This is a genomic window from Methylobacterium nigriterrae (assembly GCF_037106235.1).
Taxonomy (GTDB): domain Bacteria; phylum Pseudomonadota; class Alphaproteobacteria; order Rhizobiales; family Beijerinckiaceae; genus Methylobacterium; species Methylobacterium nigriterrae.
Genome location: NZ_JBAWTG010000042.1, coordinates 1 through 47,291 on the forward strand (window position 1 = coordinate 1; position 47,291 = coordinate 47,291).

Sequence of the window (47,291 nt, forward strand, 5' to 3'; positions counted from 1 at the left end):
GCCATCGCAACCCGCTACGAGAAGACAGCTTCAAGCTTCATGGGCGTTCTCTCGCTCGCAGCCGCTCTGGACTGGCTCAAGAGCTAACAGGCCGTAGAGCCGCGGCATGCCATGTCTCAGAAGCCCGGATTCGACTGCTTCGTTGCGGAGGCCGGGTGTCACAGACCGCTGTACCGTCGCGGTATACCCGTCCGTGACAGCGCGAGCCCTGCGCTGGATGCGTGGCCATTTCAGTAGGGTCTGGGGACGCGCCGCAAACGCGCGCTCCAAATCGCAGGCACATCCGTCTGGAACGGGCATCCGGTGGGCCCGGAACGTTCCACACGGGCAAGGCCTATTGGAACACTGCCTTGTCAGGGATCGCTTCCATTGGGGCCCGACCTCAGACCTGCAGGCTTAGAGCTCCCTTGATGAACCACGAGAAGGCTGGAGTGCCGGCCTTGGAGTGACTCAGCGTGTCAGCGGCGCTTCTCTCCGCCTAGTTCGAATTCGTCGATGTGGTAGGCCATCGCGGGTGCCAGTCGGGCGATATGCGGCTGCCATTGTGCCCTCAGCGCGAGATAAGTCTCTGCCCCTGCCTCATCGGGCATCGTCTCGACGCCGGCTGCCGAGAGCCGCCTGACAGCCGCTGCGAAGCGGGTGCGCCATGCCTCGTTCTCGGCGCTGTTCACGTCGGCCGGGGCGGGCAGGTCTCCGGGTAGAAACGCCCTTTCGAGCGTGACGACGAGCAGCATGGCAACGCGCCAGATTGCATCGACGGCGGCGCCCTCCTTCAGCCATGCTGCCTGACGGTCTGCAATCCCGCTGCGGATCAGCGACACCGTGTCGAGGGCGATGAATGCCTGTGCCGAGACCGAATAGAAGGGCTGCCGGAAGCGGAAGTAGAACAGCACGGGATAGAAGTGGTGCGCCTCCTTCATCTCGGCCATGGCCCCCGCGACGTCGGCCAAGTGGGTGTAGCCCGAATTGAACTGCCCCTGCGGCCCGAGCCGCGCCAGGAGTTCGGCCGCATCCGCGGTTTCACCCGCCAACAGATGCAGCTTCAGCCCGAGCGCGTTGCGTTGCCGAAGCGCGCTGTAGACCTGCATGACGTAGGTCAGGACCAGCGACGTCACCGACATCCCGATGAGCGAGTTCACGAGATAGAGGACGCGGTAGGCGTCCGTGACCGGCTTGAAGTCGCTGGCCCCCACGATTGCCATGCTGCTGCCGCCCGCATAGAGGGCCGTCAGGAAGTCGGCCGGCGTCTCGCCGCTGCTCGCCCGAACAGCCGTCCCGAGCGCGGGGTGGATGATCAGGCCGGCGCCGAGGGTCAGTCCCAGTGCCCAGAGCAGGACGTAGATGATGAGGATGACCGGGCCGCAGGAGGGCACAGCGACCCGCGTCTGGCCGAACGTATCGGCGGCACGGCGGAAAATTGCCCAGGTGAGATGGGCGACCCGGTCCGCGATCAGCCCTGTCCCGATGCGCGCGTAGAGGACCGTCAGGAAGATATCCGCGAGGACGAGACCCATGACGAGCGCGCCCGACGCCCGTTCGAGGACAGGCAGCATCAGGCTAGCCCTCCTTTCAGCCTCAGGCGTTCGTCAGCGTCCAGGGGCGCATCGCCTCCGGGCCGAAGATGTCGGGTGGCGGCTTGAAGTCGCGTGCCACACCGCGCATCGCCTTGGCAGGATGGCGAAAGCCGCTGCGGCGGCGGTAATCCTGTCGGACCTTCTGGGACGGGGCGAGGGGCGCGCCCGACAGGTTCTGGGCGCAGATCACGTCTAGGGCTGTAACGCCGGCCAAAGCCAGAAGGGCGATCAGCACGTTGTCCTTGCGCGGATTATGGCCCTCAAGCCCGGAGGGGTCGAGCCCGTGGCCGGCCAAGTGGCGCTTGAGGGTCTTGTAGGGCTTGCCGTCGATGAAGGAGATCAGCGCGTCCGGCGTGATCGACTTGCGAACCTGCGACGGCGTCGCCTTATCGTCGATTTCGGCGGGCGCGTTCGCTGCGGCTCCGTTCATGATTCCGACCAGCGCGGCATGAACACAGCCGATAAGGCTCGGAAGCTCAGACAGGGGAACCGGATTGTTCGAGACATAGGCTGAGACGATATTGCCGGCCAGTTCTATCGAGCTGGAGTGGCGCTCCCGATCCGCTTCTGACATACGTTCGCCCTCGTTTGGCAATCAGAAATAAGCATCTCCGACCGCGCTAAGATCCACGAACTTTGAAGATTTACAGTGTGAAGGGAGAGGTGCTTAGTTCTGCCGCAGCCGATGCTGCTTGCTTCCTGACTTGCACTGACTCTTGTGCACCCAGCCGCAAGTTTTTCGGATTGTTTCTTTCGAGAGGCCGATTGCACAGTATCGACCCGCTTCGTAGCCGCATTTTGCTTCGTTTTCCAAGCAAAGAGTGTAGGTAATCATCCTGTCATCACCAACGTGAATTGCTTCGATGATTCTGCAGATATATTCGCCATTTTCTGCGTTATAGGCAGACGCCAAACAGCTAAAGCAGTCGAGTAATACAAAACATAAAACTGCCAGAGTCAAAATAAAAATTCTGGTTTTTGTCTTCATATTGCGCTTCTGCGACGAAGAGGTCCTTGATATAACGACTTATCGTTTAAAGACTTCATCAACTACTGCCAGAAGCGTCGCCGTTAAGACGGCTTCCCCACTTTCGTCCCGCACATCCACTCGGATTTGGATCGCCTTCGTTTGCGATGGCTCACGCGCGACCATTTCGCCGAGCGCACGCTGTACCTCGGCGCGAGCACGGCTGAGGTCGGCCAGAACCAGCCCCTCGTTGTCTCGGAGTGCATGACCGTCATGCGTGTCGAAGAAGTATCGTGGCATGCGATGTTCCCGCCTTGATCTGGCGGAGCCAGGAGGCTTCGTCCTATTGGAAGCCGGTATGAACCATGACGGTGAGGCTTCGGATCGGCCGAGTCAGCGCTCATCGTCGGCCGTTCGAACCAGCGGGGCCCTGATGAAGACCGTTTTCTCGACAGAGCACGTCCACCAGCGCGATCGGTTCGATTACTGGCTCAGCGTTGCCCGGAAGGATGTCGTCGAGCACGCCTCCACACCGAGGTGCCGGAACACCTTTCGAGCTCAGCTTCAATCAGGTTCGGTCGGTGCCATCGACCTCGTCTTGTTCCAGAACTCGGAGATGTCGGTCACCCACACACGACGTCACATCGCGCACGCGAATACCGACGAGCTGTTCATCTGCCGGCAGTTCGGTGGGCGTGTCGGTCTTGAGCAAGACGGCCGCCAAGTCGTGCTGGAGCCGGGGGATATCACGCTGATCGACCCGCGCTTGCAATATCAGGGGCGGTTTTCGGAAGACTCCGAGGTGCTCGTGCTGAAGGTTCCACGGCACCTCATGGAAGCGCGCCTCGGGCAGACGCGGGAGATGGCGGCGCGATCGGTCAAGCCATGCACGGCCGAGAACGGTTTACTATCCGCGAGCCTTGCGATGCTGCCGTCCCACACGGACGGTCTAGGCACGACTGCTGAAGCGCTCCTTGAGCCGCACCTGCTCGATCTGATCACCCTCTCTCTTGGTAGGGCGATGGGAGAGGAAAGGTCGCGCAAGTCGTCTGCCCGCTCACTTGTCCGCGTCAGGCTGCGGGCCGCGGTCGAAGCGCGCTTGGCCGATCGCGCTCTCGACGCCGGCACGGTCGCGCGCGCGGCCGGGGTCAGCGTGCGGTACGCCAACGAGGTGCTGGCTGACGAGAGCACGTCGATCGTGCGACTCATCCAAGCCAGGCGCCTCGCTCGTTGCCGGCAGGCGCTGGAAGACCCATCGCAAATGGGCCGGACGGTGAGCGAGATCGCCTATGGCTGGGGGTTTTCGGACATGACCCATTTTGCCCGCCGGTTCAGGTCCGCCTATGGCGTATTGCCCAGTGAACATCGTCGTCGCGTAAGGGCAGCGTAGCCGAAGCAAAGCCGCGACCTTTGCAACGAACACCGCTCGTCAGCGGGAATATCCGCTGGCTGCCGGCAGAGATCCGACGCATCGCTTGGGAAGCCGGCCCTGTCTGGAAAACGACGGCCTTGAGACCGTGGGTGGGGCGGGCTCGTTCAAAGATGCCCATCAATGGACGGCGGCGCTCCAGAACGCCCAATCCGCGAGGGTCCGCTTCAAAGCACACACCGGCCGTTGAAATTGGGCTGACCGAATGTCCGCTCGTGGCGCGTAGCCGTCCAAATCGGCGCGCGCACTCCTGACCCGACGCAGCCCTTCACGGCGCGTGTGAGGAATGTCCGGTCGCGAGCGTATTCCGGACAATTGATTTCCTATCAGGGTTTCCCGACACGGATGACCGAAGGTCTGGGGCGCCGGGTAGGACGCAATCCGAGTGGGAGGTTTCCCGTCGCTTTCGTTACACAGCGCGTTGTGCCGTTTGGAACGTTCCACTAGGGAAAGCCCTGCTGGAACGCGGTGAATGCGCCCCGATCGCTGGTGCGCCGGCGCGCACATGGCGACAGGCCCGGGATCGAGGGCCTGCCGCCGAACCGCATCTTGTCGATCAGGCGTGCAGCAGGCCGTCTGTGGAAACGTGGATCGTGAAGGCTTTTCCTTCGTCGACCCAGCCAGCACCTTCCTTGCCGCTGTTGATGGCGCTGATCTCCGTGGGATCAGCCGAGTACATGTGCACATGCGTGTTCGTGTTGAAGAACCGCTCCATCGTCTCGCCACTGGATCCCAGCCCGCTCGGATCGGTGTAGGCCTCAAAGGCCACCCCCTCGGAATGGTAATTCGGCAGCGTCTTCAGGATCTGATCGCGCTCCACGGTGCTCGTCGTGTAGAAATGTGAGCCGGTGGCTGTGTCGAAGAACCGGAACACGTCCTGGGTGTCCGCCCCTTTGTCGGGTGTGGCGCCAACCACGCCCTCAAAGCGATAGCTCGGCTGCGTCTTGAGGATCTGATTGAGCTCGTCCACGCTCGTGGTGAAGAAGTGGTCGCCCGTCTGCGCGTTGAAGAAGCGATACAACGGGTTTACGTGTCCTGTAGCTGTTAGGTCTCCAAATAGTCCGTGCGCTTCGTCCTGCACGCCTGCCGTGAAGTAGACACTATGCGGGTCGCTTTTGGCGCCTGTATTGCCGGGCTCAAGGGCCCACAGGTCACCGATGACGATGGGGTTTCCTTCGTTATCGAGAAGCTTGCCTAAGAAGTTGTCGTTGTTGGGATCGAAGACATTGATCGTGCCGTCGCCAAAGTTCCCGACGAGAAGGTCGTTGGAGAACTGCCCGAAACCGGACGGCGCGATGGCCAGCCCCCAGGGTGAGTTCAGCGGGCCGCCCGAGGCAACCCGGTGCAGCAGGTGCCCGGAGAAGTCGAACTCATCGACGAAGCCGTTGCCGGGTCCGGCCACGTCGTCCTTCTTGTCCGCATCCTGCAGAGCGAAGGTGACGAACAGGTGGCCGTCGAGGACCTGCGTGTTGAAGGGCGCATAGCCGGCCGGCAGGGTCGCGTCCGTGAAGCTGCCAACCTGATGGAACTGGCTGTCGAAGACGTCGACGGTCCCCGCATGAAAGTTGGCCGCGAAGAGGAAGCTGTCGTTTCCCGTATGCCCAAGCGCCAAGCCCTTGTAGACGGCGCCAGCGGCAGAATTGTCGACGGCCAGCACCGAACTGGCGCTGTCCACCGTCGGGCTCCAGCCGGATAGTGTGCCGTCCTCGGTCGCGAAGATGAAGGAGGAGGGTGCGGTGTGCCCGTTGCTGGAGACATTGAAGCCGGTTCGGGTGTCATTGAAAACCTGACCCGTTGGGCTCGCCGGGTCGGTTTGTCCGGGAGGCGCCGCGATCATGATGGCCGAATGCCCGGCTACCGGGATCGGGTTTCCGGCACCGTCATAGATGGTTGTTAGGCCGGTGCCGTTATCGGATACCCAGAACGGGCCTGTTGGGCTGTCTGCGACCCCCCATGGATTGATCAGGTTGGGATCGACCACGCGCGCAGGGATCAGGCCATCGGAGACCAGATTGGTTTGAGTGTAAGTGGAGGCGCTCATGGCGTCCCTCCATCCCGTTGGAGTTCGCCCCACAATCGCTGCCACGGGGATGCCGGCACGGAACGAAGCTCGCCCGGGCTTCGCGGCCGGCGATGTCTCGGATCAGCTTAGTGAAGTTGTCATGGGTAGCCGGCGGGCCAAATCGCTTTTGTTGCGACTGGGACAGGATGGTATGTGGCGTACTGGACAGGGGGCGCAGAGGGGGCCTGTCGCAAAGTTTTTCCGGCCCGTGGGCGAGCCACGCGAGAACGCGGCATTGCACAACTTCGGGTTGAAGACTTGCGGCGTCATGGCGTCAAATCCTCAACCTCGGATTGCATCGAGGTGCGTTCGGCAAAGTGCAACTTCCTCACGGACCTTGCGCCGAAGAACTTTGCGACAGGCCCGCCTTCTCCAGGAGGGCAGCCGTCGGGCACCCTGCGGCACCCGGAGCACGGGACCGGTCGAGCAGCGGCCGGCGCGCTCACTGAGCTGCGCCGGCCGCTAGCGGTCCCCGGGAGTTCAGGCCGCCGCAGCGTCCCGGGTGAGTTCCGCCTTTACGGGGCTCCGCTCCCGATAGATGAGGAGCGTGGCGACGAGACCGCAGCCGCCCGCAAAGGCGAGCCAGAACGCGGGGGCCGCCCGGTTGCCCGTCTCCTCGATCAGCCAGGTCGAGATCAGCGGCGTGAAGCCGCCGAACAAGGCGGTGGCGAGCGAGTAGGCAAGCGAGAAGCCGGCGGTGCGCACGTGGGCCGGCACGATCTCGGTCAGCGCCACCACCATGGCGCCGTTGTAGCTCCCGTACAGGAACGACAGCCACAGCAGCACGATCAGCATGTTGGCGAAGGAGGTGTTGGCCACGAGCCATGCCAGCGCCGGGTAGGCCGTCAGCAGGGTCAGGGCCGAGAACAGCATCAGGATGGGCTTGCGGCCGATCCGGTCCGAGAGCGCGCCCATGACCGGCAGCCAGAACAGGTTCGACAGCGCGACGCAGAAGGTCACGATCAGGCTGTCGGCCTCGGACAGCTTGAGCACGTTCTTGCCGAAGGTCGGGGTGTAGACCGTGATGGTGTAGAACGACACCGTGGTCGTCACGACGAGCAGCATGCCAAGGAGCACGATGCGCCAGTTGCGGCCGAGCGACGTGAAGACCTCGGAGAGCGCGGGCCGCTGCTTGCGGTGCAGGAACTCCTCGGTCTCCTCCAGCGAGCGCCGGATGTAGAACAGGAACGGCACGATCAGGCAGCCGATCACGAACGGCACCCGCCAGCCCCACGACGCCACGGCATCCGGGGTCAGGGCCGCGTTGAGGGCGTAACCCATGAAGGCCGAAGCCATGATGGCGACCTGCTGGCTGCCCGATTGCCAGGAGACGTAGAAGCCCTTGCGGCCGGGCGTCGCCATCTCGGCGAGATAGACCGAGACGCCGCCGAGCTCCACGCCGGCGGAGAAGCCCTGCAGCAGGCGCCCGGTCAGCACCAAGAACGGCGCCGCGAGGCCGATGGTCTGGTAGGACGGCACGAAGGCGATGAGCACCGTGCCGGCCGCCATAATGCCCAGGGTGACGATGAGGCCCCGGCGGCGGCCGATCCGGTCGACGTAGGCGCCGAGGAACACGGCGCCGAGCGGGCGCATCAGGAAGCCGGCCCCGAAGGTCATGAAGGTGAGCATCAGGGAGGCATAGTCGTTGCCGGTCGGGAAGAACGCCTTGGAGATGTAGGTGGCGTAGAACCCGAACAGGAAGAAGTCGAACATCTCCAGGAAGTTGCCGCTGGTGACGCGCAGCACAGTGGCGATCTTTGATCGCGGTTGGTCCTTATGGGCGAAATGCGCCATGGTATCCTCCCAGGGGTTTGTGACGTCGTTGCCAGGGCGTTCCGGCCGCCGAGCGGGCGGACTGGCGGGATCGGGATCCGCCGTGCGGCGGTCCGCGCTGGAGGTCGCGTCGTAGCGGCCCCGTTCCCGTGCGCGGTAGCGAGGAGCCGGTCCGGGCTGTGGACCGATCACCAACGTGTCGGGGCTGAGGCTCGCGCGACGGCCGTCGCGCGAGCCGTCGGCGCACGCTCAGGCCACGAAACGGCACTGCGAGGCTGGCGTTCGCGTGTCCATGTTGCGGCCGCGGTTCATGTGGTCGTCCACCTCCGCCGCGCAGCCGAGCATGCGGGCGAACAGGAAGATCGTGAAAGCCGCCGTTTCGAGTGCGGCGCTGGACAAGGAGCCGTCGCGGTAGGGCTGCCACAGCATCTTCAGGAGAAGGGCCGCGATCACCGCGTCGATGTTCACGCAATAGACGTTGCGCGACACGCCCGCGTCGAACAGGGCCTGCACCAGGGCACGATAGTAGGCGTGGAAGGCGTTGTAATCACCCCGCGCCGCGAGCAGGTCGTGGATCCAGACCTCGCGTGGGTCGTGGTTCACGGCCTTGTCCTTGAAGACCGGGTGGTTGACGCCCGGGATCTTCTGGATGTCGAGGCTGCCCGCGCTCTTCCGGTCGGTCTTGTACCGGGCATACTCCGCGGCCGTCCGGTCGGCGAGCGCCTTGAGGTCGGCGCCGTGGTCCGGGTCAGCTGGGTCGGCTAGGCCCGCATCGCGGAACTGCTCAATCAGGAAGGCGATGCCCTCATAGCCATTGCCCCCGTGCGTGTAGCCCGCGTGGGTCAGGAACCCGATCATCGCCTTGTTGAGCTGCACGCGCTCCGGGCTCTCGGGCCCGTCGGCCGAGACTGCACCCTTGGCGCCCTGTGCCGAGATCGTGCCGGGGCCGTTCGACAGGAGGAGCCCGATCAGGGTCTCGAACACGAAGACGTCGCCGGGCGCGCCCTCGCGCCCGAGGAGCGCGAGGCAGCCGATCTCGCCGAGCGTGCGGCGGGCGAGGAGATCCGCGTTCGGCACGCCGCAGAGGCTGTCCGCCTCGTGTGCCTCCGCCGGGATCGCGGCGCCGAGGAGCACGCCGAAGAGCTGCAGCCACCAGGGCAGGCTCTCGGCCGTGAGGCGCGAGATGCGCTTACGCATCAGCGGTCCCCAGGCGAGCGTCGTGGCGACCGAGGCCAGCACCGCGTCCCGCGTCGGGTGGCCGCCGAGGCTGCGCAGGTAGCGCAGGAAGACCGAGCGGGTGCCGCGGGCCTGGAGCGCGTCGAGGAGCGCCTCCGCCCGCGGATCGGGCTTAGGCGCGACGAGGAGCGCACAGAGCTCCGGATCCGCCGCGACGCGGCCGAGGTCGAAGCTCTCGTCGAGGGCGCTCGCCAGCCCGACCTCCACGAAGCGGTCGGTGAGCAGCCGGCAGATCCGCCGGGCCGTCTCGGCGCGGCGCGGGCCGACGAGGCTCGCGGCGGCGGCGAGCACCACGTTCGGCGCGTTGCCGGCCTCGCGGGCGGCCTGCGCGGCCGCGAGTTCCGACTGCCCGTGTAGGTTCACGAAGGACGCCACCGTGGCCTTGATGAGGGCGCAGTCATTGTCGCCGGCGGGCTCGCGCAGGAGGGCGAGGACGAGGTTCGCCTCCATCGGCAGGCGTGCCGCCTCCAGCATCGAGAGGCCGTTGAGGCTCGTCACCTGCGTCTTCGGGTCCATCTGCGAGGCGCCGGAGGCGTCCTTCATCGTCTGCCGGGGCAGCACGATGCCGATCTGGCGGTTGAGCCGGGCGATCTGCTCGCCGTAGGGCGCCGCCGCCTCGACCACCGGCAACTCGAGTTCGGCCGGCAGGGCCAGGCCCGCATTCGAGCCGAACCAGGGCTTGAGGGCGAGGCTGCTCTCGGGTGCGAAGTCGGGCCGCGCCCCGTTCTCGCGCATCACCGCGGTCAGCGCCGCCGGGATGTGGGCGATGTTGGTCACCACCGCCCCCTTGGCGGAGACGACCGGGTTGTCGGGCGTGAACACGCCGTCCACCCCAAACTTCTCCATGAACCAGCGCTCCTTTGCGGCGGCATCGTCGTCGCCTCCCGCCATGGCGCCCGCGTGGCCCACTGCGCGGGTGAGCTTGCTCTTCCAGCGGCCGACCACGCAGGCAACGACGGGCTTGGTGAAGTGCGCGTCGAGTTCGTAGTAGCCGCCCGGCTCCACGTACAGCACCGCCGCCTTGCTGCGCGCGTCGTTGGCGAGCGCGAAGGCGAATTCCGGCGCGCCGTACTGGATGTAGACATCCTTGCCGCTGGAGATCAGCGTCGTGGTGCCCCAGCCGCTCATGCGCAGGTAGGTGGCGATGGTGGTCGTGAAGTTGCCGGAGTTGGAGAAGATCGCTACCGAGCCGGGCTTCAGGGCCTCGCCTGGGCTGTCGCCCCCGAGAGCACCGCCGATGCGGACCTGATAATAGGCGTCGGCCACGCCGAGGCTGTTGCCGCCGAAGATGTCGACGCCGTTTTGCTGGCCAAGCGCGCGGATCTCGCGGCTGTCGTGGACCGAGAGCTTCTCGGTGACGATGAAGATCTTGCGCAGGTCCGGATTGACCCGAATGAGTTCGGCGACGCCGTCGCGGGCGGCCGAGGGCGGCAGGTAGACGACGCCGCAATTGAAGCGGTGCCCGGCCTCCAGACCCTCGCGGACGTTGTTGTAGACCGGGATCTCGCCGAGTGGCGTCTCCAGCACCTGGCCGCGTCGGCCGGGCGAGGTGCCGAACACCACGTTGCCGCCCGAATAGGCGTGGCCGACCGGCGTCACGTCGCTCGATTCGCCGCCCAGGATGTTGAGCACGCAGACCCGGTCCTGGCGCGTGGCGACCTGGTCGAGTGAGCTGATGCCGACGTGGTACTTGAAGCTGCCGATGCCGTGCTTGTGCATGTCGTCCTCCCTTGCTTATTCGGCCGCGTGGCGCAGCGGCTCGCCGAGCCCGATGGCGCGCGCCACCGCCTCGCGGCCGCCCTGGCGCATCCACTGGTCGGCCTTGCGGGCGTAGGCGACGACCTCACTCATGTCGGAATCGAATCCGAACAGCCGGTATGGCAGGCCGAGCGCCTCGGCCGTGTCGCGCAGCGCTCCCATCCCGCGCACGAGGTTCGGGCCGCCGCGGCCCGCGACGATGTAGAGGGGGGTCGGCCCGTGCCGGCCCACGTGCTCGCGCAACGCGTCCGCCATCGCCCGGAAAGTCTCGAAGATGTCCGTGTTGTTCGACTTGCCGCCGATGATGAACAGCACGTTGGCTTGGGCCAGCCAGTGCCGGAAGCAGATGCGCGCCACCTCCTTCATCTTCTCGTAGGGCGGGTTGCCGCCGAAGTCCGAGGAGATGATCGCGTCGTCGCCGAGCATCTCGGTGACGAGGGAGTTGGCGCCGCCCCCGAAGGTCGGCGCCAGGATCGTGCCGCCCGGGTTGATGATGCAGACGTCGCTCTGGCCTTGGTAGGTCCGCAGCTGGTTGATCTCGGCCTCGAAGTCCGAGTAGTCGACCGAGAACAGGTGACCGGGCAGGCCGAGGCGCTGCCAGCGCGGGTCGTCGCGGTCGAAGCCGCACTTGAAGTCGCAGGCGACCGGGGTGAGGCGGCCGCTGCGGTCGGGGCGCATGCGGATCGGATTGAGCTCGACCGTGGTCATGCCGAAGCCGTGATAGAGCTCCCAGAGCTTGGGCAGCTGCTGCACCAGCGGCGAGATCAGGGCCTTCGGCGCGTTCAGTTCCGAGAGGGCGTTGGCCACCACGAAGGCCTTGAGGCCGGTGAGCGGATCGAAGGGGACCTGCGCCACCTCGGTCTTGTCGAGTTCCTCGATGTCGACGCCGCCGCGGTGGGTCAGCGTCATGGTCGGGGCGCGGAAGCGGGTGCTGTCGGTGATCGAGAAGTAGACCTCGTGCTCGGCCGGCACCGCGCCCTCGAAGGTGACGCCGTTGGCCTTCGCCACCGCGCTGCCGTGGCGGTGCTCGACGAAGTAGAGGCGCTCCTTCTCGCGCAGCGCCGTCCTCAGGTCGCTCGCGCGACCAACGAGGCCCGCCTTGCCCTTCTTGCCGACGCCGCCCTTGAAAACCGGCTTGATGAAGATCGAGCCGTGGCGGTCGATCAGGCCCTTGATCTCTTCCTCGCTCGCGTCCGGGCCCAGCACCTCGGACGTGGGAAAGCCGGCGAACTGAAGCAGCTTCGCGCCATGCAACATGCCCGTGACTTGCATTTGTTCCCTCCTGACTGTGTTGGAGGGATCTTAGGGATGTAACCTGTCACCAACCTGTCACGGCAAAAATTCTTGGCGAATGCAGAGTGAAGCTTGGCGTATTATCGTCCCTCAATGACGCGCCGCCATTGCTTCAGCGTCCGGCTGCGCTTGATTTGGTCCAGGGAGGTGAGGAGTTCCGGCCCGACCGCGATGGGACGCGGGGCGGAAGCCGCCGCGACGGGATGGTCGGGCTGGCGTGCGTCCGGGCGGGCGGGCGTCACCGACCTCGCTGCGAGCCTCGCCTGCCCCTCCCGGGAGAGCATGTAGTCGAGGAAGAGCCGAGCGGCCGCCTTGTGCCGCGCGGCCTTGGGGATGAAGGCGATGCGCGAGGTGATCAGCGTGTAATCGGAGGGCAGCACGACGCCGAGCCTCGAATCCCGCTTCGCCCGCTCCAGGGCGTAGGCGCCGAAGACGTCGTAGGCAAGCAGCGCCTCGCCGGCGGCGACGCGGTCGAGCATCGGCGTGGTGGCCGTGTAGAGCTTCGCCCCCACTTGGCCCAGGGCGCGCACGAGGTCCCAGGTCCGCGGTGTCACCGCGAGGTTCTGCGTGAGAAACAGGAAGCCGACGCCGCTGCGTTCCGGGTCGTAGGTGGCGACCTTGCCCTGCCACGCCTCCGGGTTCTGCATCAGGCTGCGGACGAGGTCCGCGTGGCTGCGCGGCACGCGCTCGTCGGGGAGCAGGGTGCGGTTGTAGGCAATCGCGACCGGCTCGGCGGTGACGCCGTAGGCCTCGTAGCGCCACACCGCCCAGGCCGGCAATCCCTCCGCCTCTTGCGAGACGTGGCGCTCGGCGTAACCGTCGTTCACGAGCTTGACCTGGAGATCCATGGCCGAGCTCCAAAGAATGTCCGCCGTGCCCCCGCCCGCCCCGGCCTCGGCGAGGAACTCCTCATAGAGCTTGGACGAGTTCGACTTGGTGTAATGGACAGAGACACCCGGATAGCGCTGCCGGAATCCCTCCAGAAGCCCGGAGGCCTCCGACTCGTCGGTCGTCGCGCGGATCACGACCGCGCCCTCCCGCACGGCGTCTGCGACGTCCTGGCGCTGTACATCGACGGGAGGGTCGATCTGGGCCCGAGCGGAGGCGAAGAGGACGGCAACTAAGATCAGTCCGGCCGTGAGGATCCGCACGTTCTCTCCCCCTCACGCACCTTTTCAGTTGCCTACGACGCCCCCGGTGACGAGGATCGAAAACTACAGGTTCGCGCCACGATTCCAAGCCGCTGCAGCGTGGGCGCGCGGGCGGCCTGCACCGAGGGAGGGCGGGCGGATGCGGGTGCTCGTCGTGGAGGACGACGCGGCCCTGGCCCGGGGGCTTGTGGCGTCGCTCCGGCTCGCCGGGCTTGCGGCAGACCACTCGGCGGACGGGGAAGAGGCGGCGCGGCTCGCCCTCTCGGAGCCCTACAGTCTGATCGTCCTCGACATCGGCCTGCCGGGCCTGTCCGGCTTCGAGGTGCTGCGGCGCATTCGGGCAGCGGCGAGCGCCGTGCCGGTGCTGATCCTGACCGCGCGCGACGCGGTGGCGGACCGCGTCCGTGGGCTGGATCTCGGCGCGGACGATTACCTGCTCAAGCCCTTCGCGCCCGCTGAGTTCGAGGCGCGGGTGCGCGCCCTGATCCGGCGCGGCCAGGGCTTACCCAACCCCGTCCTTTGCTGTGGAGCGCTCGCCCTCGACCGTGCGACCGGTTCGGTTACGCTTGACGGTGAGCCCCTGGCGCTTCGGCGCCGGGAGCTCGCGGTGCTCACTGTGCTGATGGCGAAGGCCGGGCAAGTCGTGTCGAAGGAGCGGCTGAGCGGCGAAGTGTTCGGCTTCGACGACGAGGTGGCGCCGAACGCTCTCGAACTCTATGTCGCGCGCCTGCGCAAGAAACTGCAGCCGAAGGGACCGGAGATTCGCACGATCCGCGGTCTCGGCTACCACCTCGACGCCGGATGAGCCGGCGCCCGCCCTCCCTGCGGCGCGGGCTGATGATGCGGATGCTGTTGCCCGCCACGGCCCTCGCCGTCGTGCTCGGTCTCGGCGGCGCTCTTGTTATCCGCGACGTGGTCGAAACGACGCACGACCGTCTCCTCGATGGCTCCGTCCTGGCGATCGCTGAGCGCCTCTCCTTGGACGAGGACAACGAAGTGACGGTGGACCTGCCGCGGGTGGCGCTCGGCATGTTGGAGAGCCAGGCGCAGGACCGGATCTACTACAGCGTCAGCTACCAGGGTCAGCTCGTCACCGGCTACCGTGACCTGCCCCGCCCCTCTCCGGGAGAAATGGAGCCCGGCCCGACCCGGCACTGGGACGCGGTGATGCGCGGCGCGTCCGTACGGGTCGCCGCCCAGGCGAGGCATCTCTACGGCAAGCCTGATCCGATCTTGGTGCAGGTGGCGGAGACGCGGGACGCGCGTCGCACCCTTGAGGCGCAGCTCCTCGGCGGCCTGTTCCTGCTCGAAGCCGTCCTTCTGGCTCTCGTCGGGGTGCTGACATGGTATGGGATCAGCCGCGGCCTCGCGCCCCTGGATCGGCTCAGCGCCGAGATCGACCGGCGGGCAGCGCCCGGCGCGATCAGCCTGCAGCCCCTCGACATCTCGCACGTGCCGGTGGAGGCAGCAGCCCCGGTTCTGGCCTTCAACACCCTCCTGGCGCGGCTGGAGCAGGTTATGGAGGCGGTGCGGCGCTTCACGGCCGATGCTTCCCACCAGATGCGCACGCCGCTAGCGGTGCTGCGCACACATGTTGATCTCGCGCGCCGTCACGGGATCAGCGCAAATCCCGAGGGCCGCGCGGCCCTCGACGACATTGAGGGCGCGGCGCTTCGCCTGGAGCATCTGCTCTCCCAACTCCTTGCACTCGCCCGCGCCGACGAGGACCCCGGCGCACTCGTGATGACGGATCTGGATCTGGCCGAGGTCGCCGCGACGGTTCTCGCCGACCAAGTCCCGCGGGCGCTAGCCGCGCGCATCGAGGTTGAGTACGAACGGCCGACCGGACCCGTCATGGTTCCGGGTCATCCGACCCTCGTGGGCGAGATCCTCGGCAATGTCGTCGATAACGCGATCCGCTACGCCGGAGCTGGCTCCCGGGTGGTCGTGCGGGTGGCGAACGAACCAAGCGGAGCCTGCGCCGAGGTCGAGGACGACGGGCCCGGGATTGCGCCGCAGCATCGGGAGAAGGTCTTCTCGCGCTTTTACCGGGTCGCTCTGAGCGGCGCCCCAGAGGGCAGCGGCCTCGGCCTCGCCGTAGTTCGGGCCCTCGCCGATCGGATCGGGGCTGCTGTGACCCTCCATGATGGATGCCGAGGCGGGCCTGGGCTGCTGGTCAGGATCGTCTTCCCGCCATCCCCATCTAAATCCTCCGAGCCGCGCGCGAAGCGACCGGACCCGTAACTCAGCCTTGTGCCGGTGCGGTTCACATTCCGTGCGCCGCGCTGACGCGAACGGGGAAGTCGGAGGCCCAATCATTGGGCCTTCGGAGAATCCGCCTTCGCCTGACGAGCTGCCAATCCGGCGGCCCTGATCGAAGGTCGGCTGATGGCGCAAGTGGGACCTGTGATCCGGCCTGTGCCGATGTCCGCTTCGGAGATGCCGGCGAAGGCCGTCGCATGGGGGAGATGGGCGCGAAGGCGAAGGTCGGCTTTCCACCTAGCGAACAGATACAGCTATCGAAGTGCGGCGAGACGACCGTCGATAAATCGGACCAAGCGCTGTAAAACTGCTCGAAAACACTTGTGCGTAACGAGAAAGATGCTCTGCATCCTCTAATGCTGCATCAGATTCTCAGTCCTTTTTAGGGTCGTTGGAGTCTCGGCCAAGCTCCCGCTTCTCTCGTGAGATTTCTTCCCGCCGCATCTGGTGGTGCTTCTCCTCGCGGTCGAGGTCGCGCTCGCGTTGATCGAGTGAGCGAAGATCCTCCGTAGGACCCTGAGGGGCTACCTCAGTCTGCTGGGCAGAAACGGGCGCAGCCGCGAGGACGCTGGTGGCAAGCAGTGAAGAAAGGAAGATTATTTTCACGGGGGCTCTCCTCGGATTGATGGAGACTAATCGCAGGGCGACGGTCACGTTCCATGGCTGCGGGGCGAGTTAGCCTTCGAGTGCTCAAGGCCCCAATCCGCTGATTGGATGCGATGCCCCACCCCCGCCCTCACTCGAAGAGCCTTCGGGTCGAAGTAGACCGTAGAAGCGATGACTCGGCGGCGTGCTCCCACGCGATGGGGCTCGGTCCTAGGCATTGAGGACAGCGGGGTTGACGAGATTCAGCGGTCGCTCGCCTCGCAAGATGCGGAGCATTTCCTCTGCCGCGCCGAGGCCCATCCTACGCAAGCTCTCTGCGGAAGTGCCAGCGACGTGAGGCGTCAGCAGCAGATTCGGGCAGCCACGCAACGGATGATCTGTAGGCAGGGGCTGCATGGCAAAGACGTCGAGCGCCGCCCCCGAAAGGGTGCCGGCGCGGAGTGCCGTCACTAAAGCTCCTTCATCGACGATGGGGCCGCGCGCCACGTTGATGAGGACGGCGCTGCGGCGCATCCGTCGAATCAAGTCTGCCCCAACGAGCCCTCGGGTTTCGGAGGTCAGAGGGCAGGCAATCACCACAGCATCGCTTTCCGCGAACAGCGTCTCTCGATCGACCGCTTCAACGAGCCCTTCGAGCGTGCCGCCACTGCGGGAATGTCCGAGCACGCGCATGCCGAAGCCGTAGCGCGCAGTTCGCGCCACGTTGCGACCGATCTCGCCGAGTCCGAGGATGCCGATCGTGCTCGAGCCAATCTCGGGTAGGTCGCCCGCCAGTGACTTAGCGACGATCCAGCCACTCTCCCGCAAGGTCTGATCGAGGAAGGCGAGGCGTCGACGTAGGTGGAAGAGGGCAGCGAAGACATGCTCGGTGACTGCACCGGTGTTGCTGCCGGGCAGGTTGGCGAGCGGGATTCCACGGGCGGTGCAGGCGTCGATCGGGACGAAATCGAGCCCGACGCCGTGACGCACGATGCCGCGCAGCTTGGGCGCATGGTCGAGGATGTCGTCGGGAAGCTGCGCGCGGACGATCATGCCGGCCGCCTCGCTTGCCAGGGCGCGCAGCGTCTGCGCGTTCGTATCAGCTGCGGTCACCAAACGGGCGTGCGGCCGCATCAGTGCTTCCGCATCCGGATGGATCGGGTTGGTCATGAGGACCAGAGGCGAATTGCTCTCGGACGTGTTCAATCGTCCTCCTTCCGGTGGCGGCCGCTTGATACTTTGTCGATCGTAAGACAGCTTCGGCTATGGCAGTCTTACAGTTCGCGGGCACACCAGGAATTTGGCTGCTCGCCCAATCGCGTCCGAACAGCATTGCATGAACATCCGGACGTAACGAAAGGTCCTGCTATGACTTGCAGTATCATGCGAGCAGTCGCTGCTTGACGACCGTTGCCGAGCAGCTACCACAGACGGGAAATGTTCTTAGCTGGAACTCTGTTGCGGCGGGCGCACGCGCAGGCGCCCATCGCAGAGGTTCAAGCACGCATCAACACGAGCTACCGTGGGCCGAGCGTGGTGGTTAGGTACTTGATGACTTTCTGACCCTCATCTGAGTCCGGATCACCGACAAAGAGCTTGTATTGCTTCCGAGCTAGCTTCTCGTCGAACTGCGCCGAGAGCACCACATTGGCAGCGTGACACTCGGTGCAAACTTTCTTCGCGAGCGCGGCGTTCTCACCAGGCGGAAAAGGCGAGAAGTCGTCTGCCAATGCGCAGGTGGCGGTAAGCGCCATCACAGAGAACAGCATCCACCGGCAGCCGGTCCTTACAACACACATCATGGCCTTCCTTTCGCCGGAGATCATTCCATCGACGTTCCGAACTCTTCCCAAACGTAGTGCACCCACTCGGATTGAAGTCGAAGCCAGATTTCATGGGCAGCGAAGACGAGCTTGCGTGTCGCGTAAACATAATCGCCATCGATCGTCGTCACGACGAGGGACAAGCGTTGGTTCCGGACTGTCGTGGTGACGCTCGCGCGGCTAGGATCTACACCCCGATGCTCGGGAAGTGCGGGATCGTTGAGGCCCTTCACGAAGTCGCGAAGGTCCTGGCAGATGTCCGAGCGAGCGGGCATCGCGTGCAGGAAGTCACGCAACGTGATTGCAGGCTCGGCCAGAACGCACCGCAAGGGTCGGCGGCCGTGCCACATGAAGTTGAACTCGACGACGTCACCCGTGGCCTTGCCATCGTCGATGCCCCGGAACACGCCACGATCGGCATAGCCGGCCAGGACGCTTCGCAGCTCTGTTGCGGGTAATGCCATCAAAGAACTACCCTCAGTGATAATAGGAGAGGCATCCGGGCTCGACCTTGCCCAGGAACCCCGGCGATGTCTTTGAGCGGAGCCAGAACTCCTTCCGGCCCTGACAGTTCAGGACGACCGGAAGGTTTTCGGCCACGGCCGTCTTCCAAGCCCACTCCAAGCCTGGCCGGAATTCCTCCGGACGCGTCACGTACACGCCTCTGCCGCCCAGTGCCTCCGCCACCTTGTCGTAGCGGATATTCTCTTGGAACAGATGGATCGGGGCACGATGGACTTCGTCGGCCTGCGGGTACCACGTGCCCCAAGCGTTGTTGTTGTAGATCACGATCACGGCGGGCATGCGGTATTTCGCGAGAGTCTCGATTTCCATGCCCGAGTACCCAAATCCTGCGTCGCCGGTCACGCAGACGACCGGGTGCCCTTTATAGAGTGCCTGTACTCCCGCTCCCTGACGAACTGCCGCGGCCACCCCGACGGTGTATCCGATGTCTAATCCGACTGGACCGTATTGGTAGTTGCCGTTCATGATCTGCCCTGGGCGGAAAGCGCGCAGCCAGCGCCGCGTATAGCGGGCAATTCCAAAGCCGCCCTGCGCGATCGTGATCTGATCCTTTGGGATGTCTCCTGCTTGGAGGAACTCGGCCAACTGCTTGGCTATGACGGCCGGGTGAACAGCGTCGGTGAACGCCGCGCCCAGTTTGTAGATCGCCTCGTTCTCGTCCTCGAATTTCGCCCGCGCCGCACCGATTTCCGCCAACCACTCCGGATGGCTCCCGGACGGCATCGCCTCCGCCAGCGCTGCCATGGTTGCGCGTTCGTCGGCAACGATGCCGAGATCGATCGGCAGATTGCGGCCAATGTCCTCGCCGCTCGGCTGGACCCGGATGTAGCGCGCGTCCGGACCGAAGGCGTACTCGCCGATCGTCGGCATGCAGTACTGACCGACGAACATGACGACGTCAGCGCTGCTCAAAGCGGAGGGTGAGCGGTCAGCGGAGAGCGGATGGTCATCCGGAAACTGACCACGCATGGCTCCGGACTCGACAACCGGTATGTTGGCCTTCTCGGCCAGCTGCCGCAGGGGCTCCCACGCACGCGCGTAGAACGTGCCGATGCTGGAGACGATGATCGGGCGCTTGGCCGCGCTCAGCATGTCCACGGCAGCTTTGATGTCTGCCGGGTTCGGATAGGGCTTGGACTCTGAGCGGTACTTGCTCTTGTCGAAGAAGAACGTGAGATCCGCCGCGCTCTTGAAACGGGCGTCCGTAACTTCGTTCGTGAAATCGAGGTGGACAGGGCGCGGGATGCCCGTTTTCAGCTGACGGAATGCATAGCCTGCATATTCGTGAACCCGCTGCGGCGTGATTAACCGCTTGCCATACTTGCGCAGGCCGACGGTTGTCGGCTGCTGCTCGCCAACCTGAATGCCAGCTTCCGTATCGTCGTCCTTCACGCTGGTATTGCTGGCCAGCACCAGAAGCGGCGTGCGAGCAGCGTTGGCGTTCGCAATGCCCATGATCATGGTCGTAAAGCCGGGGCCTTCCGTTCCGGATGTCGCCGCAATCTCGCCACTGATCCGGATGAAGGCATCGGCGGCGGCACACATGGCCAGCTCGTTACGACCCGAATATACGGGTATGCCCTGCTCCGCGATGGCGTGCATGACTTTGTAGTTGCCGGGGCAGCAGAGGAGAGCGGCAACGTTTTCGGTCTTGCAGGCAGCTGCAAAGACGTCGGCGCCGGTCATAGGAAAATTAATCTTGGGCAGCGCTGTCTCCGCAGCCTCCTTGAACTCCTTCGGGACGGTGATGGGACGCTCCGTGGAGACTGCTGGCTGAGCGGCTGCCTTCTGGACCGACAGCAGTCCGCCCATAGCGCTGGCGCCCATCAAGAACCGTCGCCGCGACGTTACGTTCGCGGTCTCCCGGTCAGAGGCGTTCGCGTCCTGCTCGCTCGTCGTTCCGACGTGGCTTGTCGCCTTCGAATCCATGCTGGCCTCCCTTGCCAACGCGTCTGGTATGGTGCTCCAGCCCATGATAAAAGGTGGGTTCATCTCCCTTCAGAAGTGACAAATTCTAGCTTGTGGACACACGTTACCTTGAGAGCTTCCTGGAAGTTGTTGGGCGGGGCTCGCTCGTGGAGGCCGCACGTCATCTCAACCTCACGCCAGCGGCCGTCGCCCAGCGGATCGAAGCTCTCGAGAAGGATGTAGGCGTTGCATTGGTCGCGCGCTCGGGGCGCGTGGTCCGACCGACCGCCGCAGGAGGCGCGATCGTAGAGAAGGCGCGTTCTTTTCTACGCGAGGTTCGCGACTTGCGTTCGATTGCAGCAGGAACGACTGTCATCGGCAACTTCCGCCTCGGCGCGATATCAACAGCCTTGACTGGCTACATGCCCGAGTTGCTTGCCGCCTTCATGCAAAAACATCCCGCGGTGGATGTTTTTATCGAGCCGGGGACATCCGACAATCTCTACAAGAAAGTTATAGACGAAGAACTTGACGCTGCGATCATTGTCGAGCCGACGTTCGAGTTGCCAAAGACGCTGAACTTTGCGCCGATCGGCAGAGAGCCTTTGATCGTTCTATGCTCTGCGTCCATTGCGAGCAGGGACTCGGACGAACTTCTCTCAACGCAACCGTTCATCCGTTATGATAGACGGCACTGGGGAGGCAGGCTTGCTGATGATTACCTTCGTAAGCTCAAAATCGAACCACAAGAGCATCTGGAGTTAGATTCTCTGGAGGCGATTGCAGTTCTGGTTGATCGAGAGCTCGGCATCTCATTAATTCCAGACTGGGCGCCTCCTTGGCCGTCCGACCTCAACATTGCAAAGGTCCCTCTAAAGAGGGGATCCCCCGCTCGAACGATTGGAGCTATTTGGTCAGCGCATTCATTGAGGATATCGATTATTAATTCCTTTTTCAGAAGAGAATAGTCTCGAACATTGATCGGCCGGCGGTCGCATGGTTGGTAACAAGACCGTGCATGTAGGCGATTACCTGCCACGGGCTTGGCACTGCAAATTCAATCGCTGCTTCCAGTCGGCCGAGGGTCACGGTCAGAGTCTCGATATCGAGACTCCGCGTGCTGAGGCGCGGCTTTCGGCATGCGCGGCGGATTTGACTGCAGAGACGGCGACCAGGGCTATAGTCAAGCAAAGCGCCATCGCCAGCAGCGCTGCGAGCCTCCTGTCTGTGTGAGGATGAATGTCCCGCATGGATGCCTCCGAGTTGAGGAATCCATGCCCCATCGGTCGGCGTGCGACCATGACGGCGGTCACGCTTGCTGACCGCTTGCTGGCAGGAGAGAGCCTCGCCATGACCTCGGGAGCAGCGCCGAAGAAGGCTGCCAGGAAAGGTGCGTCCGCTTTGCCCGAGCGCGGCGAGACGGTCTCGTCAGCCGGGCTCTGGAACATTCATGACCGGCTCAGCGACAGAGGCTTTCCGGACACGAGACCGTCGATCGCACCGCTGGCAGCCAAACGGCGGGCGACATCGATCGTGGGTGTGAGCGCGCTCCTGCCACACATGCTGGCGATGGCGCGCCGCTGAGCGACCTCGCCGCCTTACCCGCACTGGGCCACAAACGCTCCCTCCCTGGAGGACTTGCTGTTCCTCCAAGTGCCGGCGTCGGAAATGTTTATGGGCCGTTGGAATTTATCATTGGCTGTCGGATCTAACTAGTGTCACCGCTCAGCCGGCGCGTCTCCCGGAAGTCGCCCTACTCGACGGTCACCGATTTCGCGAGGTTGCGCGGCTGGTCGACGTCTTTGCCCATGAAGACGGCGGTGTGGTAGGCGATGAGCTGGATCGGCACCGCGTAGACGATCGGCGCGATGGTCGGGTCGAGGTCCGGCATCGTCAGCGTCGCCAGGGTGTCGAGCCCGTGCTCGGCCGCCCCGCGGGCGTCCCCCACCAGGATGATCCGGCCGCCGCGGGCGGCCACCTCCTGCATGTTCGAGACCGTCTTCTCGAAGATCGCGTCGTGGGGCGCGATCACGATCACCGGCACGCTCTCGTCGATCAAGGCGATCGGCCCGTGCTTCAGCTCGCCCGCCGCGTAGCCTTCCGCGTGGATGTAGCTGATCTCCTTGAGCTTCAGCGCGCCTTCCAGCGCCATCGGATAGGCGGTGCCGCGCCCGAGATAGAGGACGTCCCGCGCCTTGGCGATCTCGCGGGCGAGCCTCTCGATCTCGCCCTCCTGGCCGACGGCCTCGGCCATCAGGCCCGGCACCGTGATCAGCGCGTCGACGAGCCGGCGCTCCTGCGCGACGCCGAGCGCGCCGCGCGCGCGGCCGGCCGCGATGGCGAGGCACAGCAGCACCGTGAGCTGGCAGGAGAACGCCTTGGTGGAGGCGACCCCGATCTCGGGGCCGGCGAGCGTCGGCAGGACGGCGGACGCCTCACGGGCGATCGTCGAGGTCGGCACGTTGACGACGCCCAGCGTGTGCTGCCCCTGCGCCTTGGCATAGCGCAGCGAGGCCAGCGTGTCGGCGGTCTCGCCGGATTGGGAGATCACGAGGGTCAGCCCGCCCGCCTCCAGCGGCGCCTCGCGGTAGCGCGCCTCCGAGGCGACGTCGATCTCGACGGGGAGCCGGGCGATGCGCTCGAACCAGTACTTCGCCACCAGCCCCGCGTAGTAGGCGGTGCCGCAGGCCGTGATCGAGATGCGCTGCAGGTCCGCGAAGTCGAAGGGCAGGGCTTCGGGCAGGACGACGCGGCTCTCGGCGAGGTCGACGTAGTGGGCGAGCGTCCGGCCCACCACCTCCGGCTGCTCGTGGATCTCCTTCGCCATGAAATGGCGGTGGTTGCCCTTGTCGATCCGGTAGGCCTGGGCGGCGATCTTCTGGCGGGGGCGGGCCACGACCGCGCCCGAGGCGTCGCGGATCTCCGCGCCCTCGCGGGTGAGGATCGCCCAATCCCCCTCCTCCAGGTAGGTGATCTCGTCCGTGAAGGGGGCGAGCGCCAGCGCGTCCGAGCCGAGATAGGTCTCGCCCGCGCCGAAGCCGATGGCGAGCGGCGCGCCGTGGCGGGCGCCGATCAGCAGGTCGCCCTCGCCCGCGAACAGGAAGCCGAGCGCGAAGGCGCCGCGCAGGCGCGGCAGGGTCGCGGCCACCGCCGCGACGGGGCTCAAGCCCTGCCCCATCGCGTGGCTCACCGCCTGGGCCACGACCTCGGTGTCGGTCTCGGTCTCGAAGCGGATGCCGTGGGCCTGGAGCTCGCTCTTCAGCTCGCGGAAATTCTCGATGATGCCGTTATGGACCACCGCCAGGCGCTCGGTGGCGTGCGGATGGGCGTTGGTCTCGTTCGGCCGCCCATGCGTGGCCCAGCGGGTGTGCCCGATGCCGATCGCGCCGGACAGCGGCGATTGCAGGAGCTTGAGCTGGAGGTTGGCGAGCTTGCCCTCGGCCCGGCGCCGCTCCAGGCGGCCCTCCTCCAGCGTGGCGATGCCGGCGGAATCGTAGCCGCGATACTCGAGCCGCCGCAGCGCCTCGATCACCTGCCCCGCCACCGCGTCGCGCCCGACGATGCCGACAATGCCGCACATGGCCTTCTCTCTCTTCCGCTCCTGAAGCCGGTGCCCGGCCGCAGCCGCCCCCCGCGCGCGGGGGCCAAGGTTCCTCAATACCGGATCGGGACCGCCGAAGGCGAGTCCCGCCGCGGCGCAGGATGCCACGAAATCTTACCAAAGATCTTGAGCGGATCTTTTCAACCAGTTGGAAATAAACAAGCTTTACCAGATATCGACGAAGGACGGACTCGTCCCGCCCGGCCCGGGTCTTTCGGATCAGGCCGACGTCTCCGTCGTGCCGGCGGCATAGTCCGAAGGGTCTAGGCCTTGCGCGCCCGCGCCGCCTTCTCGGCCCGCATGGCGGCGCGCTTCGGCTCGGCCCAGCCCTCCTTGACGGCCTGGCGGCCGCGGGCGACCGCGAGCGCGCCGTCCGGCACGTCGTCGGTGATGACCGAGCCCGTGCCCACATAGGCGCCCGCCCCGACCCGGACCGGGGCGACGAGGGCCGAGTTCGAGCCGATGAAGGCGCCCGCCCCGATCAGGGTGCGGTGCTTGTTCACGCCGTCGTAGTTGCAGGTGATGGTGCCGGCCCCGACATTGGCGCCCTCGCCGATCTCGGCATCGCCCAGATAGGTCAGGTGGTTGGCCTTGGCGCCGGCCCGCAGCGTCGCGTTCTTGACCTCGACGAAGTTGCCGATGCGGGCGCCCTCCTCCAGCACCGCCCCGGGGCGCAGGCGCGCGTAGGGGCCGATGCTGGCGCCGGCCTCGAGCCGCGCCCCCTCGAGATGCGAGAAGGCGTGCACGACGCAAGCCTCCCCCACCGTGACGCCGGGCCCGAACACCACGTGAGGCTCCACCACGGCGTCCCGCCCCAGCACCGTGTCGGCGCTGAGGAAGACCGTCTCGGGCGCGATGAGCGTCGCGCCGCCGAGTTGCGCCGCCCGGCGCAGGCGCGCCTGGATCGCGGCCTCCGCCACGCCGAGCTGCACCCGGTCGTTGACCCCCTGCGCCTCGGCCTCCTCGACCGGCACGACGGCGACGCCGAGCCCGTCGCCGACCGCGAGCGCCACCGCGTCCGGCAGGTAGTACTCGCCGGCCGCGTTGTCGTTGCCGATGCGCTCGAGGAGCGCGAGGGCGTGGATCCCCGAGAGCGCCATCAGCCCGGCATTGCACAGGCGCACCCGGCGCTCGGCCTCCGAGGCGTCCTTCTGCTCGCGGATCGCCAGGACCCGCTCGCCCTCCGTCAGCACCCGGCCGTAGCCCGCCGGATCGGCCGCCTCGAAGGCCAGCACGGCGACGGCCGCCCCCTCGGCCAGCGGCGCGCGCAGGCGCCGCAGGGTCTCGCCCGTGATGAGCGGCGTGTCGCCGAAGGCCACCACCACGTCGTCGGCGCCCTCCGCGAGCGCGGGCCGGGCGGCCAGGACCGCGTGGGCCGTGCCGAGGCGCTCGGCCTGCGGGTAGAGGCGGGCGCCGGGCGCGCGGCTCTCGACCTCGCGGGCGACGTCATCGCGGCCGGGCTCGGCCACCACGGCGATGCGGTCGGCCCCTGCCTCCTGCACCGCCGCCAGGACATGGCCGAGCATGCTGCGCCCGGCGATCCGGTGGAGCACCTTGGGCAGGCCGGAGCGCATCCGCGTGCCCATCCCGGCCGCGAGCACGATCGCCGTGAGGCTGCGCCGGCCGGAGGCCGTCTCGGATGTCGTCATCGCCGTCTCTACCCATCGCCCGGAAACACGCGCGGCCTGTCCGAGCGACCCAGGCCGCCCCGGCCGGACGCCTACGGCTTAGCCGATCGCGCAGCCCGCGCAAATCGGAAGGCTTAAACGGCCGCGGCGCGATCGGGCAGCACGATTCCGGGTTATCGGCGCTGCGATCTACGGTTAGGCCGGCGCGGATCTCGCAACCGCAGCGGGCCGGTCCTGCAGCGCCCTTAACCCGAGGTTCAGGCATCGGCGCCGAGATGTTTCTGAATGTTACATCTGCGGCGCGTTCCCGACCCGGTGGCCTGTTCCGACCCGCCGCCAACCTGCATGAAGGGCGCATGAGCCTGCCGACCGACGGTCCGTCCGATTCCGCGACCGGGGCCCCGCGCCCCGCCGCGTCCTCCGATCCCGTGAGCACAGGACGACAGGATCGCACCCGGCGCGACCTCCTGCGGGGCGCGGGCGCGGCCGGCCTTCTCGGCCTGTCGAGCCTCGCCGGGGCGGCCGGGCTCGGGGCGCCCGCCCGGGCCGAGGCGGCCCCCGCTCTGCCCGCCCCCGGCTCCGCCTTCGAGCCGGACACCGTGGTCGAGCTCGCCCGGGCGCTCGCCGGCGCCCCCTACGCGGCACCCCGCAGCGACGACCTGCCGGCCTCCCTGAAGGCGCTGACGCGCGAGCAGTACGGCACCATCCGGGCGGCGCCCGGCAGCGCGGTCTGGGCCGGCGACAATCTCGGCTTCACGCTTGAGCCGCTCCACCGCGGCTCGATCTTCACCGGCCGGGTCTCCCTCGCCCTCGTGGAGGACGGCGTGGTGCGGGCCCTGCCCTACGACCGCGCCCGCTTCGAGACCGGCGGCATCGTGCTCCCCGAGTTCGGCGAGGATCCGGGCTATTCGGGCTTCCGCCTGCAGGCCCGCTTCGACGGCGGGGCGCTCGCCGACTTCGCGATCTTCCAGGGCGCCTCCTTCTTCCGGCTCCTGGCGCGGGGCCAGGGCTTCGGCGTCACCGCCCGGGCCCTGACGCTGCGCCCGGCCGATGCGCGCGGCGAGGAATTCCCGCTGTTCCGCGCCTTCTGGATCGAGCGGCCCGGCCCCGGCGGGCCGCTCACCGTGCACGCGCTGATCGATTCCGACTCCGCCGCCGGGGCGCTGCGCATGAGCCTGCGCCCGGGCGAGGCCTCGGTCGCTGACGTCGAGGGCACGATCTTCCCCCGCAAGGTCATCGACCATCTCGGCCTCGGCGGCATGCAGGCGAGCTACCTGTTCGGCCCCCACGACCGGCGCGGCAGCGACGACGCACGGGCCGGCGCCTACGCGGCCGGGGGCCTGCAGATCCGCAATGGGGCCGGCGAGGCGATCTGGCGCCCGGTCCGCAATCCCGACACCCTGCAGATCTCCTCCTTCCTCGACGACGGGCCGAAGGGCTTCGGCCTGATGCAGCGGGCGCGCGCCTACGACGATTTCGAGGACGACGTGCAGCGCTGGGAGCTGCGCCCCTCCCTCTGGCTCGAGCCGCTCTCGCCCTGGGGCGAGGGCGCCGTGACGCTCCTCGAGATCCCGAGCGATTCCGAGTTCAACGAGAACATCCTGGCCTACTGGCGGCCGAAGACCGCGATCGCGGCGGGCGCCGAGACGCGCTTCTCCTACCGCCAGTTCTGGTGCTGGGAGCCGCCCGAGCGGCCCCCCGTCGCGCTGGTCGCCGGCACCCGCAGCGGCCACGGCAGCGGCGGCAGCCGCCGGCTCTTCCTCGTCGACTTCACGGGCGAGGACCTCGCCGGCGACGGGCTCGAGACCGCGCTGACGGCAAGCCCCGGCACCATCGTCCGCCAGACCCTCTACCCCTATCCCGAGCGCAGGACCGTGCGGGTCGCCTTCGAGCTCGACCCCGGCGGCGAGCGGGCCAGCGAGTTGCGCCTCGCCCTGACCCGGGGCGGGCGGCCCGTCAGCGAGACCTGGCTCTATCGCTGGACGCCGTGACCCCCGAAGCCGGAGGCCCCGCCTTGCCAAGGGCCTGTCTTGCCAAGAGGCCCCCTCGCCGCCGGCTCCATTCCGCCGGCCGACCGTTTCCCCATCATCCTCCCTCGTCGGCCGTCGCCGAACCCGCAGGTGCCCTGGGACGCATGGAAGACCCCCACACCCTCGCCGCCCAGCGCGGACAATCCGCCGCCCCCGCGGACCTCAGCCCCGCGGACAAAGCCGCGGTCGCCGCCGCGGATCCGGCTCCCGCCATGCCGCCCGAGGCGCCGCTGCTCATGCCGGTACAGGATCTCGCCCGGTGGGACCCGGGCCTCGGCCACGGGCCGGCGAAGGGCCGGCGCAGTCCCTGGGCGGCGCGCCTCTTCGTCTTCGGGGCGGCGGCGGCACTCACCGCCTACGGGGCGGTACAGATGTACGAGACGGTCTCGGTCTCGGGCAGCCCCACGGCCCTGCAATACGGGCTGCTCGCCCTCTTCACCCTGAACTTCTCGTGGATCGCGCTGGCCTTCACGGGGGCGATCCTGGGCTTCCTGGCGCTGCTCGCCCGCCGCCGCGAGGCCCTCCCCGCCCCCGCCCGGCTCTCGGCCCGCACGGCGGTCCTGATGCCGGTCTACAACGAGGCCACCGCCCGCACCTTCGCGGGCGTCGAGGCCATGCGCGAGGCCGTGGAGGCGACCGGGCTCGGGGCCCATTTCGACTGGTTCGTGCTCTCGGACTCGACGCAAGGGGATGCCTGGATCGCCGAGGAGCGCGCCTTCCTGGCGCTGCGGGCGCGGCTCGGGCCCGACGCCCGCCTCTACTACCGGCACCGGGCCAGGAACCACCACCGCAAGGCCGGCAACATCGGCGACTTCGTCACCCGCTGGGGCGGGGCCTACGACCACATGCTGGTCCTCGACGCCGACAGCCTGATGACGGGCGCGTGCATCGTGCGGCTCGCCGCCGCCATGGAGGCGGACCCGGATTCCGGCATCATCCAGTCGCTGCCGCTCATCATCAACCGCAACACCCTGTTCGCCCGCGTGCAGCAATTCGCGGCCCGGATCTACGGCCCCGTCATCGCAACGGGGCTCAGCGTCTGGTCGGGCCGCGACGGCAATTACTGGGGCCACAACGCCGTCATCCGCACCCGCGCCTTCGCGGAGAGTTGCGGCCTGCCCGACCTCTCGGGCAGGCCGCCCTTCGGCGGCCACGTGCTGAGCCACGACTTCGTGGAGGCCGCGCTGATCCGGCGCGCCGGCTGGGCCGTCACCATGCTGCCCAGCCTGCCGGGCTCCTACGAGGAGAGCCCGCCCTCGCTCATCGACGTCGCGGTGCGCGACCGGCGCTGGGCCCAAGGGAACCTGCAGCACAGCCGCATCATCGGGGCTGCGGGCCTGGCGCTCGCCTCGCGCCAGCACTTCGCCACGGGGATCGCCGGCTATGTCGCCTCGCCGCTCTGGCTGGCGCAGCTCGTCGTCGGCATCGCCCTCGTCCTGCAGACGGCCTACGTGCGGCCGGAATACTTCACGGGCGAGTTCGGCCTCTACCCGGTCTTCCCCCGCTTCGACCCCGTGCGCGCCCTCCAGCTGTTCGGGCTGACCATGGGCATCCTGCTCGCGCCGAAGCTCCTCGGCCTGATCCTGGCGCTGACCGACCGGCCCGTGCGCCGCGCCTGCGGCGGCGCGTTCCGCCTCGTCCTGTCGTGCCTGATCGAGATCCTGCTCTCGGCGCTGATCGCCCCGATCGCGATGCTGATCCAGTCGGGCTCGGTCTTCCAGATCCTGCTCGGGCGCGACACCGGCTGGAACCCGCAGCGGCGCGACGACGGCTCGATCCCGCTCGCCGACATCGTGCGCCGCCACCGCTGGCACACGGCTCTCGGCCTCGTCACGGGGATCGCGGCCTTCGCGATCGCCACCTCGCTGTTCCTCTGGATGTCGCCGACGATCCTCGGCCTCGTCCTGGCGATCCCGATCTCCTGGGCGAGCGGGCAGCTCGCCCTCGGCCTCGCCCTGAAGCGGGCCGGGCTCCTGCTGACGCCGGAGGAGCAGCACGTGCCGCCGATCGCGGCCCGCGCGGGCGCCTGCGAGGCCCGCAACGCCGCCCACGGCCTCGACGGGGCGGACGCGCTCGGCGCGCTCCATGCCGACCCGGCGCTTGCGGCGGCGCATGCCCGGATGCTGCCGGCGGCCGAATCCCGCCCGCGCGGCCGCATCGACGCCGATCGGACGCTCGCCCAGGCCAAGATCGTCGAGGCCGAGACGATCCGCGAGGCGCGCGCCTGGCTCACCGCGCGGGAGCGCGTGGCCCTGCTCCACGACCGCGCCCTCATCGACCGCCTCGCCCGCCTCAGGCCCTGAGGGCCGCTCGGCGCGGCCCGGATTTCCGATACCGGCGGGCCCCGATCTCCGCCATCGAGCGCGTGGCCCGATGGGCCGCGGGGCCGGAAGGGCGGCCGAGCGGGTTCAAGGCAGCCGTCCCGAAAACCGCCCCGGCCATCCCGCCCGATCTCGGCCAGTTCGCCAACGTGTTGTTCTGAAGGCCGGATTCGGACCGGATCCGTTCGCGCCTCGTTCTCAATCCCGGCTCGCACCAACGGATCGGGCCGCACGAGCGCGAGTAGCCGCCCGGCCCTGTCGGATCCGGAACATAAGCGCGGGGCTCGCGGGTTGAGCGGGCATGGACCGCCCACTTGAGATCCCACGCAATGCTCGAAGACGTGATCGTCTGCGCCTACGTGTCAGCCCTGGCCGCCACCACGGGCGGCCTCTTCTGGACCATGCGGCGCCCGGGCAGCCGGAGGGACAGCCACGCTCGTTAACCTGCGTAGCTGCGCCAGGCGTCAATTCTGCCAGACAGTGATTCGTGCCCGCTCGGGCCTGGAGCCCCGCGCTCATGACGACGCCTTCGCCCTCGTGCCCGCACATGCGCGCGTTGATGACGCTGCTGTCGACGGGGGCATCCGCCTCGGCCGGCGGCGATGGCCGCCTCATCCTCAACCTCCTGATGCTCGAGATGCATGCCGAGACTTGCGGTGCGCCCGAGCCGACGCTGCGGTCCATCGCGACGGCCCGCTGGGCCGCCGAGTTGAGCGGTGCAGGCCTGCGCGCATGCCGGGCGGCCGACGGTTCTGCAGGGTCGACGCCCCACTTCTCAGGGTGGTGGGATTAGCCCGTGGCTCGGCCGGGCGACCTGAGTGCCGCACAGGTCCTGCTCAACCCGCCCGGTTCTCCGAGTCGCGGCGGGCCTTCTTGTGCCGGGTGACGGACGGAACTCGCGGACGCCGCCACGGTTCTCCTCCCGATCCGGGGGGATACATGCCGCGCTTCTTCATCGATACCGATGATGGTGATCTGCACGTCCGCGATGACGAGGGCCAGGATCTGCCCGATCGGGCGGCGGCTCGCGAGATCGCCATCGACGTGCTGCCCGATATGGCGCGCAGCGAGCTTCCCGACGGCGACCGGCGGACATTCACGTCGAGCGTGCGCGACGAGAGCGGGACGGTGATCTTCCGAGCCAGCCTCTCGCTTGTCGCCGAATGGCTCGCGTGAATCGAGCAGCCGCATCCCGCGACCTTCGGCACAGCCGCGCGACGCCGATGCTGGCGAGCGCCATCCATCCCGAAATCGCGCAGCAGGAGCGTGTCGGCCATTCCAGCGTTGGCATCACGCTGGACCTCTACTCGCATGTCCTCCCGGGCATACAGGAGGACGCGGCAGCCAAGGTTGACGCTGCCCTGCGCGCGGCCATAGAGAAGGTCGCCGCCGGTCATGATAGCAAAGCGTTCGCAACGGGCGGTTTTCCGTTGCTGGCGCAGTGGAGGCTTTTTCAGCTCTTGCAGGCGCTTGGAAGGGTGGCCGAGTGGTTTAAGGCAGCGGTCTTGAAAACCGCCGTGGGGGCAACTCCACCGTGGGTTCGAATCCCACCCCTTCCGCCAGCCTCTATCTAAGTGGCTGTTCCGCAAAGAAGCGTTGACTTTCAGAGGGTTGGTAGGCACCTGTGCTACAGGTTGTTGCTACAGGTGACCCCTCTCGATGGGCCTTGAAACCCGCCTCGTTCGCCGTAAGAACGGTACCTACTCGTTCCGAGCCTGGGTGCCTGAAGAGCTTCGGGAAGCCATCCCTGGCGCCCGTAGTGGGCAGAAGTGGATCGCTCTCGGAACCTCCGATCCGGCCGAGGCACGCCGTCTCGCCCGCCTGAAGTCCGTCGAGTTCGACAGGGAATTAGAAGCTGCGAGACGGCGGCTGAGTGGTCACGAGGACGAGTTATCGACAGCCGAAGCAGAGCGGGTCGCCTCACTATGGCTCTCGTGGGTGCTGGAGGAGGATGAGGAGGACCGGCGCGCTGGCCTCTCGGAGCGCGATCTCAGGCGGAAGATCGAGGCCGCAGAGATCATCAATGAGTGCGGTGGTGAGGCTCTAGCCCGTGGCGATAGCCATCTCATGGCCTTTGAGATGGAGGAGGTCCTCCGCTTTCGAGGACTGAACGTACGGCCGGGTTCAGAGTCGTGGAAGCGGCTCGGGTACGCGATGCTGAAAGCCGAGAAGCGGTGGGCGAAGGCACTTATTGAGCGAAACGCTGGCGAGGTGGTTGAAACCCCTGCCCCACCTGCAGCAGCCTCTATGCCCCGCTCCTGTACCGTCGAGGAGCTGATCACGGCCTACCTCACAGACCCTACACGCACCCGCACACCGGGCACGCTGAAGACCTACCAGACCGTGTTCCGCGCGATGCGCGAGCTACTCGGGCCAGAGACCCCAGTGGACAGCATCCACCGGGTGGACTGTGAGCGCATCCGCAACGTCGTCATGCGGCTCCCCAGGAACGCCTCTCAGCGGTTCCCTGGTCTGTCCCTTGAGGAGGCCGCGAAGGTGGCTGATGCGGAGAAGCTGGAGCGGCTGGGGGTATCCGCCGTCAACAACTACCTTCACAACCTCTCGGCCCTCTTCAAGTGGGGCGTAAAGAACTGGCGGGTGATTCGTAACCCGGCCGAGGGATTGGCCTTGCCCGATGATCGGGACGAGCGCGATCTTCGCCAGCCATTCTCTACAGCGCAGCTCCAAGCCATCTTCAATTCCCCGCTCTACACCGGATGCCAGGATGACGAGGAAGGCTACGCCAAGCCTGGGCCCAACATCATTCGTCGCGGACGCTTCTGGGTGCCCCTCCTCTCCCTCTGGACGGGCATGAGGCTGGGTGAGTGCTGCCAGCTACGGGTGGAGGACGTGACAGAGCTGGACGGCGTGCCGGTCATCCTCATCGATGACGCTGGCGAGCCTGGAGCCGATGAGGCGGATCGTAAGCGGGTGAAGACAGAGGCAGGCAAGCGATTCGTTCCCATCCATCCCGAGCTTCAGCGCATCGGCTTCTTGGAGTTTGCGGTAGGCATGCGTGCGAAGGGCGAGCGACGCCTCTTTCCCGAGCTGAAGCCCGATTCGATGGGCTATCTCTCTGGCACTTTCTCCAAGTGGTTCAACGATAAGCGCCGCTTCCTCGGAAAGCTCGACATGGCCGTAACGGGCGTCTCGTTCCACAGCTTCCGGCACAACTACCGAGACGCGCTCAGGGAGGCTGAGATTGGCCTTGAAAGGGTGCGTGCGCTTGGAGGCTGGCGAAGAGACAGTGATGGGGAAGAGGCGATCTATGGCAAAGGGCTGAAGGCAGCCACGCTGTACCGTGAGATTGAGAAGGTGCGCTACTTGGGGTTGGACCTATCCCGCTTGCATCAACGATCTCTCTGAAACCCCAGATGCGTCCACCAGCCAGGTCCAGCCACGTCAGTGTCGATGAAGCGCGCTCACCAGCTCAGGCTGGCATCCTGAGAGAACCCGTTAGGCTCCGCCACCCCCGTCTCCGCGATTGTTTAGTTAGGATTTAGAATTACTTACGGGGACCGAGACGCCGCCTGCGTACCCCACGAAGTACCTCGCTTGCGTACCTTCGTCGCGGCAGCCTTTCGTAACCTTTCTTTGATTCGTGGAAAGTCCGCCGGACAGCCTGATTTAATGTCACCTCCTGGGCTAGGCGCGATTCGCGAGGTGGCTGCTCCTCACAAGACGATGCGAAAAGCTGTCACCATTGCCGCTTGGGCCTTTCCTGCGGAAGCGTGGCGGTACATACGAAGACAAATTCTTGCGAGGTAGGACGGAGAAGGTGAACTTGGACACGCAGGGGACCGCACAAGCTTGGCCACTTGCGGTCAAGCTCCAAGTGTTGGGCGAAGCTGGGACTGAAGGGCTTATCGAGATACGGCCCGGCATCACTACGCTAGTTGGGCCAAACGGCAGCGGCAAAACCCGCGCCCTGCGCGCTATCAAGTCCGCACTTGATGCCACAAACCATATCGGGATTTATGGTCGCAAGACGCACTTCCTCTCAGCCGGGCGCAGCAGTCCGCTCGAAGTGTTCCGCGCCGCCATTGACAACCCCCACTCGAGCAACACCTCGGACGCGGCGGTTGGGCATATCGACTATCGCAATCATTGGTGGAACTTTGAGAGCGTCACCGGAGCCCTGCTCGTGCTCGACAGCCGGGCGGACCTGCGCCTCAAGATCGAAGCCCGACTGCAGCAGCTGTTCGATCGCAGTGTCCAGCTCAGCTGGTCGCAACTGGGACTAAACGTCCGAATCACGCCGATCTCGGGTGGAGAGTCCTACGCCGCCAATTATGAGGCGAGCGGTATCCTCCAACTCGTGGCGCTCCTCGCCGCCATTCACAATGAGGAAATCGGGGCGCTACTGATCGACGAGCCAGAAATTTCGCTACATCCGCAGCATCAGGCATTCTTGCTGGAGGAGATGGAAAAGGTCTCGGGCGATCCGTCTGACCCAGCGCGTAAGCTCATAGTGATCGCAACGCATTCGGCTTCGCTGCTGCCACTACGTAGAATCGGCGAACTGCCCACCATCGCGTTCTTCAACTCGGTCCGTCAGCCACCAGCGCAAGTTCCCGTCGAGGCCGATATCCTGAAGCGAACCAAATTGGCGGCTCTGGTCGCGCGGCTCAGCACCACGCACCGTATGGCGATGTTTGCCGAGCGCGTGCTCCTCGTCGAAGGACCGAGCGATGAGATCATCGCCACGCAGCTCGCGCGCCAGCTCAACCTTCGGCTGCTCGCCCGCAACGCTCAGGTTCTCCCGGTCACCGGCAAGGGCGAATTCGTCGAGGCAGCGAAGCTGTTTCGATTGATGAACAAGCAGATTGCGGTGCTCGCCGATCTCGATGCGCTCGCGGACGAGAACAATCTGATCTGCCATTTCAGCGCACTGCCCGAAGCTGCCGTGGTCGCCAATCAGCTTGGACGAACAAATCTTGTCGATCTCGACCATGACCTGCGTAATGCCCTGACGAAATTCATGAACGATCATTCGGCTGCGGTTGATGCGGCCGCGCAAGCCTATCCCGACTGGTCGAACAAGGAGTCCAGTAGGCTCAGCAAGCGGCGGGTGACGCTCGCGCGGTTGCTGACTAATCCGGCCAGCTTTGGTGATGCAGCGGCGACTGAGGCAGCGAGCCTGCGCACCCGGGTCGAAGCGTTGCTCGATGCGCTTGCTGAACTAGGCTGCTTCTTCCTGCGGCGTGGCGCGATCGAGAACTACTATCAGTCCACAGCGATGGACAGCGGCAAACCCGATCTCGCGGCTGAGGAAGCGGCGCGGTTCGAAGCGAGCAGCGCCGGCGATCTGAGGCGGGACTATGCAGATGTTCTTGCGGCACTCAATCATATCGCGCCGAACCAGCGCGTCGACGAAGATCTGCTGCTTCGTCCCAAGTTAGGAGCAGTGCTGGCGGCTGCGTTCCTCGGCATGGACCGCGAATGCTCAGACGAAAAGCTCAACATGATCGCCAAGACGACAATCGGTGCGGACGCCGATGTGTTCAAGCTTTCAAATCGGTCCAAGGAGGACTTGCGGATCGAGGTCGCTATTACCTCGCCGCTGTTTCAGCGCACGACCTTTCCGTTTGAGCTTGGCCGAGACGACAATCCCAACGTCATCGTTCCCAAAAAGCTGCCCGGCATCGGGCAAGGATAGGGCCTTCCCGCACGAAACTGTTGATCCTTATGAGCGCGAGTGGTGCGGCTCCCAACGGCTGACGTAGGCGCGAAGCCGAATGTCCGGTTCTGGGCGGTGAACCGATTCTGCTGTTTCCCGGGACGGACCTCCGAGGCGGGGTCGAGCGTCAGACTTCGGCCACTAGTCGCCCCGGCGCGTGATCACTGCGTCAGGTCTCCGATCGCTCTCCCTCGCACCTCCTCGCAGCGGAACCACGCTGATCCAGCCCGAACTCCTCGTGCGGACAGCTCGGTGAGTGCCTGCTCGACGGCCAAATGGCCCACCCTCTCGCAGCGGTCCCTGGTGTCGAACACAGCGGCCGCGTCATCATCCCGCTGGGCACCGGCGATGATGGTCAGGATGAGGAGGAAGCCCGCCTACACGGACCACTCCAGAGGCACGACGGCGGCACCTACCGGCGCTCTGCCATCAGGTCGTGCGTGAGCACCGTGAGCTTGCCGATCAGGCTCGTAACGTCGCCCACCTTGCAGGACCACTGCGTGCCAACCGCCTCGCCATCCGCCGACACGGAAACGACAGCCACGGAACGGAGCTTGCCCTCACGCGCGAGCGCGAGCTGGTCCTGAAGGACTTCGATGACGGAGGCGACATCTTCATCCGCCTCCACGGGCGCAACGCGCGGTGTGAAGGCCACGACCGAGGCGCTCGTAAGCGAACGCTCTGTCTTGCTCATCCTGCCTCTCCTCGCTGCGATCAGTCGCGCGGGGTGATCGCCAGGCTTTGTGCGAGCAGTGTGGCAGCTTGGGTGTCCGGCTGCCTTCCCAGGTTCAAGCGTGTCTCTGAGGCAACAGTACGTGGTGGGTTCACGCGGAGGTGTCCGCGCCCTTCTCCAGAGCGCCCCTGACGTATCCCCGTGAGATCAACCGGCTGTGAGCGCGGATGCGGCGCTCGGCTTCAAGGAGGTCGGCCAAAGCGTCCGTGACGGCACAACGAAGGGCAAGCTCTGCGTCCCCATCAGTGGTCTTCAGGTACGCCATCACGATTTGCTCGACGGGGCAGGCATGGCTCTCCGGCTCGGCCGCTGCGATCATCGGCATGAGCGTCTCCTTCGGCCCAATCAAGAACAAAGAGAGAACAAGCCATGTGACGAAGGGGGCCGTCAATCGCCCGTCGCTCTATCCACATCTATGCACAGCCGACGACCGTCATGCTCTGGAGGCCCTTGCCTGTCCAAGTCATTGGCGAACTTCGAGCCGCTTGTTGCGTGGGCAACGGTCTCGATCTGTGCCTTGTAATCGAGGCCCATCACCATCACCGAGAGGCTCGCCTCCTCGGCTGATTTGCCTGCCTCGAACGCGCTCTGGATCTTGCCTTCCAGCTCGGCCGTCTTGTCGAGAGCCGCAGCCATCCCGCGCACGTTGTCATACAGCGGGTCGATGAAGGATTGCGGCTTCAAGAGGCCATCGGCGAAGCTGATGACCTTCTCCTCATAGAGTTCGAGGGGCAAATTGGGCTGATTTTCGCCGTCTTCACTGTGATCAATACGACTTTTCTTGAACAGTTTTGCCAACATCACTCCGCGCCAGAGCTTCTAGCGTAAGTGAAGCAGGTTGAAGTCGATTGTGGCCATTTCATGATCTGGGCGTTGGCCAACAATCGGGGTCACATTGGTGAGAGCTGGCCGAAGTGGGGCCAAGAGAAGCGCCCTCGGTGGCCCACGATACGGCCATCTCAAGGGCCTGCCATAACTCGGCATTGGCCACCGGGTTCTTGTTCGCCCCAGGCTCGCCCCCTGCCCTTCCAGCCGGGTAGCCACTCAGTGATGCCCTTTATGACGTACTGACTGTCACCCAACGTAGACGCGAGCAGGGCAGTCGGACGAAGAGAATGTCTGCAGTGCCCCTTCAGTGATCGTGTCGTGAGGTGGAAGGGACAGCGTCCAGTTGGTCTTAGGACCGCCCCTGCCCAAGACGCAGCTTCCTGAGGAGATCGCGGCGGCGACAACGAGGCGTCCTCATGGTCGGGAACTCACGCATGACCTTGCAGCCGCTCTCATGGACAGAGCCGAGCACCTGGGCGGTCATGGCTTTGTCGGTCATCTTCCTCTGCCTTGGTGGCCTGTTCATCGCGTTCCCCACTGCCGGTGCAGCGATCTTCGGCATCCCGGCGCCGAGCGATGTCTCAGCAGGCTATTTGCGTGCGATCGGCTTCCGCGACGTCGCTTTGGCTCTGTACCTCGGCGGCCTAGCCTTATTCTCGACGCGGCGCGCTGTGTGCCTTGTGCTGGGAGCCAGCGTGTTCATTCCCGTGTGTGACGTGATCCTCGTCTGGTCTTCAGGCTCCGCAGCCGCATGGCAGATCGCACTGCACGTTGTGAGCGGAGCCATTCTTGTCCTTATCGCCGCATGGGTGGCACGGACGCCGGTCGATGCGCGATCGCTACGGCCCGAGTAGCACAGGTGGAGGCTTCGCGAGGACAGGTGCCGGAGTGTTGGCAGGGGAGCCGTCTGGCATCTGAGCCTAAATGACGGTGTGGATTAGCAAGCCCGTAGGCGCCGCTTCAGAAGCATGATGGGTCTCGCTAGGTAGAGTGAAAGGCAGCCCCGAGACTGAGCCGCCAAGGTGTCGCGCAGGTGAGAGGTTGCAGCTTTGTTCGCGTGTATCATCGAATACAGAGTAGGCACCGGACACAAAGCCCGAAACTGGCCCATGTTATTGCGAGCCGTATTTTGGGCATGCTCGCTACGACCATCGAACGTCGCCCTTCGCGCACGCAAAGGGTGCGACGGCCCCTTTGCGCGTTTGTACAGCGGAGCACCAGATGCCGCTTTACTACTTCGATTTCCACGATGGCCATCGGCACTGCTTCGATGATGATGGACAGGAGTTCCCTGACATCACCGCGGCGCGAGATGAGGCGATCGACGCCCTGTTTGATGTTGCTCGGGACAGGAGACGGGCCGGGGATCGAAGCGATTGCATCTCGAGCGTGAGTGACGAGAGCGGGAGGATCGTGTTCCGCGCTCGGCTATCCCTCACGCCAGAATGGATGACGTAGGCGTTACGCCTCGTTTGGGATTGTGGTCAGCAACTAAGGCCCACCTATGCCTTCGCGGCTTCCGCGCTCGCGATCCTGTCCGCGCGCTCATTCAGGTCGTGCCCTGCGTGCCCCTTCACCCACCCCCAGGTGACGCTGAAGTGGCGCGATACGGCCGTCTCCAGGGCCTGCCACAGCTCCACGTTGGCCACCGGCTTCTTGCCCGCACCTCGCCAGCCCTTTGACTTCCAGCCCGGTAGCCACTCCGTCATACCTTTGATGACGTACTGACTGTCCCCGAGCATGGTGACCAATGCACCGGGGCTGAGTGCATTGAGCCCTGCGATGGCAGCGGTCAGCTCCATCTTGTTGTTCGTGGTGAGCGCTTCACGGCCCTTCACGATCTTCTCGCGTCCCGTTCGAGTGTTGATGAGGATGGCTCCGTATCCTCCAGGGCCAGGGTTGCCGAGGCAGGCTCCGTCGAAGGCAATGGTGATCTCGCGTGGTGCGTCCACGCTGGGTTCGTTCGTCATGATTTTCTCCAGTTGAAATGAAAATGGAGGAGCCTGTTGAGGCCCCTCCCGGTGGTTCGTTTGCACGTTGTGTGTGCCACAAGAGGCACACGTCTGGGTTGGATTAACCGAACAGCGCGAAAGCGCTGGACTTCGAGTGTAGTGGCGTGCGTTTGCTCAGCCTCTCAAGGGAGGGTAATGCACAATGAAGACGGCGCTCATTCTTGCGATCCTTGCTGTATCTACCGTAGCAGCATCGGCGCAGTATGGTGGTTACAGCTATGGGACCGGATCGAACAGCTCTGACCACTACGTGAATGGACACACCACTTCACGCGGCACTCAGGTTGACGGTCATTACAGGACAAACCCGAACAACACCCAAATGGACAACTTTGGATCGCGGGGGAACTACAACTACCACAACAACTCGTACGGGACGCACTCGCCCCGTTACTAAACGTCCCCAACGCGCTCGTGCGGTGAGATTAAGAGACCGCACGAGCTTCCTTATGGGCTTATGGCCCTCATATAGGGAGTGGGTGAGAGAGATACTGAAGGTAATGCAGGGGGGATGGTGTCCACTGTGACAGGTATGAAGGCAGAGGTGATCTGTTGAGCTACATCCTCCATGACTGTCTTAACCTCATAGGCTTTGGGCCTTGAAGTGATCAGACCATCGTGAAGACCGAGACCAACCACCTTCCTAGCCTTGAGCTCCTGAAGCACCTCGATGAGGATGGTGCTCTCAGTGAACATGAGCTGATGGCCTATGCCCTCACCGAAGCACCGACCCAGCTCAGGGTGATGAGCAAGGATCGCAGCCCTGACACGAGGCATGGTCAGCCCAGGAGGCATGATCTCGTCAGGAGCAGTCACCTTCGGCCACCGATGCCGATGGTGCTCATCGAACATGAGGCAGTTGACGATGAGCTTGGCGGCTCTCCTGTGCCCAATGAGGCCAGGGATGGCGTAGAGGTCGCCGTCAGGAGGTGTCAGGCCCAGGTGAGCGTAGGCGAGCCTGACGAACATGGAGGAGTAGTCGAGGATCGCGATGGGCTCGTCCTCGATCCTGATGCTGCCCCTCCTGTGCTTGTTGAGGTTTGTCCACCAGCCGCCGAAGATACGACCACCACGATCAAGGCTGGTGGCTGGATCGTCGTCTCGGCAGGTGAAGTACCTGCGCTGCTCTCTGCGGAAGGTGTCCACTGATCCCCGACCATCGTCGAGGAAGCTGAGGTCTGCCTCCTTCAGGAACGCGTTCAAGCCCTCCATCTGGCCTCTGAAGGCAGTGGATGTGCTGGTGTCGGGATAATCCACCAGCTCACGGGTGAACCCAGCGTCACTAGCCCCATCCTTGTCCTTGCGTGAGAGAATGATGGTCTCCCCCGCAGAGCGCAGGAAGTCGCCGAGGCTGATGCCTGCCTCGTGGACCTTGGAAGAGAGGTGAAAGGTGGGCGTGATGGCGGACGCTTCGCCCATGCCAGGTGACGGGTGGAAGGTGAGCCAGCCGATGGCCTCCAGGGAGCTGATGATGCCCGCGAAGGTGTCCCCGAAGGCTGGGTGATCGTAGCGCGTCCTGGGCCTCCTCAGCTTGCCCATGAGAATGGCCAGACTGCCTGCCTCGGGAGTGAGTGTCTGACGGGCAAGGTTCGTGACAACCGCTTCCACCATCGCCCGGTGGTTCGCTTCGTCCGCTGCCTTGCGCTTCCTCTGGCGCGCTCCTGTCTGCTCCTCATGCTGTTCCACCCGGGCAATGCCTTCCTCCACGAGGCGAGTGGTGTTGATGGAGCCTGCACTGAGCCACTTGTCGAACCAGTCGTGACGCTGAGGGGGCTGCTGTGTGGAGGGTGTCACCGTAGGGTCTCCAGGACTCCAACGAGTGCGTTCATCCTCTGCTGTTTGGCTTCCTCCTGCTCACGCTCGAGCTTGGCGAGGTAGAGCCCGATCCCACCAATCGCCTCGACCACCCACTGGGCGAACGTAGCGACTGCGCGAGGTGGCAGCTCTCGGTAGGCTCGATGCGTCCTGCCGGTCTTGTGGTTGAACCACACTCCAGCGTTGAGGTCGGTCAGCCCACGCAGCCGCCGCACGAGCTGGAAGCGGAAGGCTTGATCAGAGCGGAAGCGACGAGGCTGACGATCCTCAAGGAGGAAGAGAGCGAAGGTCGTCTCGACCACCTGAGCGGCCTCGACTTGATCCGCGAGCTTGACCATCTCCTGAGCGGCAATGCGCTCATGACGGTATCCCGCCTGCCCACGTTGGAGGGCTGTTAGGGTGTGCCGAGCGCGCTCCACCACGGCGTCCCATCGCGCCTCGCACTCTGCCCATAACGGGCTCGTCTCGTTCTTCGCGATGCGTGCCTGTACGAGCCTCACGAAGAGCCTGAGGTCAGCCTTGGTGATGGCCTTCTGCTCAGGGTGCCCGTGACGGCGCGAGCGGGATTTGTGAGTGGAACAGAGGCGCCCATAGCGTGTCGTTCGCGCGCCACATCCAGGCGCACGGCATGTTCGTGTTGTCATGTGTGATGATCCTGTTTGAAGTGGTCTAACGTGGCAGCGGTGGGCCGCTCACGGTGACCATGAGAAGCTGCGCCCATCCCCCGAGGGACAGGCACGGTCGTGCAGAGGCAGGCAGATGAGGCTGATGCTTCAGCTCGGAAAAGGCCCTGCTTTTGCAAGTGTGTGGGGTAATAGGCTGTTTTCGCCGCAAACTACTGAAATAAAACCTCTTTTTCGGCTTTGAAGACGCAGCGGAGTGCGTATAGTGATTGGGCGCCCTCGGAGCTGAGTTCGTGACCGCTGCTGCCCCCGATTGTTCGCTGTGCAAACTCTGTCGCGTGATGCTGCTGACCACGCAGCAGTTCATGAAGCTAGGCGGTGAGAAGTGGGACCGTGGCTTCCTCATCCGAGTGGGTAAGAGGGCACGCCTGCTCCATGAGGAGATCCTCGGGAAGGTGCCCACGAAGGTCCGCTCCTCCATAAAGGGTGCGTACCGTAACAAGGTCGGCTTGTATCCCTGCGGTGTGCTGGAGCAGGCGTACCGTCAGGTGCTTGCGGAACAAGCTGCTGGATTGGAGGATAAGGTGAGCGAACCGCAAGCTGAGTAGGCAGCCGCCTTCAGCCATGTGAAGTCGTCGTGTCACGCTCGTGCGAGCCTGCAAGGTCGTATCGAGTGGAGCAACAAGTATCCTGCTGGCCTGAAACCAGATGAACGCAAGGCCGCCTATCCGCGTTGTCTACGCGGCGCAGCCTTTGCGCTGGTTAGACGTGAGGCTTCCATGAAGTCGATGTCCGAGATGACACACGGCGTCACAGACGCAGTGAAGAAGATGGTTGGCCGTCTGACAGGCCGCGGGGGTTACAGCACCCACTCCAGCAGGCCGTCTGGTCAGGGCAACAAGCCGACTGGGAAGAAGTGAACGATTTGAGGTGGAGGTGCTCTAGCAGGGTGCCCCCACCTTCGTCGCGTTCAGCTTAACGGCCACCCGCGGACCTACATGGGTGACTACCCAATGCCGCTTGGAGAGGCGCTGGGGAGCCCTAAGTTACCGCCCATGACCGAACCGCCAGACGATAACCTCGATCACTACGCGCTGGGCTTCTACGCCCCCGGCAAGGGCCTCAGCCGTGACGCCTGCCCCTATGCGGAGGGCACCAAGGCTCACGCTCAGTGGACTGCTGGGTACGATGCAGCAGTCAATGAGGGTGAGCAGAAGACATGATCCGCTTCCTGCGCTTACTTCGCGCCTGGACGCTCTTGTCCGTTCCAGTGGGTGTTCTTCTGGGCAAGCTGCTCAAGGCGAACCGGAGAGCTACAACGCGGCCTGTGAAGCGACCCTAGAGCGAGGCTCCGCCTGCGCAGAGCAGCCACTTCATGCCAGCTTCGCGACCACCCTCGACACCTGCATGGGTGACCACTCCCCTCCCCGTGCGGTCGGGATGCCGCGCTCGTTCAGGGCTCGTGCAAGAGCACCGTAGGAGATCACACCAGCGGCCTGGAGGTCTGCGAGGATCGGAGCGAGGTCGCTCGCCCGCTCGTTCGCCTTGGCCGTTCTAGTGGCTCTGCCTGCCTCTCTGGTGGCGTCTGACATTACCACGCCCCTGTGACCACCCAGCTTCTGCCCACGAGCCTTGGCAGCCTTCAGCGCAGCCTTGGTGCGGCTGGCGATCATACCCGCCTCCAGCTCGGCCACTGATGCCATCTGCTGAAGGAGGAAGCGGCCCGTGGGACCTTCGATCTCTGGGAGGTCACAGAAGCGGACATCAACACCCGCTTCCAGAAGCCGGTGCAGGAAGGCCGATGAGCGGGTAAGGCGTGAGACGTTCGCGACAACGAGTGGGATACGGTGCAGCCGAGCTGTGGCCAACGCACGCTCCAGCTCCGGCCGGTCGCTTCTACGCCCACTCTCCACCTCTACGAACTCGGCTCGAATGCTCCAGTCGCCACCGTTGAGATAGCGGCTCACGGCCTCCTTCTGTGCCTCTAGGCCAAGCCCAGAAGCGCCCTGACGGGCCGTGCTCACGCGGTAGTAGGCGACGAATGCACCTTGTGCCATGGATCATCACATTCCAGCCAACGAGCGTTGGCTATACTGTTATGGTCTCGCTTCGAGGGCGTCAAGTTGACCTGACCGGTATTTTGGACCGAGCCACTTGCGAGGCTACTGCATGGTAGCGGTCATGGGTCGGCGGAAGGCTACGTCCGGGAAGCTGACGGGCGCGGGCGGCCGATAGCCCAAGGACGAGTGCGGCCGCACGCGGTTGTAGCTGGTCTGCCAGAGGCCGATCACAGCCTGTGCCTCCTTCAGCGAGTAGAAGATTTCCTGCTTCAGACACTCGTCCTTCAGCTTCTGCTCGGAGATGCCCGCCTCTTTGCACGCAACGGCGATGCTCTTGCCCTGGGCGGTCTGCACCTCGATCTGGCGCAGCCTCAGCACCACCTGCTCGGCACTCGGCCTCTGTCCTCTCCTCATCTCCAGCTCCTCCGGTCCTGGCTGATCCTCTCAATCAGCCCGGTCCAAAGCCAGCCGGTCAGGTCAACCCTGCCAACCGCGTTGACCAAACTCGGTGCCCTCTACCGAGTCTGAAGGAGCAGGCCACGCGCGTGCTTCTCTCGTGCGCCTGAGCCCGATGTCGCGCGGGATACCAGGCACAGTTCGCGAGGGGCCAAGGGGGAAACCTAGCCGACTTAGTTTGTCGATGCCGCTTCACAAATTCTGGTAAAATCATTGTGACCCCTCAGCACCGCCTGTATCAGCCGCCGAGGTTCAGCTTGGGAGAACCATGCTCGATGCGCGGGCTGAGTTGCCTATCTCTAGCTAGTCCGCGAGGTAAATGGCCTTCGGAGACGCATTTCCTTAGAAGTTCAGTGGGTTGGTTGTGTTGTAGCATGAGCCTCAACGAAGGCGCGGATATCCCGAGAAGCGACATGCCTAACGCTTGCGGTCTGAGCGCTGCGCTGCCTTCCTTCCCTAATGATCCGAGAAATTGGCCTCCAGAGACACATTCCCCTGGAGGCACAATGGTTTGTCTGGTGTTAGGCGGCTCTCCCCTTTTCGAGGCTGGTGGCGAATTGCTGTAGCTTCTCAGCCTGCACCCGTACCTCGGTAGCAAGGGCAGGCAGCAACTCTGCCGGGAACTCAGCCTTACCGTCCAGTAGCGCGTCCAGCTTGGCCAAGACCTCTGGCACGTCCCACGTATCAGGCCAGACGGTCGGGAGCTTCGGCATGGCGACGAAGCGGTCGTACAGGTGGCTCATGACATCTCCCTCAGCCATCACGCGCAAGGCGACGTACACGAGGTACTGCGCCAGCAGAGGTGAGGTGACCGCTAGGCCACACTCCTCGGTTCCAACCTCCCTCACGTAGCGCCACAAGTCCTCGTGCCACTCGGAAAAGGCAAGGAACTGATCACCCTCTGCCGCTGACAGGCTGAAGGCCTCCTTGGTGGTGAAGGCCGTATCGGCGAAGGAAGTGGTACGAACTGCGGTCATGGCTGTGACTTTCAATGCGAGCCGTTTGGCCCTCGATTGCGCCCTTGTCAGGCAAGTCTGTCGGGTAATTGGAGTGGTGGTGTAGGCACCCATCACGAATGCCCATCCTTGTAGTGCGGCAGGAAGCCAAGAGCGGCTGCCAGCCTTGTCGGACAGTTCAGGCGGTTAACTGCCCCTGCCGGCCTTGGTGAGCGTTATCGTCACCTCAGCCACCACCAGCCGCTGAAGCCAGCGTCAGAGGCATCTCAGTCTTGCCTTGGCTGCCTTCGGCGCCTCCAGAGCTGCCGCTCGCTTCGCCTGTCGTGCCGCCCTCTCAGCTCGCAGGGCTTCAGTGTTCGCCTTCGAGCGGGGCATCTCCCATGCGATGCGTTCAACGTTGGACCTGAGCTCCTTCATCACGTCAGCAGGAGGCACGCCGAGTTGTCTCCGCTGGCTAGAAATTTGACCCCAGATACCGTGCAGTCCCCTCATGCGCAGCTTCACGCGAGCCCATGCGATCCTGTGGGCATTGTCCCTGTGCTCGTGAAGCTGGACCTTCAGGCGCTCCATTTCTGCGTCAAGGAGTGCTTCAAGGTGCGCTGCAGTGAGCTCATCGAGCCAAAGAACCTCAAGCCTTCGCCCCACCATTGACCCTCCGAAAAGCTGCTTGCGGCACCCCTGGGCGCTAAACCATGATCACTTTCGTGAACCACGAGAGCCGCCTGGTTAAGCGGCAGGGAAGATTTACGGCACCGCTGTCGCGGGGAGAAGTGATCTTGGAATGGAGTGCCCGCGCAATTCGATGCAATTTCAGCTAGTACTCAGAGATCATCGGTGGCATTAGTTGAGGTGCATCCAAGGTAATCTTTACACCCGTGGAATTCATTGCACCGGTGCAACTAGCCTACTAGCGGCTCCCAGTTAGAGCTTGCCTGAAGCCGAGCGAGGTCAGCGCGGAGGCGGCTCTAAGCTCGTTTCAAGTGCCGCCAAGCTCGGTGGCAGAGGTGACCTCAATCATGGTGCTTGAGCCGCTCAAATCCGCTCCCGCAAACCATCTGGGGCACACTCAGGCTGATCCTGCCGACATCGCTGATGCTGCCAATGGAATGGGTGGCTTCGTAGCTTGCCTGTGATTGGAGTGGATAGAGCCTCACCCTTCCAACCGAGGTTGCCGTCTAGCCTGTTGCCATAAGATCGAAAACGGCAACGGAGCGCTTCGAGGTACTTCCCCCTACCTAACGGGCAATTCAAGGCTCCCTGAGAGCGACGCCAGGGCTGACCAAGAGCGGAAAGCATTGGGCTTGACGTAGAGCTTGGTGCTCTCTCTTCCCCCGCTTCTGTTGGCTCGGTTTGCTACGCTGGGGCGCTTCTCTGAAGAAGGATAAAAATGTTCGGAGATGGTCCACCTAACTCGTCCAAATCGTGATAGGTTTGTTTTTAAGGCTTCTGGGCACACAACTCTGGGCCATTATTAATAACCATAAGCCTTCCGGTTTAGATGAATAGACGGAGACTCGCTATGCAACGCGCTATGAAATTCGGACGCAAGCTTCCCATTCCGTCATTAGTACAGATTAAGCATGATCTTAGAATGATGTCCGCAACAGACGCGCTGGTTGAGGCTATGAGTACAAAAAAATACACGCCAGAAGATATGTCTTTGCTCTTAGATAGTCTGAAGGAGAAGTACGGAATTTCGCCGGATAGAGCTCAGAAGCTGTCTAATCGCTTTGGAGTGTCGCAGGGTGTGGCACCCGTTGCTGCTTCTTAAGAGTCTGTCCGGCATCATGATGTTTTCTGACAGAGCTTTCGGGTCATGAGGCGGATGGAGGCCAAGAGGACGAACGCTCGTCCTTTCCGGCTTTTGCATTCCCAATCCTTTGCGAGACGGCGGCAGCGGTTAAGCCAGCCGATCGTTCGCTCGACAATCCAGCGCTTGGGCAACACGGTGAAGCCCTTGGCCTGATCGGAGCGCCTGACGATCTCGACCGTGAGGGTGCGGCAGACCTTGCGCAGTCCACCTTGGAAGGCCGGTCCCTGATAGCCGCCGTCGGCGAAGAGCTTGAGCAGAAACGGGTAGAGGCCAAACAGCGTGGCCATCACCAGCACGCCGCCATTCCGATCCTGAATGTCGGCGGGATGGACGAGCGCGTGCATCAGCAGGCCCTGCGTGTCGACCAGGATGTGACGCTTCTTGCCCCT

40 protein-coding genes, 1 tRNA gene and 2 pseudogenes are annotated in these 47,291 nt (G+C 64.8%); 18 read left to right on the top strand and 25 right to left on the bottom strand.

Annotated elements, in window-relative coordinates; all coding sequences use genetic code 11:
* Positions 1-87, top strand: a pseudogene (locus WDW90_RS20255) (IS5-like element ISMex42 family transposase); the annotation flags it as partial.
* A 371-nt stretch (positions 88-458) separates the two neighbouring features.
* On the opposite strand, the gene WDW90_RS20260 reads toward WDW90_RS20255, so the two are convergent.
* From WDW90_RS20260 to WDW90_RS20270, 3 genes are all read right to left on the bottom strand, one after another.
* Positions 459-1,553, bottom strand: coding sequence for a two pore domain potassium channel family protein (locus WDW90_RS20260; protein ID WP_336489273.1), 1,095 nt, complete (start codon positions 1,551-1,553; stop codon positions 459-461).
* A 22-nt stretch (positions 1,554-1,575) separates the two neighbouring features.
* Positions 1,576-2,148, bottom strand: a complete 573-nt coding sequence (locus tag WDW90_RS20265) for a Ros/MucR family transcriptional regulator (RefSeq protein ID WP_336489274.1) — start codon at positions 2,146-2,148, stop codon at positions 1,576-1,578.
* Between the two features lie 453 nt (positions 2,149-2,601).
* On the bottom strand, positions 2,602-2,841 hold the full coding sequence (locus WDW90_RS20270; RefSeq protein WP_336489275.1) for a DUF6894 family protein: 240 nt from the start codon (positions 2,839-2,841) through the stop codon (positions 2,602-2,604).
* A 133-nt stretch (positions 2,842-2,974) separates the two neighbouring features.
* Here WDW90_RS20270 and WDW90_RS20275 point away from each other — a divergent pair, with 133 nt between their 5' ends.
* Positions 2,975-3,931 carry an AraC-like ligand-binding domain-containing protein gene (locus WDW90_RS20275; protein WP_336489276.1) on the top strand — a complete coding sequence of 319 codons (957 nt, stop codon included), beginning with the start codon at positions 2,975-2,977 and terminating at the stop codon, positions 3,929-3,931.
* A 595-nt stretch (positions 3,932-4,526) separates the two neighbouring features.
* On the opposite strand, the gene WDW90_RS20280 is transcribed toward WDW90_RS20275, so the two are convergent.
* The 5 genes from WDW90_RS20280 to WDW90_RS20300 form a co-directional block, all read right to left on the bottom strand.
* A complete protein-coding gene (locus WDW90_RS20280; protein ID WP_336489277.1) occupies positions 4,527-6,011 on the bottom strand; it encodes a TIGR03118 family protein in 1,485 nt (494 codons plus the stop codon).
* A 501-nt stretch (positions 6,012-6,512) separates the two neighbouring features.
* A complete protein-coding gene (locus WDW90_RS20285) occupies positions 6,513-7,826 on the bottom strand; it encodes an MFS transporter (protein WP_336489278.1) in 1,314 nt (437 codons plus the stop codon).
* Positions 7,827-8,054: 228 nt separating this feature from the next.
* Entirely contained in the window at positions 8,055-10,760 is a 2,706-nt protein-coding gene (locus WDW90_RS20290; RefSeq protein WP_336489279.1) for a CoA-binding protein, read from the bottom strand.
* Positions 10,761-10,775: 15 nt separating this feature from the next.
* Entirely contained in the window at positions 10,776-12,071 is a 1,296-nt protein-coding gene (locus WDW90_RS20295) for an ATP citrate lyase citrate-binding domain-containing protein (protein WP_336489280.1), read from the bottom strand.
* Positions 12,072-12,172: 101 nt separating this feature from the next.
* The gene (locus tag WDW90_RS20300) at positions 12,173-13,243 is read right to left on the bottom strand and encodes an ABC transporter substrate-binding protein (RefSeq protein WP_336489281.1); all 1,071 of its coding nucleotides are present in this window, start codon (positions 13,241-13,243) and stop codon (positions 12,173-12,175) included.
* 139 nt (positions 13,244-13,382) lie between these two features.
* Here WDW90_RS20300 and WDW90_RS20305 point away from each other — a divergent pair, with 139 nt between their 5' ends.
* The gene (locus WDW90_RS20305) at positions 13,383-14,048 is read left to right on the top strand and encodes a response regulator (RefSeq protein ID WP_336489282.1); all 666 of its coding nucleotides are present in this window, start codon (positions 13,383-13,385) and stop codon (positions 14,046-14,048) included.
* On the top strand, positions 14,045-15,487 hold the full coding sequence (locus tag WDW90_RS20310; protein WP_336489283.1) for a sensor histidine kinase: 1,443 nt from the start codon (positions 14,045-14,047) through the stop codon (positions 15,485-15,487). The genes WDW90_RS20305 and WDW90_RS20310 overlap by 4 nt, the downstream gene beginning before the upstream one ends.
* A 390-nt stretch (positions 15,488-15,877) precedes the next feature.
* On the opposite strand, the gene WDW90_RS20315 is transcribed toward WDW90_RS20310, so the two are convergent.
* From WDW90_RS20315 to WDW90_RS20335, 5 genes are all read right to left on the bottom strand, one after another.
* Entirely contained in the window at positions 15,878-16,111 is a 234-nt protein-coding gene (locus WDW90_RS20315; RefSeq protein WP_336489284.1) for a hypothetical protein, read from the bottom strand.
* 210 nt (positions 16,112-16,321) lie between these two features.
* Positions 16,322-17,296, bottom strand: coding sequence for a hydroxyacid dehydrogenase (locus tag WDW90_RS20320; RefSeq protein WP_336489285.1), 975 nt, complete (start codon positions 17,294-17,296; stop codon positions 16,322-16,324).
* Between the two features lie 311 nt (positions 17,297-17,607).
* Complete coding sequence (locus WDW90_RS20325) at positions 17,608-17,859, bottom strand: hypothetical protein (protein WP_336489286.1); 252 nt, start codon at positions 17,857-17,859, stop codon at positions 17,608-17,610.
* A 53-nt stretch (positions 17,860-17,912) separates the two neighbouring features.
* Complete coding sequence (locus tag WDW90_RS20330; RefSeq protein ID WP_336489287.1) at positions 17,913-18,377, bottom strand: hypothetical protein; 465 nt, start codon at positions 18,375-18,377, stop codon at positions 17,913-17,915.
* Positions 18,378-18,390: 13 nt separating this feature from the next.
* Entirely contained in the window at positions 18,391-20,367 is a 1,977-nt protein-coding gene (locus WDW90_RS20335; protein WP_336489288.1) for a thiamine pyrophosphate-binding protein, read from the bottom strand.
* Between the two features lie 92 nt (positions 20,368-20,459).
* Here WDW90_RS20335 and WDW90_RS20340 point away from each other — a divergent pair, with 92 nt between their 5' ends.
* Positions 20,460-21,314 carry a LysR family transcriptional regulator gene (locus WDW90_RS20340; protein WP_336489289.1) on the top strand — a complete coding sequence of 285 codons (855 nt, stop codon included), beginning with the start codon at positions 20,460-20,462 and terminating at the stop codon, positions 21,312-21,314.
* A gap of 331 nt (positions 21,315-21,645) precedes the next feature.
* A complete protein-coding gene (locus WDW90_RS20345) occupies positions 21,646-21,930 on the top strand; it encodes a hypothetical protein (RefSeq protein ID WP_336489290.1) in 285 nt (94 codons plus the stop codon).
* A 169-nt stretch (positions 21,931-22,099) separates the two neighbouring features.
* Here WDW90_RS20345 and glmS read toward each other — a convergent pair whose 3' ends face one another.
* Positions 22,100-23,926 carry a glutamine--fructose-6-phosphate transaminase (isomerizing) gene (gene glmS / locus WDW90_RS20350; protein ID WP_336489291.1) on the bottom strand — a complete coding sequence of 609 codons (1,827 nt, stop codon included), beginning with the start codon at positions 23,924-23,926 and terminating at the stop codon, positions 22,100-22,102.
* 284 nt (positions 23,927-24,210) lie between these two features.
* Positions 24,211-25,596, bottom strand: a complete 1,386-nt coding sequence (gene glmU / locus WDW90_RS20355) for a bifunctional UDP-N-acetylglucosamine diphosphorylase/glucosamine-1-phosphate N-acetyltransferase GlmU (RefSeq protein WP_336489292.1) — start codon at positions 25,594-25,596, stop codon at positions 24,211-24,213.
* 335 nt (positions 25,597-25,931) lie between these two features.
* On the opposite strand from glmU, the gene WDW90_RS20360 reads away from it, so the two are divergent.
* The 7 genes from WDW90_RS20360 to WDW90_RS20390 all read left to right on the top strand — a co-directional run bounded on the left by WDW90_RS20360 (position 25,932) and on the right by WDW90_RS20390 (position 35,585).
* Positions 25,932-27,566: an OpgD/OpgG family glucan biosynthesis protein gene (locus WDW90_RS20360; RefSeq protein ID WP_336489293.1), complete on the top strand. Its 1,635-nt coding sequence runs from the start codon at positions 25,932-25,934 to the stop codon at positions 27,564-27,566.
* A 143-nt stretch (positions 27,567-27,709) separates the two neighbouring features.
* A complete protein-coding gene (gene mdoH, locus WDW90_RS20365; RefSeq protein WP_336489294.1) occupies positions 27,710-29,908 on the top strand; it encodes a glucans biosynthesis glucosyltransferase MdoH in 2,199 nt (732 codons plus the stop codon).
* Positions 29,909-30,443: 535 nt separating this feature from the next.
* Entirely contained in the window at positions 30,444-30,719 is a 276-nt protein-coding gene (locus WDW90_RS20370; RefSeq protein WP_336489295.1) for a hypothetical protein, read from the top strand.
* Positions 30,720-30,865: 146 nt separating this feature from the next.
* A complete protein-coding gene (locus WDW90_RS20375; RefSeq protein ID WP_336489296.1) occupies positions 30,866-31,102 on the top strand; it encodes a DUF6894 family protein in 237 nt (78 codons plus the stop codon).
* Between the two features lie 296 nt (positions 31,103-31,398).
* Positions 31,399-31,488 (top strand) — tRNA-Ser (locus tag WDW90_RS20380).
* Positions 31,489-31,585: 97 nt separating this feature from the next.
* Complete coding sequence (locus tag WDW90_RS20385; protein WP_336489297.1) at positions 31,586-33,292, top strand: DUF6538 domain-containing protein; 1,707 nt, start codon at positions 31,586-31,588, stop codon at positions 33,290-33,292.
* Positions 33,293-33,710: 418 nt separating this feature from the next.
* Complete coding sequence (locus WDW90_RS20390; protein WP_336489298.1) at positions 33,711-35,585, top strand: ATP-dependent nuclease; 1,875 nt, start codon at positions 33,711-33,713, stop codon at positions 35,583-35,585.
* 433 nt (positions 35,586-36,018) lie between these two features.
* Here the strand turns inward: WDW90_RS20390 and WDW90_RS20395 are convergent, their stop codons facing one another.
* From WDW90_RS20395 to WDW90_RS20405, 3 genes are all read right to left on the bottom strand, one after another.
* Positions 36,019-36,300: a hypothetical protein gene (locus tag WDW90_RS20395; RefSeq protein WP_336489299.1), complete on the bottom strand. Its 282-nt coding sequence runs from the start codon at positions 36,298-36,300 to the stop codon at positions 36,019-36,021.
* A gap of 130 nt (positions 36,301-36,430) precedes the next feature.
* Entirely contained in the window at positions 36,431-36,664 is a 234-nt protein-coding gene (locus WDW90_RS20400) for a hypothetical protein (protein ID WP_336489300.1), read from the bottom strand.
* 62 nt (positions 36,665-36,726) lie between these two features.
* On the bottom strand, positions 36,727-37,140 hold the full coding sequence (locus WDW90_RS20405) for a hypothetical protein (RefSeq protein ID WP_336489301.1): 414 nt from the start codon (positions 37,138-37,140) through the stop codon (positions 36,727-36,729).
* Between the two features lie 461 nt (positions 37,141-37,601).
* Between WDW90_RS20405 and WDW90_RS20410 the strand changes: the two genes are divergently transcribed.
* Both WDW90_RS20410 and WDW90_RS20415 read left to right on the top strand, forming a co-directional pair.
* On the top strand, positions 37,602-38,021 hold the full coding sequence (locus tag WDW90_RS20410) for a DUF4267 domain-containing protein (protein WP_336489302.1): 420 nt from the start codon (positions 37,602-37,604) through the stop codon (positions 38,019-38,021).
* 367 nt (positions 38,022-38,388) lie between these two features.
* A complete protein-coding gene (locus WDW90_RS20415) occupies positions 38,389-38,625 on the top strand; it encodes a DUF6894 family protein (RefSeq protein WP_336489303.1) in 237 nt (78 codons plus the stop codon).
* 44 nt (positions 38,626-38,669) lie between these two features.
* Here WDW90_RS20415 and rnhA read toward each other — a convergent pair whose 3' ends face one another.
* The 3 genes from rnhA to WDW90_RS20430 form a co-directional block, all read right to left on the bottom strand.
* Positions 38,670-39,137 carry a ribonuclease HI gene (rnhA, locus tag WDW90_RS20420; RefSeq protein WP_336489304.1) on the bottom strand — a complete coding sequence of 156 codons (468 nt, stop codon included), beginning with the start codon at positions 39,135-39,137 and terminating at the stop codon, positions 38,670-38,672.
* A 489-nt stretch (positions 39,138-39,626) separates the two neighbouring features.
* The gene (locus WDW90_RS20425; RefSeq protein ID WP_336489305.1) at positions 39,627-40,973 is read right to left on the bottom strand and encodes a hypothetical protein; all 1,347 of its coding nucleotides are present in this window, start codon (positions 40,971-40,973) and stop codon (positions 39,627-39,629) included.
* Positions 40,970-41,416 (bottom strand): hypothetical protein, encoded by a 447-nt coding sequence (locus WDW90_RS20430; protein WP_336489306.1) that lies wholly within the window; start codon positions 41,414-41,416, stop codon positions 40,970-40,972. The genes WDW90_RS20425 and WDW90_RS20430 overlap by 4 nt, the downstream gene beginning before the upstream one ends.
* Before the next feature lie 494 nt (positions 41,417-41,910).
* On the opposite strand from WDW90_RS20430, the gene WDW90_RS20435 reads away from it, so the two are divergent.
* Entirely contained in the window at positions 41,911-42,225 is a 315-nt protein-coding gene (locus tag WDW90_RS20435) for a hypothetical protein (RefSeq protein WP_336489307.1), read from the top strand.
* Positions 42,226-42,672: 447 nt separating this feature from the next.
* Complete coding sequence (locus WDW90_RS41250) at positions 42,673-42,840, top strand: ribosome modulation factor (RefSeq protein ID WP_488803313.1); 168 nt, start codon at positions 42,673-42,675, stop codon at positions 42,838-42,840.
* 150 nt (positions 42,841-42,990) lie between these two features.
* On the opposite strand, the gene WDW90_RS20440 is transcribed toward WDW90_RS41250, so the two are convergent.
* The 3 genes and pseudogenes from WDW90_RS20440 to WDW90_RS20450 form a co-directional block, all read right to left on the bottom strand.
* Positions 42,991-43,674 (bottom strand): recombinase family protein, encoded by a 684-nt coding sequence (locus WDW90_RS20440; RefSeq protein ID WP_336489308.1) that lies wholly within the window; start codon positions 43,672-43,674, stop codon positions 42,991-42,993.
* A 105-nt stretch (positions 43,675-43,779) separates the two neighbouring features.
* Positions 43,780-43,968: pseudogene (locus WDW90_RS20445) on the bottom strand (integrase core domain-containing protein); the annotation flags it as partial.
* A gap of 686 nt (positions 43,969-44,654) precedes the next feature.
* On the bottom strand, positions 44,655-45,203 hold the full coding sequence (locus WDW90_RS20450; protein ID WP_336489309.1) for a hypothetical protein: 549 nt from the start codon (positions 45,201-45,203) through the stop codon (positions 44,655-44,657).
* Positions 45,204-46,608: 1,405 nt separating this feature from the next.
* Here WDW90_RS20450 and WDW90_RS20455 point away from each other — a divergent pair.
* Positions 46,609-46,860, top strand: a complete 252-nt coding sequence (locus tag WDW90_RS20455; RefSeq protein ID WP_336489310.1) for a hypothetical protein — start codon at positions 46,609-46,611, stop codon at positions 46,858-46,860.
* A 14-nt stretch (positions 46,861-46,874) separates the two neighbouring features.
* On the opposite strand, the gene WDW90_RS20460 is transcribed toward WDW90_RS20455, so the two are convergent.
* On the bottom strand, positions 46,875-47,291 hold a 417-nt coding region (locus WDW90_RS20460), incomplete at its 5' end, for a transposase (RefSeq protein ID WP_336489311.1).

Coding starts and splice junctions, on each gene's coding strand:
- WDW90_RS20260 (WP_336489273.1), bottom strand. CDS start 1,553: ATGCTGCCTGTCCTCGAACGGGCGTCGGGCGCGCTCGTCATGGGTCTC.
- WDW90_RS20265 (WP_336489274.1), bottom strand. CDS start 2,148: ATGTCAGAAGCGGATCGGGAGCGCCACTCCAGCTCGATAGAACTGGCC.
- WDW90_RS20270 (WP_336489275.1), bottom strand. CDS start 2,841: ATGCCACGATACTTCTTCGACACGCATGACGGTCATGCACTCCGAGAC.
- WDW90_RS20275 (WP_336489276.1), top strand. CDS start 2,975: ATGAAGACCGTTTTCTCGACAGAGCACGTCCACCAGCGCGATCGGTTC.
- WDW90_RS20280 (WP_336489277.1), bottom strand. CDS start 6,011: ATGAGCGCCTCCACTTACACTCAAACCAATCTGGTCTCCGATGGCCTG.
- WDW90_RS20285 (WP_336489278.1), bottom strand. CDS start 7,826: ATGGCGCATTTCGCCCATAAGGACCAACCGCGATCAAAGATCGCCACT.
- WDW90_RS20290 (WP_336489279.1), bottom strand. CDS start 10,760: ATGCACAAGCACGGCATCGGCAGCTTCAAGTACCACGTCGGCATCAGC.
- WDW90_RS20295 (WP_336489280.1), bottom strand. CDS start 12,071: ATGCAAGTCACGGGCATGTTGCATGGCGCGAAGCTGCTTCAGTTCGCC.
- WDW90_RS20305 (WP_336489282.1), top strand. CDS start 13,383: ATGCGGGTGCTCGTCGTGGAGGACGACGCGGCCCTGGCCCGGGGGCTT.
- WDW90_RS20310 (WP_336489283.1), top strand. CDS start 14,045: ATGAGCCGGCGCCCGCCCTCCCTGCGGCGCGGGCTGATGATGCGGATG.
- WDW90_RS20325 (WP_336489286.1), bottom strand. CDS start 17,859: ATGCTGTTCTCTGTGATGGCGCTTACCGCCACCTGCGCATTGGCAGAC.
- WDW90_RS20330 (WP_336489287.1), bottom strand. CDS start 18,377: ATGGCATTACCCGCAACAGAGCTGCGAAGCGTCCTGGCCGGCTATGCC.
- WDW90_RS20335 (WP_336489288.1), bottom strand. CDS start 20,367: ATGGATTCGAAGGCGACAAGCCACGTCGGAACGACGAGCGAGCAGGAC.
- WDW90_RS20345 (WP_336489290.1), top strand. CDS start 21,646: ATGACGGCGGTCACGCTTGCTGACCGCTTGCTGGCAGGAGAGAGCCTC.
- glmS (WP_336489291.1), bottom strand. CDS start 23,926: ATGTGCGGCATTGTCGGCATCGTCGGGCGCGACGCGGTGGCGGGGCAG.
- glmU (WP_336489292.1), bottom strand. CDS start 25,596: ATGACGACATCCGAGACGGCCTCCGGCCGGCGCAGCCTCACGGCGATC.
- WDW90_RS20360 (WP_336489293.1), top strand. CDS start 25,932: ATGAGCCTGCCGACCGACGGTCCGTCCGATTCCGCGACCGGGGCCCCG.
- mdoH (WP_336489294.1), top strand. CDS start 27,710: ATGGAAGACCCCCACACCCTCGCCGCCCAGCGCGGACAATCCGCCGCC.
- WDW90_RS20370 (WP_336489295.1), top strand. CDS start 30,444: ATGACGACGCCTTCGCCCTCGTGCCCGCACATGCGCGCGTTGATGACG.
- WDW90_RS20375 (WP_336489296.1), top strand. CDS start 30,866: ATGCCGCGCTTCTTCATCGATACCGATGATGGTGATCTGCACGTCCGC.
- WDW90_RS20385 (WP_336489297.1), top strand. CDS start 31,586: ATGGGCCTTGAAACCCGCCTCGTTCGCCGTAAGAACGGTACCTACTCG.
- WDW90_RS20395 (WP_336489299.1), bottom strand. CDS start 36,300: ATGAGCAAGACAGAGCGTTCGCTTACGAGCGCCTCGGTCGTGGCCTTC.
- WDW90_RS20400 (WP_336489300.1), bottom strand. CDS start 36,664: ATGCCGATGATCGCAGCGGCCGAGCCGGAGAGCCATGCCTGCCCCGTC.
- WDW90_RS20405 (WP_336489301.1), bottom strand. CDS start 37,140: ATGTTGGCAAAACTGTTCAAGAAAAGTCGTATTGATCACAGTGAAGAC.
- WDW90_RS20410 (WP_336489302.1), top strand. CDS start 37,602: ATGACCTTGCAGCCGCTCTCATGGACAGAGCCGAGCACCTGGGCGGTC.
- WDW90_RS20415 (WP_336489303.1), top strand. CDS start 38,389: ATGCCGCTTTACTACTTCGATTTCCACGATGGCCATCGGCACTGCTTC.
- rnhA (WP_336489304.1), bottom strand. CDS start 39,137: ATGACGAACGAACCCAGCGTGGACGCACCACGCGAGATCACCATTGCC.
- WDW90_RS41250 (WP_488803313.1), top strand. CDS start 42,673: ATGACCGAACCGCCAGACGATAACCTCGATCACTACGCGCTGGGCTTC.
- WDW90_RS20440 (WP_336489308.1), bottom strand. CDS start 43,674: ATGGCACAAGGTGCATTCGTCGCCTACTACCGCGTGAGCACGGCCCGT.
- WDW90_RS20450 (WP_336489309.1), bottom strand. CDS start 45,203: ATGGGTGCCTACACCACCACTCCAATTACCCGACAGACTTGCCTGACA.
- WDW90_RS20455 (WP_336489310.1), top strand. CDS start 46,609: ATGCAACGCGCTATGAAATTCGGACGCAAGCTTCCCATTCCGTCATTA.